Source organism: Pseudomonas caspiana, from assembly GCF_002158995.1.
Lineage (GTDB): Bacteria > Pseudomonadota > Gammaproteobacteria > Pseudomonadales > Pseudomonadaceae > Aquipseudomonas > Aquipseudomonas caspiana.
On the sequence record NZ_LOHF01000023.1, the window covers coordinates 11,811 to 68,460 of the forward strand.

Genomic DNA, 56,650 nt, shown 5'->3' on the forward strand with positions numbered 1-56,650 from the left:
GGGGTTGCGCTTTGCAGACTACTATCTGGAGATTTCCCCCCATGCGCCTTATCCAGTTTGAAACCCAATCGGGTCAACGCCAGGTCGGCATCGTCGATGGCAACTCGATCAACGTAGTACGTGCAACCCAAAGCACCCGCGAACTGGCCCTCGCCGCCATTCGCACCGGTAAAAGCCTGGCCGATGAAGTGGCCAGCCGTGGCACTGAGGCCGGTCCGGATTACGCATCACTGTTAAAAAACCAAAAGATTCTGCCGCCACTCGATCACGAAGACCCGGCGCACTGCCTGATCAGCGGCACTGGCCTGACTCACTTGGGCAGCGCTTCGGCACGGGACAAGATGCACCAGCATGACGGCCAGGTCGAAGCGGGCATGACCGACACCATGAAGATCTTCAAGTGGGGCATCGAGGGCGGCAAACCGGCGGCTGGTCAGATCGGTGCCCAGCCGGAATGGTTCTACAAAGGCGATGGCAGCATCGTCGTGCGGCCCGGGGCTGATTTTCCGGTGCCGTCATTTGCTGAAGATGCGGGCGAAGAACCTGAGCTGACGGGCCTGTATGTGATAGGCGACGACGGTCAGCCGTATCGTTTGGGGTATGCCTTGGGCAACGAGTTTTCCGATCACGTCATGGAGCGCCGCAACTACCTGTATCTGGCGCATTCCAAGCTGCGCTATTGCGCGTACGGTCCAGAATTGCGGGTGGGCGAATTACCACGGCATCTGTCCGGTATGAGTCGCGTTCTGCGTGACGGGCAGGTGTTGTGGGAGAAGGAGTTCCTGAGTGGCGAAGACAACATGTGCCACAGCCTGGCGAACCTTGAATATCACCACTTCAAGTACGCGCAGTTCCTGCGTCCGGGAGATGTGCACATTCACTACTTCGGTACTGCGACTTTGTCGTTTGCGGACGGGGTGAAGACCCAGCCGGGTGATCGTTTCCAGATCAGCCTTGATGCGTTTGGTGCGCCGTTGGAGAACGGGATTGGTGAAGGGCCAAGTGCGGTGGGGATTGGGCAGATAAAAGCTTTGTAATCAGGTGTAGGTGCATGTAGGAGCTGCCGAAGGCTGCGAAAGCGATTTGCCTGATACTCCGCTTTCGCAGCCTTCGGCAGCTCCTACAGGGAAAAGCATCAGCGTCTGACGAGTAAAACCCCGGATTCCATATGGTGGGTATACGGGAACTGGTCGAACAGCGCGCAACGCTCGACACGGTGAGTGTCGTGGAGTTGGGCGATGTTGGCGGCCAGGGTTTCCGGGTTGCAGGAAATGTACAGAATGCGCTCGAAGCGGCGCGTCAGTTCGCAAGTGTCCGGGTCCATACCGGCGCGGGGCGGGTCGACGAAGACGCTGCCGAAGTCGTAGCTCTTCAGATCCACGCCATTCAGGCGACGGAACGGACGCACTTCATTGAGCGCCTGAGTCAGCTCTTCCGCAGACAGACGCACCAGCGTGACGTTATCCACAGCGTTATCGGCCAGGTTGCTCAGTGCGGCATTAACCGAAGTCTTGCTGATTTCGGTGGCCAGCACTTTGCGTACTCGGGTCGCCAACGGCAGGGTGAAGTTGCCGTTGCCGCAATACAACTCCAGCAAATCATCTTCACGGTCGCCCAATGCCGCGTAGGCCCAGTCGAGCATTTTCTGGTTCACGGTACCGTTTGGCTGAGTGAACGCGCCTTCAGGCTGACGGTAAGTGAAGGTGCGACCGGCGACTTCAAGTTCTTCAGTCACGTAATCACGACCTATTACCAGACGCTGGCCTTTGGAGCGACCGATCAGGCTCACGTCGAGGTCCGCGGCCAGCTTTTCAGCTTCGGCCAGCCACTCGTCATCGAGCGGGCGGTGATAACACATGGTGATCATCGCGTCGCCCGCCAGTGTGGTCAGGAAGTCCACCTGGAACAGCTTGTGGTTAAGCACCTTGCTGGCTTCCCAGCGGTCACGCAGTACTGGCATCAATGCGTTGATGCGCAGGCTGGCAATCGGCAAACCATCGAGCAGAATCGGGTTCTTGTTATCACCAGGGGTGAACATCGCGTAGTGACGCTTCTGGTCTTCGCGCCACAGGCGGAACTCGGCGCGCAGCCGGTAGTTTGCCTTGGGCGAGTCAAACACCTGAGGTTCAGGCGCGTCAAACGGCGCCAGCAGTTCACGCAGGCGATCGGCTTTGGCCTGGAGCTGAGTGTCATAGCTCGCAGGATCGAACGGAATACTTGCACTCATGCCGGAAACCAACCCAATTTGATAACGAACAGAATCGACAGGATCACCAGCGCGGGATTCAGCTCACGCCACTGGCCCGACAACAGTTTGATACCTGTCCAGGCGATGAAACCAAAAGCAATGCCGTTGGCGATGGAGTAGGTGAACGGCATCGCCAGCGCAGTAATAACGACGGGCGCAGCGACCGACAGATCATCCCAATCGATTTCCGCCAGCCCGGAGGTCATCAGAACCGCCACGAACAGCAGCGCCGGGGCAGTGGCGAACGCTGGAACGCTGCTCGCCAACGGGGCGAAGAACAACGCCAGCAGGAACAGGACCGCAACGACAATGGCGGTCAAGCCGGTACGCCCGCCAGCACTGACGCCTGCCGCCGATTCGATATAGCTGGTGGTGGTCGAAGTACCCAGCAGCGAACCGGCCATGGCGGCGGTGCTGTCGGCGATCAGCGCACGGCCCATTTTCGGCATGTGACCGTTCTTGTCCATCAGCCCGGCGCGCTTGGCGACGCCGATCAGCGTGCCGGAGTTGTCGAACAGGTCCACGAACAGGAAGGCGAAGATCACGCTGATCAGGCCGACATCAAAGGCGCCTTTGATGTCCAGTTGCAGGAAGGTCGGGGCCAGGGATGGTGGCATCGACACCACGCCACCGAATGGCGTGAAGCCCAGCAGAATCGAGACGATGGTTACGGCCAGAATGCCGATCAGCACAGCGCCGCGAACCTTGAGTTTTTCCAGGGCAACAATCAGGAAGAAGCCCAGCGTGGCGAGTACCGGTGCTGGTTGCTTCAGATCGCCCATGCCGACCATGGTGGCCGGGTTGCTGACCACGATGCCAGCGTTGTGCAGGGCAATCAGCGCCAGGAACAGGCCGATACCGGCGGCAATCGCCGAGCGCAGTGGCAGCGGAATGCTGTTGATGATCCATTCACGGATACGAAAGATCGACAGGACAAAGAACATCACCGCCGAAATGAATACCGCGCCCAGTGCCACCTGCCAGGTATGACCCATGTGCAGCACAACGGTGTAAGTAAAGAACGCGTTCAGGCCCATGCCCGGTGCCAGGGCAATCGGGTAGTTGGCGATGATGCCCATGGTCGCCGAGCCAATCGCGGCGGCCAGACAGGTGGCGACGAACAGCGCGCCTTTGTCCATGCCGGTCGCGCCGAGGATGCTCGGGTTGACGAACAGGATGTAGGCCATGGCCAGAAAGGTCGTGACGCCCGCGAGAATCTCGGTGCGCACGTTGGTGTTGTGTGCCTTGAGTTGAAACAGCCGTTCCAGCATGTCTGGCTCCCCGGTGACGCGCCTGCGTCGTGAATGAATCGACTAGAACAGCAAAGCACAGACTGCCGAAGCGGCCCGCGGATTTTGTACCGGTCGGAAAAAGCCGCGCATGATACCAGCCGAACGGGTTTGTGACTGCCTGCCGATGAATGGTGTGCTGTTGCATTCATTCTTAAGATTTTCTGACACAGCGCTGGACAGCGGTTCGCTGTAGATCAAAACGGCTGCATCGCGAGCAAGCACCGCGCCCACAGGTCCAGCGTCTGACTCAAATGCTTGTGTGAATCCAGCCCAACAGGTTGGCGTGGATCCTGGGGAGCCGGGCTTGCCCGCGATACATGAGACGCAGCCAGAAGACTCACTGCATTGTCGTTTATCGCCCGGATGCCACCTAAGTCATGCACAACCCACTGGATCAACACTCATCAACAAACCCTGAACGATTCCAAAACTTCACGAGTCGTACCCCTTAAGACGCAGAAAAACTGCGCTGTTCGAGTACCTACCGTGAGGTTTCCATGAGTTCACCAACCCCCCAGGATTTCGCTGGCCATGCGATTAGCCTGACCCTCAACGGTCAGCCGCGACAGCTCAACGTCCAGCCTTGGACAACATTGCTCGACTTGCTTCGAGACCAGCTTGATCTGGTCGGCAGCAAGAAAGGCTGCGATCACGGCCAATGCGGCGCGTGTACCGTTCTGCGCGACGGCAAGCGCATCAATTCCTGTCTGACCCTGGCGATCATGTGTGACGGCGCAGAGCTGACCACGATTGAAGGGCTGGCAGATGGCGAGCAACTGCACCCGATGCAGCAGGCGTTCATCAAGCATGACGCCTTTCAGTGCGGCTATTGCACGCCAGGGCAGATTTGCTCGGCGGTCGGGCTGGCCAATGAAGGGCGCGCCAACAGCCGTGCCGAGATTCAGGAGCTGATGAGCGGCAACCTGTGCCGCTGCGGTGCCTACAGCAACATTCTGGCTGCGGTGGAAGAAGTCCTGCCCGAGCTGCGCAACACCCATTCAGAGATGGGTAGCTTCGAGAAAGCGGAGGGCAGCCGATGAATCCCTTTACTTATAGCCGACCAACCAGCGTCAGCGAAGCGGTCAATCTTAGCGGTGCTGCGACCCGGTTTATCGCGGGCGGCACTAACCTGCTCGATCTGATGAAAGAAAACGTCGCACGGCCCGAGCATCTGATCGACATCACTCGGCTGCCACTGAACGACATCAGTGAAACCGCCGACGGTGGGTTGCTCATCGGCGCGCTGGTGAGCAACGCTGATCTGGCCTGGCATCCGTTGATTGAACAACGTTACCCGCTGCTGTCCCAAGCCGTACTGGCCGGAGCATCGCCACAGCTTCGCAACATGGCGAGCACTGGCGGTAACCTGCTGCAGCGCACACGTTGCTACTACTTCTATGACTCCACTGTGCCGTGCAATAAACGCGAGCCCGGCAGCGGTTGCCCGGCGCGCGACGGCCTGAACCGTATCCACGCGATTCTGGGGGCCAGCGACGAATGCGTCGCGACTCATCCTTCGGACATGTGCGTTGCTCTCGCCGCGCTTGAAGCCATCGTCCATGTTCAGGGGCGTGCAGGTCAGCGCACCATCGAGTTTGCCGACTTCCATCGTCTGCCTGGTGATGCGCCTCAGCGTGATAACCAATTGGCCGATGACGAGCTGATTACCGCAATCGAGCTCCCGGCACCCGGCTTCGCGGGGCAGGGCAAGTACCTGAAAATCCGTGATCGGGCTTCCTACGCCTTCGCGCTGATCTCGGTTGCAGCGTCGTTGGAGCTGGACGGTGATGTCATTCGCGACGTGCGTCTGGCGCTGGGTGGTGTTGCTCACAAGCCATGGCGCGACAAGGTCGTGGAGCAAATGCTGGTCGGTAAACCGGTCTCTCGCGAGAACTTCGCGGCCGCCGCCGACGCCTTGCTGGCCGATGCCGAGCCGCTCGAACACAACGCTTTTAAAGTCAAACTGGCACGTCGGGCGATCATTCGAACCCTCAGCGATGCCGCGGTCGATGCTGCTGCCACAGGAGGAAGCGCCCAATGAATACGCCTGTTTCGCCACTGGGCCAAGCGCTTGACCGGGTAGACGGCAAGCTCAAAGTTACCGGTCAGGCCCGTTATGCCGGTGAATACCCGGAAACCGGTTTGCTGCATGGCAGCGTGGTCTCCAGCACTATCGCTCGCGGGCGTGTGACGCACATCGACATCTCCGAAGCCCTGCGCGTGCCGGGCGTCGTGATGGTGTTGGATCACAAGAACCGTCCCAAGCTCGCCAGTTACGACGAGAACTATGAAGACGCCGATTCGGCAGACGGCTCGCCATTCCGTCCTCTATATAACGATCGCGTGCTGTACAGCGGCCAACCGCTGGCGCTAGTGGTTGCCGAAACCCTTGAGCTGGCGCGTTATGCCGGTTCGCTGGTGCGTATCGAATATCTGGTCGAGGCCCATGAAACCGATTTGCTGGCGGTGCAGGGGGACAGCTATGACGCACCGGCAGAATTGCCTGCGCCGCGCGGTGACTTTCAGGCGGGATTCGCCAATTCCGCACTGACTGTCGATGCCCACTACAGCACGCCGGTCGAACATCACAACCCGATGGAGCCGCATGCTTCGACGGTGTTTTACAAGGACGATGGCAGCCTGCAGGTTCATGACAAGACCCAGGGTCCGCAAAACTGTCAGGACTATCTGCACAACGTATTCGGTATCCCGAAAGACAAGATTCAGGTGCTGGCTGCCTTTGTCGGTGGTGCGTTCGGCTCGGGGCTGCGTCCGCAATATCAATTGCCGCTGGCGGTCATGGCGGCGCTGGAACTCAAGCGTTCAGTGCGCGTCACTCTGACTCGACAGCAGATGTTCACCTTCGGCTATCGTCCGCGCACATTGCAGCATCTGCGTCTGGGCGCGGCGGCGGATGGCCGTTTGCTGGCGGTTGGGCATGGTGCAATCGGTCAGACGTCCCGATTTGAGGACTTCAGCGAGCACGTGGTGGAATGGAGCGGCATGCTCTACAAGTGCGACAACGTCGAACTCACTTACAAGCTAGCGCCACTGGACGTCTACACCCCATTGGACATGCGTGCGCCAGGCGCTGCCTTGGGTCTGATCGGCCTGGAGTGCGCCATGGATGAGCTGGCTGTTGCCTTGGCGATGGACCCGGTGCAGCTGCGTCAGGTCAATTTCGCTGATCGCAACGGCAACGAAGACAAGCCGTATTCCAGCAAGCAATTGCGCGCTTGTTATACCCAGGGCGCAGATCGCTTCGGCTGGAGCCATCGCAACCCTGAGCCACGGAGCATGCGCGAAGGTCGTCAACTGATCGGCTGGGGCATGGCGGGCGGTGTCTGGGAAGCGATGCAGATGAAGGCCAGTGCCAAGGCGCATATCGACGCCCAGGGCAAATTGACGGTCAGCAGTGCGACGACCGACATCGGCACCGGCACTTACACGGTCATGACACAGATTGCAGCCGAAGCGGCGGGCGTTGCTGTCGAAGACACTACGTTCGTGCTGGGGGATTCGTCGCTGCCAACGGCGCCCTTGCAGGGTGGCTCGTTCACGGTGTCGTCGGTGGGCACTGCCGTGCAGCAAGCCAGCAAGGCGTTGCGCGAGAAGTTGTTCACCGCAGCGGGTCAGATTGACGCGAAGTTTTTCGCCGCGAAGGTCGAGCAAATGACCGTTGCGGACGGATACGTGTCGCTGGGCGATCATCGATTGGCACTGAGCGAAGTGCTGAGCAGTTGGCCTGAAGGCTTGCAGGTGCAGGTCGATGCCGAGCCTGATGCGAAGCGCGAAGGTTATTCGACCGCTACACACTCGGCAGTATTCGTTGAAGTGCAGGTCGATGAAGACCTAGGCACGATTCGCGTCAGCCGGGTCGTCAGTGCAGTGGCCGCGGGCCGAGTGGTCAATCCGAAAATGGCACGCAGCCAGATTCTTGGCGGCGTGGTCTGGGGGCTGAGCATGGCCTTGCAGGAAGAAACCCAGAGCGATCACAAACTGGGCCGCTTCATGAACCACAGCCTCGCCGAGTACCACATCCCGGTTAACGCCGATATCAACGACATAGACGTGATTTTTGTCGAAGAGAACGATGAAATCGTTAACGCGCTGGGTTCGAAAGGGGTGGGCGAGATCGGCATCGTCGGCGTTGCGGCGGCAGTCGCCAATGCGATTTACCATGCAACCGGCAAGCGGGTTCGGGACTTCCCGATAACCCTGGATAAGGTGCTCTGACGAGCTATCCCTCCAGGAAAATGCAAAGTCGCGATGGCGTTCTGTCTGACACGCCGCCATCGCGACCGTCGTAAACTCCGATGGCTCATACAGGATCGCTGCGAGCCTGATCTGAAAAGCAATCTCCCCCGCATTTCATTCCGTCCTCTCCAATGTCGCCAGAGTGCAAACACAGGTCGCGCTGGTGCGTTTCGTCCCGTGTGCTGCTGGGTAACGTGCTCAGGCGTGCCGCATTCGCATGGCCGCAGTTGTTCAAATAATCAAAACCAAAAAACAACCTGCCGACCGAGGGAGCACGCATGAACCGATTTATCCGTCATATCAGCTGTGGGTTATTGATGATAAGCAGCACAGCGTTGATGGCCGCAGAGCCCGCCAAATGCCAGAACGTGCGCATGGGGGTGGTGAACTGGACCGACGTGGTGGCAACCAGTGCCGTGGCTGAAGTGCTGCTCAAGGGCATGGGTTATGAAGTGAAGCAGACCAGCGCCGCCCAACAAATCATTTTCGGCGGCCTGCGCGATGACAAACTGGACATCTTCCTCGGTTATTGGAAGCCGGCGATGGACAAAAACATCGCGCCGTTTTTAGCAGCCAATCAGGTCAAAGTGCTGAATGAACCGAGCATGAGTGATGCCCAGGCGACCCTGGCTGTGCCCGATTATGTTGCTGCGGGTGGGCTGAAGACGTTCGGTGATATCGCGAAATTCAAGGACAAACTTGGCGGCAAGATTTACGGGATCGAGCCGGGTACCGGTGCCAATGCCAACATCAAGGGCATGATCGATAAGAATCAATTTGGCCTGGGCGGGTTCCAGTTGGTGGAGTCCGGCGAGGCCGGCATGCTTGCGGCGGTGGCTCGGGCGGTCAAGCGAGGCGAGTGGGTGGTGTTTGTAGGCTGGACCCCGCATCCGATGAACATCAACATGAAGCTGGCGTATCTGACCGGCAGCGAAGATGTATTCGGACCGGGCGAGGGCGCTGCCACGGTATCCACAGTCACCGCACCGGACTACGCGCAACGCTGTCCGAATGTCAGCAAACTTCTGAGTAATCTGACCTTCACCGCCGCTCAGGAAAGCCAGATGATGGTGCCGATCATGGACCGCAAGGCTCCGGACGAAGTCGCCAGACAGTGGCTCAAGGATCACCCGGAAGATCTGAGCCGATGGCTGGCAGGGGTGACGACGTTTGACGGTAAAGACGCAGCGCCAGTGGTCATGGCGGCCATCAAGAAGTAAGGCCGGTTCAACGAGGCTAAAGGTGCTAAAGAGGCTTGGGGAGGCAACTGCATGAGCGACGGCTTTCCCTTGTCTCCCGAACTCTGGGCGTTTGTCACCCAGACCCTGAGTTTTTCCTCAAAGGCGTCTGACTTCCGCAGTCAGCGCCAGGCTTACTCGCATATGTGCCGCGCCTTTACTCCGGCGCGGCCAGCGGACCTTGAGGTGGCGGACTTTCAACTGGCCGATGTGCCTGTTCGCTGCTATCGACCACAACACGTGCATCTCGAGGCGGCGCCCTGTGTGATTTATCTGCATGGTGGCGGTTGGGTGGTGGGCGATCTCGACTCTCATGATTTCATCGCCGCACCGCTGGCCGTCGATGTTGGCTGTGTGCTGATCGCGGTGGATTATCGGTTGGCCCCTGAGCATCCGTTCCCGGCAGCGTTCGAGGATTGTCTGGCCGTCTGGCACGCGGTGCAGGCGCAGGCAGAACGGCTGGGGATTGATCCGTCGCGGGTCGCTCTTGCAGGGGATAGTGCCGGCGGTAACCTTGCTGCCGCTTTGTGTCTGGCACTGAGGGATGCGGGTTTTGCGCAGCCCAGAGGTCAGGCATTGGTTTATCCGGCGCTGGGCGGCGCAGATGACCTGCCGTCACGTAGCGAATGCGCCGAAGCGCCCCTGCTGAGTCGCACTGATCTGGAGTGTTATCTGGCGTTATACCTGAGCCGCGCCGCAGATTTTCAATCGCCTTACGCGATGCCGTTGCGTGCGAGGGATTTCACCGGGCTGGCGCCTGCGTTCATTGCCGTTGCGCAGTTTGACCCGTTGCGTGATGACGGCGTGGCTTACGAACGTTGTCTGCGTGAAGCTGGAGTGACGACTGTTTTTGATCCGGGCGTCGGCCTGGTGCATGGCTGTTTGCGGGCCAAAGGGCTGGCAACTGAGGTTGACCGGCTGTATGAGCGATTGCTGGTTGCGCTACGCGGTTTTTTACAGCCCGTCTTGTAGGACTCACCGAGGTTGCAATCCCGTAAGGCCGGCTTTAGCCGGGAGGGGGATCGCTGTAACCCCTACACCTTCTGCTCTTGCGCCTCGGCCACCACATCCCGCATGCGGTCGCGATTGGCCAGGGTCGGGAACAGTTTGATCCAGATGCCGGTTACCGCAAGGGTGCCGACGCCGCCCATGACCACGGCCGGCACCACGCCGAACCAGTGCGCGGTGAGGCCCGATTCAAATTCGCCGAGTTGATTGGAAGCACCAATGAACAGCCCGTTGACCGCGCTGACCCGGCCACGCATTTCATCCGGTGTTTCCAGTTGCACGAAGGACGCACGGATCACCATGCTGATCATGTCCGCTGCGCCAAGCACCACCAGCACCGCCATGGAAAACCAGAACGAGGTCGACAGCCCGAACGCAATGGTTGCCACGCCGAACACGCCGACCGCGGTAAACATCACGCGGCCTACGTGCCGTTCGACATTGAAATGCGCAAGCCACAGCGACATTGCCAGCGCGCCGACTGCTGGCGCCGAACGCAACATGCCCAGCCCCCACGGACCGGTCAGCAGAATGTCTTTGGCAAACACCGGCAGCAGCGCCGTTGCACCACCCAGCAGCACTGCGAACAGGTCCAGCGAGATGGCACCGAGTACATCCGGACGACTGCGAATGAAGCGAATCCCGGCCAATAGCGAATCCATCGTCGCCTTGTTCTTGTTCAGTGGCGTCTGTCGGGCGGGCAGGCTGAGCATCAGCGAGCAAGCGACGACATACAGCAGCACGGTCGGCCCATAGACCCAACTGCTGCCGAATGCATAAAGAAAACCGCCCAGTGCGGGTGCGACGATGGTTGCCGATTGCTGGGCCGACTGTGCGGCAGCCACTGCCCGAGGGAACAGCGCGGGCGGCACGATGCTCGGCAACAAAGCCTGAGTGGTAGGCATTTCAAAAGATCGGGACGCGCCTAGCGCAAAGGCCAGGATGAAGATCATTTCCCGGGTGACGCTGTCGGTGCTACTGCCGATGAATAGCGCCAAGGCGATACAGGCTTGCATCGTCTGGCAAATGGCGGCCACTTTGCGGCGGTCGTATCGGTCTGCCACATGGCCGGTGTGCAGCATGAACAGCACGCGAGGGGCGAACTCCACCAGACCGACTAACCCAAGGTCCAGGACGTTGCCGGTCAGCTGGTAGAGGTTCCAGCCGATAGCCACCGTCAGCATTTGAAAACCGCTGGCGGTAAAGATGCGGGCAAACCAGAAAGCGACGAACGGGCGATGGTGGCGCAGTAACACTGGGGCTTGAGTCGGCATGAGCAACAACAGCCAGGCAGGGAAGAACCGCAAGATTATCAGTTTGTAACAGTTAGTTGCATGAAAAGCCGGTCAGATTGGATCCCAAAGTATGGTTTTTTTTGCTGCTTCGATGATCGTCGACGCAGGTCCAAAATGCTCTCATGTGCCCGCGACGCAGGATTCCAGAGCGGTGAGACAACTCGTCACGCGGCAAAAGACCACACGTCCTACACGCTCAAATACGACTACTCTTTGACAGTCAGTTGATCTGCGTCAATGCCCTCAAGGCAAAAGAAACGGCAGGCGACTTGACGGACTTCAAGGTTGCGATATGGGCTGATGAGACGGGCATAGCCACTTTTTCGTCCAGAACCCAGAACGTTTTCAACCTGCCGCGCTCCTTACCAGTGGGGGGCAGTGGCTGCTGACCTCGGGGTCATCGGCCGTATCACCTGATAGAGGAAAACCCAATGTTCGGTTTGGATGCAATTGAGCTCGCCCGAATTCAGTTCGCGTTTACCATCTCGTTCCACATCCTGTTCCCTGCCATCACCATCGGTCTGGCAAGTTACCTGGCGGTGCTGGAAGGCCTGTGGCTCAAGACCCACAACAACGTCTACCGAGACCTTTACCATTTCTGGTCGAAGATCTTCGCCGTCAATTTCGGCATGGGCGTGGTATCCGGTCTGGTCATGGCGTATCAGTTTGGTACCAACTGGAGCCGTTTCTCCGACTTTGCCGGAGCCGTCACCGGGCCGTTGCTGACGTATGAAGTGCTCACAGCCTTCTTCCTCGAAGCCGGCTTCCTGGGCGTCATGCTCTTTGGCTGGAACCGCGTCGGGCGCAATCTGCACTTTTTCTCTACGGTCATGGTCGCCATCGGCACCCTGATCTCGACTTTCTGGATTCTGTCCTCCAACAGCTGGATGCAGACACCACAGGGTTACGAAATCATCGACGGTCGTGTGATCCCGACTGACTGGTTCGCGGTGGTGTTCAACCCGTCGTTCCCTTATCGCCTGGCGCACATGTCGATTGCGGCATTCGTGGCAACGGCATTCTTCGTAGGTTCGTCGGCGGCCTGGCACCTTTTGCGTGGTCGCGATACACCGCAGATCCGCAAGATGCTGTCGATGGCCATGTGGATGGCTTTGCTGGTCGCACCTTTGCAGGCAGTGGTTGGCGACTTCCATGGTCTGAATACTCTCAAGCATCAACCGGCGAAAATTGCCGCCATCGAAGGTCACTGGGAAAACGTGGGCGACGAGCCGACGCCGTTGATCCTGTTCGGCTGGCCGGACATGAAGGAAGAACGCACCAAGTACGCGGTTGAAATCCCGTATCTGGGCAGCCTGATCCTCACGCACAGCCTCGATAAGCAGGTTCCTGCACTCAAGGAATTCAAGCCTGAAGACCGCCCCAATTCGACTGTAGTGTTCTGGTCGTTCCGGGTCATGGTTGGCCTTGGCTTCCTGATGATCTTTACCGGTCTGTGGAGCCTCTGGCTGCGCAAGCGTGGCACGCTCTATAAATCCCGAGCGTTCCTGTACCTCGCGTTGTGGATGGGGCCGTCTGGTCTGATCGCTATCCTGGCGGGCTGGTTCACCACTGAAATCGGCCGTCAGCCGTGGGTCGTCTACGGTCTGATGCGCACCTCCGATGCCTCGTCCGGGCACAGCGTTGCGCAGATGAGCATTACGCTGGTGTTGTTCGTCGTGGTCTATTTCGTGCTGTTTGGCGCAGGCCTTGGCTACATGATGCGTCTGGTACGCAAAGGGCCGAAGGTTCATGAAGACCATCAGCCAACCGGTGGCCCAGGTCAGCAACGTACTCCGGCTCGTCCGCTCTCCGCTGCTGAAGAAGGCAACGAAGACTCGCTCAATCACGACAGCCTGAATAAGGGGAACTGAGTCATGGGTATTGATCTTCCACTTATCTGGGCAATCATCATTATCTTCGGCGTAATGATGTATGTGGTGATGGACGGTTTCGACCTCGGGATCGGGATTCTCTTCCCGTTCATGAAGGACAAGACCGACCGTGACGTCATGATGAACACCGTTGCACCGGTCTGGGACGGCAACGAAACCTGGCTGGTTCTGGGGGGCGCTGGTTTGTTCGGCGCTTTCCCGCTGGCATATTCGGTCGTGTTGTCAGCACTTTATCTGCCATTGATCCTGATGCTGATCGGCCTGATTTTCCGTGGCGTGGCATTCGAATTCCGCTTCAAGGCCACTGATGAGAAGCGCCACCTGTGGGACAAGGCCTTTATCGGCGGCTCACTGGCAGCGACATTCTTTCAGGGCGTTGCACTGGGCGCGTTTATCGATGGCATTCCGGTGGTTGATCGCCAGTTCGCCGGTGGCGGTCTGGATTGGCTCACCCCGTTCTCCATGTTCTGCGGCCTTGCATTGATCGTGGCTTACGCGCTACTGGGCTGCACCTGGTTGATCATGAAGACCGAGGGTGCACTGCAAAAAGCCATGCATGATCTGGCTCGTCCATTGGCAATTGCGGTGTTGGTCGTGATGGGTATTGTCAGCCTGTGGACACCATTGGCTCACCCTGACATCGCTAATCGCTGGTTCACGTTGCCGAATCTGTTCTGGTTCCTGCCAGTGCCAATTCTGGTGCTGGTGACCATGTACGGTTTGTTCAAGGCCGTGGCGCGCAATGCCAACTACACACCGTTTCTGTTGACCCTGTTGCTGATCTTCCTCGGCTACAGCGGCCTGGGTATCAGCCTTTGGCCGAACATCATCCCGCCATCGATTTCGATCTGGGATGCTTCGTCGCCACCGCAAAGCCAGGGCTTCATGCTGGTGGGCACTTTGTTCATCATCCCGTTCATCCTGGGTTACACCTTCTGGAGCTACTACGTGTTCCGCGGCAAGGTTACCCATGAAGACGGCTACCACTAGCAGATAACCGCCCCCGATGCCTGGCGTTGGGGCTATCGATAGAGGAGAGACTGGCGATGTCTGGCAAAGAATCTTTTCATGATGAGCAAGACCCGGCGTTGAAGAAGCCGTTATGGCAGCGTCTGGCATGGCTGGCCGGTATCTGGGCAGCAAGCGTATTTGCACTGTTCATCGTCGCTAGCGTACTGCGACTGTTCATGAACGCTGCGGGTCTGACGACCCACTGATTACAAATCCCATCCCGCGTCCCATCGACGCGGTTTTATAACCCTCCTCTGGAGGGTTTTTTTTGCCATCCCGATATTGATCCTGTAGGAGCTGCCGAAGGCTGCGAACTGCGGTTTATCAGACAAAACGCGTTCGCAGCCTACGGCAGCTCCTACAGGGTATGGTTTAGGCTTGGAGTTATTACTTGCGCGCTTTAAGAATCACAAACTTCGGCGTGGCCGCTACTTGCTCTACGCCGCGAAACAGGCGCGCCAGTTTGGTGTGATAACCCAAATGACGGTTGCCCACCACGTACAGCGCGCCGCCCGGCACGAGCGCAGCGCGGGCCTGCTGAAACATGCGCCAGGCTAAAAAATCACCGACGACTTGCTGCTGGTGGAACGGCGGATTGCACAGCACTACGTCGAGGGAGTCAGGTTCCTGCCCCGCCAGACCGTCATCGGCACGCAGCACCACTTCTCGTTCGCCCAATGCCGTGCGCCAGTTCTGCTCCGCTGACTGCACCGCCATATACGACTCATCAACCAGCGTGTACTGCGCCTGAGGATTTGCCAAAGCGCTGGCAATTGCCAATACGCCGTTGCCACAACCGAGGTCGGCAACTCGTGCGGTGCCCAGGTTTTTCGGCAGATGCGGCAAGAACGCGCGAGTCCCGATGTCCAGGCCCTCACGGCAGAATACGTTGGCGTGATTCACCAGTTCGATGGCCGGTTCGTCCAGCGTATAACGGGTCGGGTAGGGCGAACGGACCACTTCTTTGGGGTGTGGTGTCGCGAACAGCAGCCTGGCTTTTTTCACGGCAAGTGAGGCGCTGACAGGGCCAACATACTCCTCCAGTAAATCACCGGCTGAGCGAGGCAGATGTTTAACCATCGCGGCTGCGACTACCTGAGCCTCAGGTGCGAGTTGACCCTGAAGCCGGATCAACTGCTCCTCCAGCAGCGCGAGGGTTTTCGGAACGCGAATCAGCACCCAGTCGAACGGGCCGACAATGGCTTCACTGGCTGGAACCAAAGTGACTGCGTTGTAAGCCATGCCGTTGCGGACCAGGTTTTTCTGCAAGCCGTGGGCGGCCAGGTAAGAGTCGGTACTGCTGGTGACCGTCGCATGCTGGGCAAGGCTGGCCGCCAGCGCACCGAAGCTGTCGTTGAGCACCAGCACTTTGCTTTGCAGTGTCAGGCCACGCTCCGCGACGTAATTGAGCAGATACTCATCAGCAGCGTCGAAAGCCTGCAGCGGTTCGTCTTGCTGTTCCGGTTGGCGAATGAGGTCAAGCTGGGCGAGCGGAGTAACAAGCAACGGCATGGGCGGCAAAACTCTGGGCAATCGACGATTGGTCACTTGAGCCCTTGAAGCGGTGGGCTAGCGAAAGCGTGTGATTTTACGTGCTTTTTGCCTCTTGGCACCTGTCCTTGCGTCGTTAGTTAAAACATTCCGCTAAGTGCAGCCTGGACCACTGCCGAGGTCTTGTTACACGCCCCCATCTTCTGCACTGCATTGGCTACATGAAAATGCACGGTGCGCTCCTTCATGCTCAGAATAATGGCGATGTCCCCTGCTGTTTTTCCTTCAGCAGTCCATTTCAGTATTTCGATTTCCCTGGCAGTCAGCTTCTTCATGCCGAAACTGTGCAGGACCTCTATAGATTGGGTCCCCATTTTTCACCTCCATGTCGTTCAGTTCGTGTCCGTTGTTCTTGTTCCTAAGTGTAGGGAACATTGCGTCGCGAAAACTCAAAGCGGCGGCATCGCAGACAGATGGAGTGCTGGCGTTTTGTCCTCAAGGTCAGTTGGCGAGTGAACGAATCCTTGCAGGGGCGGACGTAGACGGGTCTGGTGATTTCAATCGCCGGAGTGGCTATACGCTCAAGAGGCAAATGATCTAACAGGCGTGTCGTAGACATTACGGATGTCACTACAAACCGGCGGTGTTTATCCACAGCGCTTTGCGGGACACTGGGCATCTCGGATTTACGTGCAGGAGTCAGGATTGACCATGACCGCCAGTGAAGAAAAGTACACCCGTCAGACGCTGCTCAACGTCACGCCGTTGACCCCGAGCCTGTTCACGCTGCGCACCAGCCGTGATTTAGGCTTTCGCTTTACCGCCGGGCAGTTCGCGCGTCTGGGTGTCACCAAGCCTGACGGCACCATCGTTTGGCGTGCCTATTCAATGGTTTCCTCGCCTCATGACGAGTTTCTCGAGTTCTTCTCTATTGTGGTGCCGGGTGGCGAGTTCACCAGCGAGCTGAGCCGCTTGCGTGAGGGGGACACGCTGCTGATCGAAAAGCTGGCGACGGGGTATCTGACTGTGGACAGATTTACCGACGGACGTGATCTCTGGTTGTTATCCACTGGGACAGGCGTCGCGCCGTTCTTGTCGATCCTGCAGGATTTCGAGGTGTGGGAGAAATTTGAACGTATTGTCCTGGTGTACAGCGCCCGTGAGGCGAAGGAGTTGGCGTATCAACCGCTGATTGCCGGGCTGACTGAGCGTGAGTATCTGGCTGAATATGCTGACAAGCTGATCTACGTCCCGGTGGTGACTCGCGAACAAGTCCCTGGCGCGTTAAATGGCCGTATTACCCAGTTGATTGAAAACGGTGAACTGGAGCGTGTTACAGGCTTGCCGCTGAACCCTGAGCACTCGCGAGTGATGATTTGCGGCAATCCACAAATGATCGAAGACACCCGAGCGATGCTCAAGGCCCGCGACATGAATTTGAACCTGACACGGCGGCCGGGGCAGGTGGTTGTCGAGAATTATTGGTAACAGGGTTAGGGCTGGGCGCTGTTTCCTCTGGGAGTGGCGCTTGCCCGCGATAAGTCACGGTGATTTAACTGTAAAATCGCGGCGTTCTTATCGCGGGCAAGCACCGCTCCCACAAAGCGAGTCAGCTATTCCTGTCAGACCGGATGCTTCGGATCCACGGTAATCGGTGCCGACGGCTGGTGCTGTTCTTTCAACAGGTCACGAATCTCACCCAGCAGCAGTTCCTGCTTGGTTGGCGTCGGTGGCAGGGTGGGTGCCTTGGCTTCTTCGCGCTTGAGGCGATTGATCGCTTTCACGCCCATGAAGATGGCGAAGGCGACAATAATGAAGTCGATAACTGTCTGGATGAATTTGCCGTAAGCCAGCACTACCGCAGGGGCCGCGCCTTCTGCTGGTCTGAGGATGACGGCAAGATCACTGAAGTCCACACCGCCGATCAGCAGCCCGAGAGGCGGCATGATGACATCGCCGACGAACGACGAAACGATCTTGCCGAATGCCGCACCAATGATGATACCGACGGCCATATCGACCACGTTACCTTTGACGGCAAAGGCTTTGAACTCGCTTAGTACGCTCATGGGTCATTCCTTGTAACTGATGAGATTTGTCCAGTGCAGTGTATGTCAGCTGCACGCGTTGCGCTGGGCACCCTGCAATCGACCGGGCTTTTCTGACGAAGTTTTATGAAATTCCTCAAAAAGACAGCGCCACATGCTTACCGACGCGCTGGCGGCAGCTGCGTTATGATTGCCAACTTTTACCGACGGGGTTGTCATGGCCAAGGCCAAACGTTTGTATGGCTGCACTGAGTGCGGCGCAACCTTTCCCAAGTGGGCCGGGCAGTGCAGCGAATGCGGTGCCTGGAACACACTGGTTGAAACCGTGCTGGAAAGCGGCAGCGCTGCGCCTCCGAGCGGGCGCTCCGGCTGGACCGGGCAGCAGACCCAGATCCGTACACTGGCTGAGGTCAGCGTCGAGGAAATCCCAAGGTTCTCCACTAACTCGGCCGAGTTGGACCGGGTATTGGGCGGCGGCCTGGTGGATGGCTCGGTGGTGCTGATCGGCGGTGATCCGGGGATCGGCAAATCGACCATCCTTTTGCAGACACTGTGCAACATTGCCGAGCGTATGCCCGCTCTGTACGTCACCGGCGAAGAATCCCAGCAGCAAGTCGCGATGCGCGCCCGTCGTCTGGGGCTGCCTCAGGACAAGCTGCAGGTCATGACTGAAACCTGTATCGAAAACATTATTGCCACCGCCAAGGTCGAAAAGCCCAAGGTTATGGTGATCGACTCGATCCAGACGATTTTCACCGAACAACTGCAATCTGCTCCGGGCGGCGTTTCGCAAGTCCGGGAAAGTGCGGCCTTGCTGGTGCGTTATGCCAAGCAAAGCGGTACGGCGATCTTTCTGGTAGGCCATGTCACTAAAGAGGGCGCATTGGCGGGACCGCGAGTGCTTGAGCACATGGTCGATACGGTTCTGTACTTCGAGGGCGAATCCGACGGTCGTCTGCGATTGCTGCGCGCGGTGAAGAACCGCTTCGGTGCGGTCAACGAGCTGGGTGTATTCGGCATGACGGACAAGGGGCTGAAAGAAGTCTCCAATCCGTCGGCGATCTTTCTGACTCGCGCTCAGGAAGAAGTCCCGGGAAGCGTGGTCATGGCGACCTGGGAAGGCACGCGGCCGATGCTGGTGGAAGTTCAGGCGTTGGTGGACGACAGCCACATGTCCAATCCGCGTCGCGTGACGTTGGGGCTGGATCAGAATCGTCTGGCGATGCTGCTGGCGGTCCTGCACCGTCACGGCGGCATTCCTACTCACGATCAGGATGTTTTCCTCAACGTGGTGGGTGGCGTCAAAGTCCTGGAAACTGCTTCGGATCTGGCATTGATGGCAGCGGTCATGTCCAGTTTGCGCAACCGTCCTCTGCCTCATGATTTGTTAGTGTTTGGCGAGGTCGGGCTGTCCGGCGAAGTCCGCCCGGTGCCGAGCGGCCAGGAGCGGCTCAAGGAAGCGGCCAAACACGGCTTCAAACGGGCGATCGTGCCCAAAGGCAACGCCCCGAAAGAAGCGCCACCGGGATTACAGATTATTGCGGTAACACGGCTGGAGCAGGCGCTGGATGCGTTGTTTGAGTGACGTTCGAGAGGCCTTGTAGGAGCGCGCTTGCCCGCGATCAGGCCAGTGCATCAGATACAACCCCTGCGTCTGAAATACCGTCATCGCGGGCAAGCGCGCTCCTACAGTTAAAAACCATGCGTATCCTTACACCTCAATCAACGCTGCCAGCTCCCGCTCCAGCTCATCATGATCAGCCAGGTTCAGTTCAACCAGCCTGCGCAGATGGCTGATGGAGTCCAGGGTGATCTGCTCACAGACAAACCCCAACTGGCCGTTGTCATCGTGGGTCAGGCGTACGTCCATTTGCACATGCACTTCATTGCTTAACTTGATGTCGGCGTGGAAGGCCTGTCCGGTATCGGCCTGCCAAGGCTCCGGGCGCTCAATGAGCATGCCTTTGAGGGATAAATCGACAAGCTGGACCTGCCAGTTGCGGTCGCCCTGGCTGAGCGTGGTTTTCGCATCAAAGGCGATGCGTTTGAAGCGGCGGCGGTCATCGTTGGAGTCGGTCATCGAATCACTTCTCTTGGAATCGTCTGACTTACAGTCAGCGGTTCAACGCCATTCAAGGCGTCGCCTGTAACGACGATAGTCCCGATCGCGATTTCCGGATAGTTTTCATAACCGGATTTACATTTCCTCTGCACTGAAGAGTACTTGCTGCCCGGTCTTTCCAATGAGCAGGTGATGGGCAAAAACTGCCTTGTCGGATCTTTTAGGGTCTAGACCATAGTGGGGGTGGCCTTTCGCTGTGGCAGAGCTAAACTCGCGTAGCTGGCCTTTCAGTCATCTGCTGGAATACAAAAAATGAAAAATAATAATAGCCTCATGCGCCATGTGCCTTGGCTGATCGTTGCAATTATCGGGGCATGTGCCCTTGGGGTCGTGGCCTTGCGCCGCGGGGAAGCAATCAACGCCTTGTGGATCGTGGTCGCTGCGGTCGCCATCTACCTGGTCGCCTATCGTTATTACAGTTTGTTCATTGCCCGTCACGTGATGCAACTCGATCCGCTGCGGGCAACTCCAGCAGTGGTCAACAATGATGGTCTGGACTACGTGCCGACCAACAAACACATTCTTTTCGGTCACCACTTTGCCGCTATCGCTGGCGCCGGACCTCTGGTCGGGCCAGTACTGGCTGCGCAAATGGGCTATCTGCCCGGCACGCTCTGGCTAATTGCCGGTGTGGTTCTCGCCGGCGCGGTACAGGATTTCATGATCCTGTTCCTGTCCACACGCCGTAACGGTCGCTCGCTGGGCGACATGGTGCGTGAGGAAATGGGCCGTATCCCCGGCACTATCGCGCTGTTCGGCTGCTTCCTGATCATGATCATCATCCTCGCGGTGCTGGCCCTGATTGTGGTTAAAGCGCTGGCTGAAAGCCCTTGGGGGATGTTCACGGTCATGGCGACGATCCCTACCGCTATGTTCATGGGCATTTACATGCGCTACATCCGGCCGGGTCGCATCGGGGAAATCTCCGTCATCGGCGTGGTGCTGTTGCTGCTCTCGATCTGGGCCGGTGGGCACATCGCTGCCAGCCCTGAGTGGGCGCCGCTGTTCACCTTTACCGGCGTGCAGATCACCTGGATGCTGGTCGGTTACGGTTTTGTCGCTGCCATGCTGCCGGTCTGGCTGCTACTGGCACCGCGTGACTATCTGTCGACCTTCCTGAAAATCGGCACCATCGTCGCTTTGGCCATCGGTATTCTGGTCCTCGCGCCTGAGCTGAAAATGCCTGCGTTGACTCAGTTCACTGACGGCACCGGTCCAGTCTGGAAAGGCACACTGTTCCCGTTCCTGTTCATCACCATCGCTTGTGGTGCAGTGTCCGGTTTCCATGCGCTGATTTCTTCCGGTACTACGCCGAAGCTGCTGGATAACGAAACCAACGCCCGTTACATCGGTTACGGCGGCATGCTCATGGAGTCCTTCGTGGCAATCATGGCCATGGTTGCAGCGTCGGTCATCGAGCCTGGCATCTACTTCGCCATGAACAGCCCTGCTGCAGTAGTGGGCAGTGATGTTGTGACAGTAGCGGCCACGATCACCAACTGGGGCTTCGCCATCACGCCTGAGCAACTGACAGCGGTTGCCAAGGACATCGGTGAAAACACCGTTCTGGCCCGTGCCGGCGGTGCGCCGACTCTGGCGGTGGGTATCGCACAGATCCTGCACCAGGCCTTGCCGGGTGCTAGCACCATGGCGTTCTGGTACCACTTCGCAATTCTGTTTGAAGCGCTGTTTATTCTGACGGCGGTTGACGCCGGTACTCGTGCCGGTCGCTTCATGCTGCAAGACCTGCTCGGCAGCTTTGTGCCAGCCCTGAAACGCACTGAGTCCTGGACGGCCAACGCCATCGGCACCGGTGGTTGCGTGGCGCTGTGGGGGTACTTGCTGTATCAAGGCGTGATTGACCCACTGGGCGGCATCAACACCTTGTGGCCGCTGTTCGGTATCTCTAACCAGATGCTGGCAGGTATCGCTCTGATGCTGGCAACTGTTGTGCTGATCAAAATGAAACGCCAACGCTACATCTGGGTGACCATGCTGCCTGCGACCTGGCTCTTGATCTGCACCGTGACAGCGGGCTTCATCAAGCTGTTCGATAGCAACCCGGCTGTTGGTTTCCTGGCCTTGGCCAAGAAATACAGCACAGCGGCTGACGCAGGTCAGATTCTGGCTCCGGCCAAGACCATGGACCAGATGCAGCACGTCATCTTCAACGCGTACACCAACGCGACGCTGACGATTCTGTTCCTGTTCGTGGTGTTCAGCATCCTGTTCTATGCGCTGAAAGTCGGCGTCGCGGCATGGGGCAACAAAGAGCGTACGGATAAAGAAGCGCCTTTCCAGGCGTTGACGACTCCGACCAACGTTTGAAAGACGCGAGGATCTGCATATGTTCAACGACCTGAGTCGCCTCGGGAAATACCTCGGTCAGGCAGCGCGTCTGATGGTGGGCATGCCTGACTATGACAATTACGTCGCGCATATGCAGGTCAAACACCCTGACAAGCCGATGATGGATTACGAAACGTTCTTCCGGGAACGCCAGGAAGCCCGTTATGGCGGCAAGGGTGGGCCTAAATGCTGTTAATAGATTGATTAACAGAAGGCGTTAACCTGTGGGAGCGGTGCTTGCCCGCGATAAGCCCAAACCGGTATTTGAGACTGGGTTGGGCTTATCGCGGGCAAGCACCGCTCCCACACTGTTTTGTGTAGTTTGAAATGACAGGAGCATCCATGACCACCCCGCAACCCATCCCCGTCACGGTCCTCAGCGGCTTCCTCGGCGCGGGCAAGACCACGTTGCTGCGTCATCTGCTCAAGACTGAGCACGGCCTGAAAATCGCCGTGATCGAAAACGAATTCAGTGATGCCGGTATCGATACCCAATTGCTGGGCGCCGAACCTGTGCAAGTCATGACCCTCTCCAATGGCTGCGTCTGCTGCACCATCCACACCGACCTGACCAAAGCCCTGTTTCTGCTGCTGGAGCGGCTGGACAGCGGCGAGATTGCGTTTGATCGTCTGGTGATCGAGTGCACTGGCCTGGCCGATCCGGCACCTGTCGCGCAGACCTTTTTCATCGATGAAGAGTTGCGCGAGCGCTACATCCTCGACGGCATCATCACCTTGGTCGACGCTGCGAATGCCGACACGCATTTGGCCCAGACCATCGCCCAGGCGCAGATTGGTTTTGCCGACCGTCTGTTGGTGAGCAAGCGTGATCTGGTGGACGACGCCACATTCGACGCCCTCAGCGCTCGACTGACCCGTATCAACCGCCGCGCACCGATTCGTGTGGTCGAGCATGGCCAGATTGATCTGGCTGAATTGCTGGATGTGCGAGGCTTTAACCTGAATGCCGACTTGGGCGGCGGCATGACTTTGCGTCCGCTGGCCCCGGCCGGTAACGCCATTGACCGTATCTCCAGCCTCGTCCTGCGTACCGACGAACCGCTGGATATCGAGAAACTCAGCGAGTTCATGAACGAACTGCTTGAAGAACATGGGCAACAGCTGTTGCGCTACAAAGGCGTGTTGAATATTGCGGGAGAGCCTAAGCGTATGGTGTTTCAGGGCGTGCTGAAGCTGTATGGCTTTGACTGGGATACGGAATGGGCGGAAGGCGAAAAGCGCGAAAGTGTGATTGTTTTTATCGCTGATGAACTGCCGGAAGAGAAGATCCGGGCGGGGTTTGCCAAAGTCGCAGGCTGAACAGTATCCCTGTAGGAGTGAGCTTGCTCGCGATAGCGTTCTATCAGTCACAAAATAATCGGCTGACAGGCCGCTATCGCGAGCAAGCTCACTCCTACAGGTCCGATGTTGATTGCAATGCAGCGTTTCAGATCAAATACGGCGCCCACAAAAAGCCCGGCTTAAAAGCCGGGCTTTTTGTTACTGCTGCAAACGGGGCTGATTAAGCGCCGTATACCGGCAGCTTCGCGCAGATGGCTTTTACTTTTTCACGTACTGCATCGATCACGGCTTCGTTGTTCAGGTCCGCCAAGATGTCGCAGATCCAGGTTGCCAGTTCTTTGCACTCTGCCTCTTTGAAGCCGCGAGTAGTGACTGCCGGTGTGCCGAAGCGCAGGCCGGAAGTGACGAACGGGGAGCGTGGGTCGTTAGGTACGGAGTTCTTGTTCACGGTGATGAAGGCGCGACCCAGGGCAGCGTCTGCGTCTTTACCGGAGATGTCCTGCTTGATCAGCGAGAGCAGGAACAGGTGGTTTTCAGTACCGCCGGAAACCACGTCGAAACCGCGCTCGATGAATACACCGGCCATGGCCTTGGCGTTTTTCACGACTTGTTGCTGGTAAGCCTTGAACTCAGGCTGCAGTGCTTCCTTGAAGCACACGGCCTTGGCGGCGATGACGTGCTCAAGCGGGCCGCCCTGGGCGCCTGGGAACACAGCAGAGTTCAGTTTCTTCTCGATGTCGGCGTTGGCGCGAGCCAGGATCAGGCCGCCACGTGGACCGCGCAGGGTTTTGTGCGTGGTGGTGGTCACGACGTCAGCGAAAGGCACCGGGTTCGGGTAAACGCCAGCAGCAACCAGACCGGCTACGTGAGCCATGTCGACGAACAGGTATGCGCCAACCTTGTCAGCGATAGCGCGGAAGCGCGGGAAGTCGAGGATCTGCGAGTAGGCAGAGAAACCAGCCACGATCATTTTTGGTTTGTGTTCAACGGCCAGACGCTCGACTTCGTCGTAGTCGATCATGCCATTGGCGTCGATGCCGTACTGAACAGCGTTGTACAGCTTGCCCGACGAGCTGACACTGGCGCCGTGGGTCAGGTGACCGCCGTGGGCGAGGCTCATGCCCAGAATGGTGTCGCCACCTTGCAGCAGAGCCAGATAAACCGCGCTGTTGGCTTGCGAGCCAGCGTGCGGCTGAACGTTGGCGTAGTCAGCGCCGAACAGTTCTTTGGCACGGTCGATGGCCAGTTGCTCAACCACGTCGACGTATTCGCAGCCACCGTAGTAACGCTTGCCTGGATAGCCTTCAGCGTATTTGTTGGTCAGGACCGAACCCTGAGCTTCCATCACCGCTGGGCTGGTGTAGTTTTCCGAAGCGATCAGCTCGATGTGCTCTTCCTGGCGCAGGGCTTCTTGCTCCATCGCGGCGAAGAGATCGGAGTCGTACTTGGCGAGAGTCAAATCACGGCTGAACATGGCGGTCCTCAAGGATCGGGGCAGAAAAGGGGGGCATTCTAACTCATTGGCTTTTATCTGGCATATGAAAGGCAGTCATGTGCTGGACAAGTGGTGTTCATCTGAAGCGCCGCACCCATCGAATAGAATTGCGGTTTCCATGTGGCAGGCTTGTGCGCGTTAAGGCTGGATCCGATTCACTTTAGATCGCGGCTAGCCTTATCGCGGGCAAGCCTCGCTCCCACAGAAGCATTCCAGGTCAGTCAAACATGAACAGCGCGTTATCACTGTACTGCGCTTCGAACCGGCTGGGCGGCATCGGGCGGCCGAACAGGTAGCCTTGCACTTCGTCACAGCCATGCTCGCGGAGGAACTCTAGCTGCTCGTGCGTTTCGACGCCCTCGGCAATTACCGCCAGATTCAAGCTGTGTGCCATGGCGATAATGGCGCGCGCGATCTGTGCGTCCTGTTCACCGGAGGGCAGGCCGTCAACGAAGGTGCGGTCAATTTTGAGGATGTCGATAGGGAACTGCTTGAGGTAGTTCAGCGACGAATAACCGGTGCCGAAGTCGTCTACCGCGATGCTCAGGCCCAGACGCTTGAGGCCGTCGAGGATATGCATCGCCACGCCCACTTCGCGCATCAGAATACTTTCGGTCAGTTCCAGCTCAAGGCAGGCCGGTGACAGACCGGTTTCCTGAAGAATATTGGCAATCCGGTTACCTAGCTGACCGTCGGCGAATTGCCGTGCAGAGATGTTGACCGAGACCTTGGGGACACGGACCTTGGCCTTATGCCATGCCTTGAGCTGGCGGCAAGCTTCGGTCAGCACCCAGTCGCCGACTTCCACCACCAGCCCCAGTTCTTCAAGGACCGGAATGAACTCGTTGGGCGAGACCAGCCCGCGGCGCGGATGGCGCCAGCGCAAAAGAGCTTCGGCTCCGGTCAGGCGTTTGCCGTCGCCGCTGAACTGCGGTTGGTAGAACAGGGTGAATTCCTGCTGTTCCAGGGCGTGACGCAAATCGCTCTCCAGCTCCAGGCGCTCCAACGCTGAGGCGTTCATGTCGGCCTGATAGAACTGGAAGTTGTTTTTGCCGTTTTCCTTGGCGTGATACATCGCGGTGTCGGCGTTTTTCATCAACTGGCTCAGCTCGTTGCCGTCCTGAGGGCTGAGAGCGATGCCGATACTGGCGGTCACGAAGAATTCTCGACCTTCAAGGACGAACGGCGTCACCAGACTATTAAGGATCTGCTCGGCAACATGAATGGCACGGTTCAGGGCCAGTTCGCGGGTCGAACTCGGTTGTAGCAGCAAGGTGAACTCGTCGCCACCCATCCGCGCGACCGTATCGTCATCGGCCACGCAAGCCAGCAGGCGTGTGGCCATTTCCTTGAGCATGCGATCACCGGCCGCGTGCCCGAGGGAGTCGTTGATCGGCTTGAAACGATCCAGATCGAGGAACATCAACACAACCCATGCATTTTGCCGCTCTGCCTGTTGCAGCGCCGAGTGCAGGCGGTCCTGGAAGAGCGAGCGGTTGGGCAGGTGAGTAAGGGCGTCGTAATAAGCCAGACGATGGATGCGCTGCTCACTCGCCTTGCGTTCGCTGATGTCGGTAAAGAAGCACACGTAGCTGGCCAGATCACCTTCGTCATCCAGTACTGCGGTAATGCCAACCCACGCGGGGTAATGTTCTTCATTGCGACGCTTGAGCCAGACTTCGCCTTCCCAACTGCTGTGCTGATTCAGCTGTTTGACGATGTAGCGCAGGTGCGCTTCCTGTTGGTTGTCGACGGTCAGCATGGTCGGCAACTGGTCAAGCACTTGAGCTGCTTCGTAACCGCTCACCCGGCTGAACGCTTCGTTGGTTTGTACGATATAGCCCGCAGGATCGGTAATCAGGATTGCAGATGTCGAGTGCTCGAATACGGTCGCGGCCATGCGCAGGTCTTTTTCAGCCCGACGTTGCTGGCTGATGTCGCGGCCGACGCCGAGAATGCCTTCGAAGGTGCCTTGATCGTCCCAGACCAGCACCAGTCGCAATTCAATGGGGATTTTTCGTCCATCGGCGCGCAGGCAGTCGAACAGGAATAACTGGGTCGGAATTTCATAGCGCAGGGCTGCCAGTGCTTCCGGCTTTTTCAGCACCTTGCGGATACGCTCCATCAGCCCGTATACGCCGGCCAGTTGCTGCGGATTGGCAACGGTGGATTTCCAGCCATGCTTGAGAATCCACTCGGCGCTGTAGCCCAGTACGCTCTGCACTGAAGGGCTGACATAGTTGGGCGTGAGTTTGCTGTCGGTGGAGAAGATTACGTCGCTGATACTTTCGGCCAGCATGCGGTAGCGCTGTTCGCTGTCACGCAGGGATTCACTGGCTTCCAGTTGCTCGGTGATGTCTTTGGCGACGCCAATAATGCGTGTGACCTGATCATCAAGATCCCTGGAAAGCGCTTGCTCACGGATATCGAAACGTCGCCATTTATCATCGCGGGCACGAAAGCGCAGTTGGCATTGCAGGAGTTCGCTATGGCCCCGGTGGCGTTGGCGCAAACGCATGTCCTGATAGCTTTTGGCGTCATCGGGGTGCAGCAGCATTTCCCAGAAAAACTCGCCCATGCGCAGCAGTTCGGTTCTGCTGTAGCCAAGTGTCTGGCCCAGGTTGTGGTTGCTATAGATCATCCGCTGGCTCAGAACGTCCTGAACATACAGATGATCGGGTACGGTGCGGACCACATTCGACCAGAACCCTTCACGCTCCTGCTGCGACAGCTCGATCCGCTTGCGACTGGTGATGTCGCCAATACTCAGAATAACGGCATTGAGGTCTTCGCGGTCTTCAGGCAGTCGCAATACCAGCCACAGGTGCTGATCTTCACCGCGATCCTGAGTCAGGCGGATTTCGATCTCCAGTTGATCCTTTTTGGAAAGCAGGCCATGAATCAACGCTTGGCCAATACCTTGCCGACCGCGCTGACAGCCTTCGATCAAGTACTGCCAGGCCTGCTCACTGGATTGAACATTGAGCAGGCTCAGTGCGACCTGATTGACTTCAGTGATGCGTATTTTGTGCAGGAGTGCATTCAACTGCCCGGGCTGCGCCTTGAGCAGTGCGTCCAGGTCTTCACCGGTCTCGATTTGCAAAGTTTCGAGGTAACCAGGCAGGGCGGACATATCCAGCACACAGATCGCTACGCCAGCACCTTCGAATATGTCCTGGTAGCGGCGTCTGCTTTCATGCAATTGGCGTTGACGGCGACGCAGACTAAGCAGGGCCAGCAGCGGCAGGATCGAAAGGAACAGACCCACCACACATTTTCCTATCAGCGGCCCGAGCAGTTGTTCTCGAGCCGTGCTGACATCGAACAGGCCGCGTAACTGCCAGTTGCTGTTGATCAGGGGTTGAAGCAACACGCTCTCGACTTCGCCAATACTGCTGACCACCGGCTCATTCCGGATGGTGGTATCGCGGAACAGCAGGCGATCGGTGGAACGGTTTTCCAGGCGCCAAAGAGGGTTGAAACCTTGACGGGCCTGTCGCGTCAGGGGCTTCAGTACGTCCGGCGCCAGACGCAAGGCCCAGTATTTCTGATCGTTTTCAGCGGGGTAACGGATCAGCAGATAGACCTGTGAACCGTCATCATTGTTGTCGTAGTAGTAAGGCCGACCCATAGCCTGCTGCAGTGTCTGTTTGAGAAACAGCGCGTCGGTCGACGTATCCATGCTATCGGTTGTCACTTTTCCGGTAGCGTCCAGCCACGCAACACTGCGCAGCGAGGGCAGGGATTGGCGCAAATTGGTCAGCAGACGTGTTTCCTGCTCGGGGCTTTGTGGCTCTTGCTGGCTGGTGTTGCTCAGGAGGTTGAGCGCAATCTGCGCGCTGAGCTCCATATTAAGGCTCAGCCGGTCGGCCAGTTGCACGCTGTAATCAAGGCTGCGCTGGCGTTGGCGATCCTGAGTCTGTTGAAACTGATCGATCAGTTGCCACAGGATCAATGCAAGCATTAACAACACCAATGCTGCCAGCACACCTTTTAATGACCCGCGCAACGGCATAGCGGGTACGCCCCTGTTGGCGCTCGATGGAGACGAGTGTGCTGATGTTGGCAACATTGATCCTGACTACTGAACTGAACAGGCTATTTGATAGATTACGGTTATCGCTGCGTCGGTGAGCGCCGGGCGCACTATAAGCTGCACGCCCAAAGGGCGGCTAGCATGCCCTGAGTTGTGGCTAAGTGCCAGCCCTGTTGGTTCAGACGGTTTGCCCTCAAGCCTGCATTCGGGTAGCTTTGCCCAACGCGCAGCCTCTGCCGACTTCTGCATGAGTGACTCCACTGCTTGCAAACTTTGATCCAGTTCCACGGCGCTCACATCCTGCGATGTAGATAATTCAAGGCGTGGAACCGTCCAGCGGCAAGTGCCGGCGACAAATAAAAGCTTTTTTACGTCGGAGCGCCAAGCTCGCGTCTTTATTCAACAGTCATAAACCCAGGTTTTCATCCCATGGCCCAATACGTCTTCACCATGCATCGGCTGAGCAAAGTTGTGCCGCCGAAGCGGGAAATTCTCAAAAATATTTCCCTGTCGTTTTTCCCGGGAGCCAAGATCGGCGTGCTCGGTCTGAACGGTTCGGGTAAATCCACTCTTCTGAAAATCATGGCGGGTGTCGATACCGAATTCGACGGCGAAGCGCGCCCGATGCCTGAGCTGAACATTGGCTATCTGCCGCAAGAGCCACAGCTGGATCCGACCAAGACCGTGCGTGAAGTGGTTGAGGAAGCGGTCAGCGTGATCAAGAACGCTCAGGCGCGTCTTGATGAAGTGTATGCAGAATATGCAGACCCGGACGCCGACTTCGACAAGCTGGCTGCCGAGCAAGCAAAGCTGGAAGCCATCCTGCAAGCCGCTGACGGCCATAACCTGGACCGCCAGCTGGAAGTCGCCGCCGACGCGCTGCGTTTGCCAGCATGGGATGCGAAGGTTGAAGTGCTGTCCGGTGGTGAGAAACGTCGTGTGGCCTTGTGCCGCTTGCTGTTGTCTGCCCCGGACATGCTGCTGCTCGACGAACCGACTAACCACCTGGATGCCGATTCGGTCGCCTGGCTTGAACATTTCCTGCACGACTTCCCGGGCACCGTGGTTGCGATTACGCACGACCGGTACTTCCTGGATAACGTCGCTGGCTGGATTCTGGAACTCGACCGCGGCGCTGGTATTCCTTACGAGGGCAACTATTCGGGCTGGCTTGAAGCCAAGTCCGATCGTCTGGCCCAGGAATCCAAGCAACAGTCGGCCCATGAAAAGGCAATGAAAGAAGAGCTGGAATGGGTTCGTAAAGGCGCCAAGGCGCGTCAATCCAAATCCAAGGCTCGTCTGCAACGCTTCGAGGAAATGCAATCGCAGGAATTCCAGAAGCGCAGCGAAACCAACGAGATCTACATCCCGGCAGGTCCTCGCCTGGGTGACAAGGTCATCGAGTTCAAGAATGTCAGCAAGGGTTACGGCGATCGCGTGTTGATCGACAACCTGTCGTTCGCCATGCCAAAAGGCGCGATTGTGGGCGTGATCGGTGGTAACGGTGCCGGTAAATCGACGCTGTTCCGCATGCTGATGGGCAAGGAACAACCGGATTCTGGCAGCATCGAGATCGGTGAAACCGTGCAACTGGCCTGCGTTGACCAGAGTCGTGACGACCTGGACGGCAGCAAGACGGTGTTCCAGCAGATTTCCGACGGTTCCGACCAGATCCGTATCGGCAACTATGAAATCCCGTCGCGCACCTATGTCGGCCGCTTCAACTTCAAGGGCGGCGATCAGCAGAAGTTCGTCAAGGATCTCTCTGGCGGTGAGCGTGGTCGCTTGCACCTGGCGCTGACCCTGAAGGAAGGCGGCAACGTCTTGCTGCTCGACGAACCGTCCAACGACCTCGACGTGGAAACCCTGCGTTCGCTGGAAGAAGCACTGCTGGACTTCCCTGGCGCCGCCATTGTGATTTCTCACGATCGGTGGTTCCTGGACCGGGTTGCGACCCACATCCTCGCTTATGAAGATGACTCGCAAGCGGTGTTCTTCGAAGGTAACTACACCGAGTACGAAGCTGATCGCAAGAAACGCCTTGGCGATGCTGCGGCCCAGCCACACCGGGTACGCCACAAGAAACTGGCCTGATATTCAGGTGGTACAAAAAACGGAGCCTTTGGGCTCCGTTTTTTTTGCACCACTATTCAGGTAGGAGCGAACGTGTTCGCGAGACAAACGACCGGGTGTGTCAGGTGCATCGCCTTGCGAACACGTTCGCTCCTAGCGGTGGGCATATCTACACATCCGGTTCAATCAGAACAATCTCGATATCCTGATCCCCAGCCGGACGCTTCCACAGCACTTCATCGCCCAGCTGCGCGCCAATCAAGGCACGGCCCAGCGGCGAAGCCCAGTTGATCAAGCCCGCTGTTGCGTCTGCTTGATCTTCGCCCACCAGATGCACGCGATGTTTTGTGTTTTCTTCATCCACGTACGTCACCCAACTGCCGATCTGAACCTTCTCCTTTGAAATGGCCGGGGCGACTACCTGCGCACTTTGCAGACGCTGGTTGAAGTAGCGAAGGTCGCGTTCAAGGTCAGCCAGCAGTTGTTTGTCGTTGTCCTCATCCCGCGCAGCGATTTCACTGTGCCTGGCTTGAAGTTCTGCAACGCGGTGCTGCAAATGCTCCAGACCGCTGGCAGTGACGTAATTGGGTTGCTCACTGATCAGGCGCTCGACCGGCTGGTCGGCATCTGCAGCGGCATTGTCTTCGTTGACGAAGGCGCGGCTCATGGCTTTTCTCCTCTAATGAAGGTTGGGCCGTGGCAGCGGGGGATAAGTTTCGTTGAATATCGCGAGGACCCTGTCACCTGTAGGAGCCGCCGAAGGCTGCGATGGGGGCGTGTCAGGATGAACGCTTTCGCAGCCTTCGGCAGCTCCTACAGATATTCGCGCAGCTTGTGAATCAATAGTGATACCACTTCACCTCAAGCATCACTTCGTTCTGCGGGGAGCTCATTTGGCTGAATTCCCGCTGGGCGCTCAGGCGCAGGCCGAGGTTGCGTGACAACTCCCACTGCTGGTTGAGGCTGATGCTGCGGCGGACTTCGCCATTGGTGAAGTAATCGCCCTTGGTCTCCAGGCTCAGATTTCCGACTGGATTACGCCACAAAATACCGGTGTTGAAACCGGCAGCCGGTGAGATGAACTCGGCAAAATCATTGTTGTGTTCTACGCGAACCGTACCCAGTGCAAAGCCCAGCACATCGTCGCCCAACTGCCATGTACCACCGGCGCCGCCGTTCACGTGGGAAACCAGCGTCTCGTCGCCGTGTTTGCCGAGCACTCGTTCCAGACCACCCGTCACTTGCCACGACCAGGGTTGCAGCAGCGCATTGCGCGGGGTCAGCGAACGAATCGTCGCCAGATCCAGTTGCTGTAACTGCCAGTGATTGCCTTCGTACTGGCGCAGCTTGAGTTGCAGGATTTCGATCTGCGCCCCCAGTGGGAAGCCATAGGCATTGTCATTGAGGTCGTGATACGCCATGCGCAGCCCGTACTCGGCGAAGGCCTTGTCATCTCGGGTGCCGACGCCAGCCTGCCATGTCCGGGACTCATGACCGTCCTCCGGTAAACCGGGGCGTTCGATATCCAGCGCTGGCGGCGGATTCTGATTGATTGCCCGCAGCAGCTCAAAACTACGCTGAGCGCGTCCGGCATCACGTTCCTGACCGTTGGCGCGGTAGCGCTCCAGGCGATACGCGGCATCCTGAATCAACGCACGGCGTTCTTTGGGTTGCGCAAGGTATTCAGGGTTTCGCAGTTGCTTCTGATCGGCGCTGACGTCCAGTACCCATTGCTGCTCGGTGCTGTTCAGCGGTTTGGCACGCTCCAGCAGCTCGCGCTCGCGGGAAGGGCGGTAGTCGATCTTGTCGACAAGGCCTGCGGCTTTAACGGCTTTGACGGTATCGGTTGGGATGGCGGTCAGCGGGAATTGCTCGGTCAGTTTCAAGCCGGGGCGCGCAACCTGCAGCAGTTCCAGCAGACGATAAGAGCAGTTTTCGTCGAAGAAGAAGTAGCCGAAACGGATCTGCTTGAGTTCCCACACGTGCTCCACCATGCGCCCGGTTTCTTCCGGGGTCAGGTTGAGGTGGTATTCCCAAAGGTCGCGGTTTTCCAGGCTGCGATATTCCGACAGTTTTTCCTGATAGGGCACCAGTGCGAACAGACCGGGGTAGCCGCCCGCCAAACCTTTCCACGCGTACAGAATGCTGTTGTCCATACCTTCGATGTAAGCGCCGAAGTTGATCGCATAGCTGAGCAGGGCGGTGTTGTTGGTCTTGACGTCAGCCTGGTCGATGCGCAACAGCGTATGGCCAAACATGGACGACGGGCTATTCAGGTAAGCGGCGGGGAAGATCATCACTGCACTGTCGGGCGCAACGTCCTTGAACCACTGAGTGAACTCCTTGCACTCAACGGCTGGCAGGTCTTTGAGCTGCAATTGATCCTTCAGCCAGCGAGTCCGTGCCGGGTAAACACACTGGGCGTGTTTCTCACCCGCGCTTGCCGGGGCATAGAGGGCATCAAGGGTCGCGCTCAGCTCAGCCTTCGGGTCGTGTTCACCGTTGGCCGAGAGAAAGAATTTTGGGTCGTCAACATAGCTGCGCCAGCCACCGAGCTTCGCAGTTTCGTAATGCCCCAGTGAAATCCAGAACGGCTCATTGGCCAGTTGCTGCAAACGTTCATCGCTCGCGTGTTGCGCGGCGGACAGCGGGGTGCAGACGCAGAGCGCCAGATACACAAGGCGTTTGAGCATATAAAGCAACTATTCAGGTCAGGGGGCAATCAGGCAGCAGACGCGTCAACGCAACAAAAAGCCCGCCCTCCGAGTGGAAGGGCGGGCGCAACGAGCTTATGCCTGGGTAGCGTACTTGGCCAGGGTTGGATCGTTTTTCAGTACGTCGAGGGTATTGGTGTGAACGTCTTCAGCGGTGGCGTCTGCCTTGCTGAAAATCTGGTTGAAGTGCTCGTGGGTGACAGCGGCGAAATGCGCACGGTCTTCCGGTGCAACGCCCAGCACGACCGCGTAAGTGGTCAGTGCTTCGCCTTGACCCATTGCCATGTCCTTGGAGAGCTCGTCCATCATGCCGTTCATGGCAATCCAGGATTTACCGCCGTAGGTCAGGGCGCTGTTGGTGGAGCAGCCATTGGTGCCCGAGGTCATGCCGAAAGTGGCGTTACCCGAAGTACCGTTAGTGGTTGATGCGAGGAAATGAGCGGGAGTACCGCGTTGACCTTCGAACAACATGTTGCCCCAGCCGCAATCCGGGCCACCAGGAGCCTGGGCCATAGCGTTGATGGAAACAGCTGCGAAGAGACTACCAAGAAGAATCCGTTTCATAGCTTTATTCTCTTTATATTCAACCAAGGGTCAGGGTTCATGGCTTCAGTTGCGCCAAGGCGTCCAGCGTTAAATGTCTGGTGCGCCAAGGTTGGAGCTTAGGCGTTATCCAAGGGTTCCGCCTTTTATTACAAAATGTTCATCAAAAAAACGCATTGATATAACGCTCTGGCCAGCGTACTGCGGGAGTTGTGACGACTTGAGTTCTTTACTGTCTTGCAAGTCGAGTCCAGCGAGCGCCAGAATGCCGCCATCTGCCCCGCCTGATGTAAGGATGCCCGATGCCCGATACTGTTGCTGCCAGCCTGCGTCTTGCGCCTGAAGCGCTGACGCGTCCTTTTTCCGCTGAACAGTTCAGCTTTTCGACGACCAATGATCTGGAGCCTTTCCGCGGTGTGCTCGGCCAGGAACGAGCAGTAGAAGCCCTGCAATTTGGTGTGGCCATGCCGCGCCCGGGTTACAACGTGTTTGTCATGGGCGAGCCCGGTACCGGGCGTTTTTCGTTTGTGAAACGTTACCTCAAGGCCGAAGGCAAGCGCCTGCAAACCCCGAGCGACTGGGTTTATGTCAACCATTTCGACGAACCCCGCGAGCCTCGTGCGCTGGAATTGCCACCGGGCAGCGCGCATCAGTTCATCACGGATATTGGCGGCTTGATCGATAACCTGCTGGCGACTTTCCCGGCCGTTTTCGAGCATCCGTCCTACCAGCAAAAGAAAAGCGCTATCGACCGCGCTTTCAATCAGCGTTACGACAAGGCACTGGACGTGATCGAACGTCTGGCGCTGGAAAAAGACATCGCGTTATACCGGGACAGCACCAACATTGCCTTTACCCCGATGCTGGAGGGCAAGGCGCTGGACGAAGCCGAGTTTTCGCAACTCCCGGAAGCTGATCGCGAGCGGTTCCATGAAGACATTTCGGGGCTTGAAGAGCGCCTGAACGAGGAACTAGCCAGCCTGCCGCAGTGGAAGCGTGAGTCCAGTAATCAACTGCGTCAGTTGAACGAAGAGACCATTACCCTGGCGCTGCAACCGCTGCTGGCGCCACTGTCTGAGCAGTACGCGGAAAACGCTGCGGTCTGTGCCTATTTGCAGGCGATGCAGGTTTACCTGCTGAAAACTGTGGTCGAGCAACTGGTCGACGACAGCAAGACTGATGCTCAGGCGCGCAAGCTGCTTGAAGAGCAATACAGCCCGAGTCTGGTGGTAGGTCACTCGGCTAGCGGTGGTGCGCCTGTCGTGTTCGAGCCACATCCGACTTACGACAACCTGTTTGGCCGCATCGAATACAGCACCGATCAAGGCGCGCTTTACACCACTTATCGTCAGTTGCGACCCGGTGCGTTGCATCGCGCCAACGGCGGTTTCCTGATTCTCGAAGCGGAGAAAATGCTCAGCGAGCCGTTTGTCTGGGACGCTCTGAAGCGCGCCCTGCAATCGCGCAAGCTGAAAATGGAGTCGCCGCTGGGTGAAATGGGGCGTCTGGCCACGGTCAGCCTGACCCCGCAAGTCATTCCGTTGCAGGTCAAAGTGATCATCATCGGTGCGCGGTCGCTGTATTACACCCTGCAAGACCTGGATCCGGACTTCCAGGAGATGTTCCGGGTGCTGGTGGATTTCGACGAAGACATCCCGATGTACGACGAAACCCTGGAGCAGTTCGCTCAGTTGCTGAAAACCCGTACTTCGGAAGAAGGCATGGCGCCGCTGACGGCCGATGCTGTTGCGCGCCTTGCGACCTACAGCGCTCGCCTGGCGGAGCATCAGGGACGTCTGTCGGCGCGAATCGGTGATTTGTTCCAATTGGTCAGCGAGGCGGATTTCATTCGCCAACTGGCTAACGATGAGCAGACCGACGCGGGCCATATCGAACGGGCGCTCAAGGCCAAGGCCACGCGTACCGGGCGTGTGTCAGCGCGAATCCTCGACGACATGATGGCTGGCATCATTCTGATCGACACCGACGGGGCTGCGGTCGGCAAGTGCAACGGCCTGACCGTGCTGGAAGTCGGTGATTCGGCTTTTGGTGTGCCAGCGCGTATTTCCGCCACGGTCTATCCGGGCGGCAGCGGCATTGTCGACATCGAACGTGAGGTCAACCTCGGTCAGCCGATTCACTCCAAAGGCGTGATGATTCTCACCGGCTATCTGGGTAGCCGGTATGCGCAGGAATTTCCGTTGGCGATTTCAGCGAGTATCGCGCTGGAGCAATCCTACGGTTACGTGGATGGCGACAGTGCGTCGCTGGGCGAGGCGTGCACGCTGATTTCGGCCTTGTCGAAAACGCCGCTCAAGCAGTGCTTCGCTATCACCGGTTCGATTAACCAGTTCGGTGAAGTGCAGGCGGTGGGTGGGGTCAACGAGAAGATCGAAGGCTTCTTCCGACTCTGTGAGGCGCGAGGTCTGACGGGGGAGCAGGGGGCAATTATCCCGCAAGCCAACGTGGCGACACTGATGCTTGATGAACGTGTACTGCAGGCGGTGCGCGCCGGTCAGTTCCACGTCTATGCGGTGCGTCAGGCAGATGAAGCCTTGAGCTTGCTGGTGGGCGAACCCGCTGGCGAACCGGATGAGAAGGGCGAATTCCCTGAGGGCAGCGTCAACGCCCGGGTCGTCGAGCGTCTGCGGGACATCGCCGAAATGCTCAGCGATGATGACCTGAGGGAAGAGCTGGAGAAGGAGCCAGCGCAACTGGCGCCAGAACTCAAAGCTTAAACGCAAGCACGGACCTGTAGGAGCTCACCGAGGTTACGAGGCCAGCGATCGCGGTTTGCCTGATACACCGCCATCGCGACCGTCGTAAACTCCGATGGCTCCTACAGGGTCTCTGTCAGGCCTGTTCTGTAGGAGTTGCCGGAGGTAACGACGGCAGCGATCGCGGTTTGTCAGACGGAACGCTATTGCTGGCCTCGTAACCTCAATGAGCTCGTACAGGGTCTGATAGCGGGCTCACGGACTCTCCGTTCATCCCCTCAACTTTCCCAATTCAGCTTTTCTTCTATTCTGTCTCGGTACCACGGTTGTCAAAGGGACTGACGCGCCTTACAGCACTTTTAGTGCGGCGAATACCGTAGCCAACGAGGAGCTCGCCATGTCGCGCAGCCTCTGCCTTACCCGCCAATGCCTGGGTCTCATGACCCGAATCGAGTGTGTGATACGCCCCCTTTCTGGCGACAATGGCATGTGGACGTTGCTGTTCGCTGCTGGAATGACCGGGGAACAACCGTCGGCAATCAAGACGCAAGGACCGTTTCCCGGAGCCCCTGCTGCCGAATCGGTGATGCTGGCCATCGCCGAGAGTCTGACTTCAAGCGGTTATGAAGCCGTCGATGATATGCCCATCTGGAGTCTGCACCTGCAGAGCGAGTTGCGCCGTATCAACGGCGATGTCTCCAAGGCTCAGCGTTCTTCCCCGTTCTAGCCCGCTGTAATCTGCGTTACGACGTTACCTTGCGATTCACATGGTCGATGTGGAGGGCAGCAGTGGTTTCGTCGACTTCTGCGTTAAATCTCTCATGCGTGGCTTTAGGTCACATTCTGCGAATCGTTGGGCGACTGGTATACTCGCCGGCATTTCCACGCATCTGTGAGTTCAAATGGAACGTTTTGTCGAAAATGCCATGTACGCCTCGCGCTGGCTGCTGGCCCCTCTGTATTTCGGTCTGTCCCTGGGTTTGCTGGCACTGGTGCTGAAGTTCTTCCAGGAGATCTTTCACGTTCTGCCTAACGTGTTTGCGTTGGCCGAGGCTGACCTGATTCTGGTTCTGCTGTCCCTTATCGACATGGCGCTGGTGGGTGGCCTGCTGGTAATGGTGATGATCTCTGGCTACGAAAACTTCGTGTCGCAGCTGGATATCGATGAAGGCAAAGAGAAGCTCAACTGGCTGGGGACCATGGATTCTTCGTCGCTGAAGATGAAAGTGGCAGCCTCCATCGTGGCGATCTCTTCGATTCACCTGTTGCGGGTGTTCATGGACGCCAAGAACATCGAGCCGCAATACCTGATGTGGTACGTGATCATCCACATGACCTTTGTTGTTTCGGCATTTGCCATGGGGTATCTGGACAAGGTCACCAAGCACTGATCAGCGCTGCTTACAAAGCTTCAAACCGCCGCCGCCCGGCCATTGAAAAATGGACGGGCGGCGTCGTTTCAGGTGGCTGAAATCCGTTACCTTGTTTAGCGATCGCGTTCTTGCATAAACACAGTTGAGCGAGGGATTCAGATGACCGAAGAAGAATTGGCAGTACATCTCAATGCCGGCAGTATCGACGAATTGAACCTGATCTCCATCGAAGGCGGGATTTATCTGCTCGAGGCGCGCATTCAAGGCGATATACAGCTTCTAAGGGGCGAGCGGGGCGAGACGGTCCGGTTACGCTCCGTGGAGCATGCTCGCGAGTTGCTCAAAGACTTTAACCCTGTGCCGTTTCATCTGGTTCACGCGGTGGTTCACGACGAAATGTGCGGTATGCCGGTGGATAAGCGCGATGCGCTGCGGGTGCCGATCAGTTTTCATTCGAAGTGGTAGTTTGTGATTTTTCCAGGAGCTGCCGCGGGCTGCGAACAGCGGCGTGTCAGGAATATTGCTTTCGCAGCCTTTGGCAGCTCCTACAGTGGCCTATGCCGGTACTTCATGTGCTAGGCTGCTCGCCCTTTTGATTCGGAGCGTCTGGTTCAGGCGCTCCTTTAGCGGAGCAGTGATATGTCCGAAGTCAACCTGTCCACCGACGAAACTCGCGTCAGCTACGGCATTGGCCGTCAGTTGGGCGGCCAACTGCGCGACAACCCTCCGCCGGGCGTTAACCTGGAAGCGATCCTGGCTGGCCTGACCGATGCGTTCGGTGGCAAACCAAGCCGTGTTGGCGAAGAAGAAATGACCGCCAGCTTCAAAGTCATCCGCGAAATCATGCAAGCCGAAGCAGCTGCCAAAGCTGAAGAAGCTGCTGGTGCTGGCCTGGCTTACCTGGCTGAGAACGGCAAGCGCGAAGGCGTCACCACTCTGCCTTCCGGCCTGCAATTTGAAGTGCTGACCACCGGTACTGGCGCCAAGCCGACCCGTGAAGATCAGGTTCGGACTCACTACCACGGCATGCTGACTGATGGCACCGTGTTCGACAGCTCCTACGAGCGTGGCGAGCCTGCTGAGTTCCCGGTCGGTGGCGTTATTGCTGGCTGGACCGAGGCGCTGCAACTGATGAACGCCGGTAGCAAATGGCGTCTGCACGTACCGAGCGAGCTGGCTTACGGCGCTCAGGGCGTTGGCAGCATCCCGCCGCACAGCGTGCTGGTATTCGACGTCGAGCTGCTCGACGTTCTCTGATCGCTTTCAAGTCGATTCAGTGAGGTGCAGAGCGAGCCTGACGGTTTGCTCTGCACCTGTTCAAAGACTGGCTTCATGGTCAGTGCAGTTCCGTGATCGGGCGCAAGGCTCGGGCATAGCAGAACAGAAAAAGATTGCGCACCAGCTCCTTGAGCACGATCGGCTCGCTTGAGCTCAGCTCATTGACGTCCAGGTCCCCCTGATCCCGCAGCTCATCCAGCGCTTCCTCCTCTAGCACGGCACACACTTCCCCGGTCTCGCGATGCAGAATTCGCAGATAAGGGTGAGGGCGGTCCAGCCATGCATCGATCAAATAAGTCATGTCGCTTCTCCTTGAAGGTTTTCAATGAGAATAATTCTTATTGGCGGAATAGCAAGTCTCTATTGAGAATTGTTCGCATTTTACGCTGAGTGGTTGATTTGGGTCAGGTGGCCGGGGCTCTATTTTCGCGCTCGGCTGCTGACGACGTGGGACCGGCTTTAGCCGGGAAGAGGCAGGTACAGTCGCTGCATTTATGTAGTCTTACAGTCAGCTTTCCCGGCTAAAGCCGGTCCCACGTCATCAGCGGTTCCCAAAGGATTTCTGACCCTCAGCAAAATCGCATCACCAATAAAAAGCCCGTCACAAGGACGGGCTTTTTTAACAGCGCATGGCGATCAATGCGTACGCGCTACTGCAAACTCGCTCAGTTCGACCAGCGCATCGCGGTATTCGCTTGGCGGCAGGGCATCCAGGCATTTGATCGCCCGAGCGACGTAATCGCGGGCCAACTGTGCGGTGTAGTCCAGAGCGCCTGAGCTCTCGACGGCATTGCGGATGCTTTCCAGATCTTCCAGGCCGCCTTTCTGAATGGCCTGACGCACCAAAGCAGCCTGTTCGGCAGTGCCTTCGCGCATGGTGTAGATCAGCGGCAGGGTCGGCTTGCCTTCGGCCAGATCGTCACCGACGTTCTTGCCCAGGGTTTCTGCGTCGCCGCGGTAATCGAGCAGGTCGTCTACCAGCTGGAAAGCCACGCCCAGGTGGTCGCCAAACGTGCGCAGCGCTTCGCTTTGCTCGTCGGTGGCGTTGCACAGGGCGGCGGCGCTGTGAGTCGAGGCTTCGAACAGCATGGCTGTCTTGCCGCGAATCACTTCCATGTAGATTTCTTCAGTGGTGCTGGCGTCGCGAACTTTCGACAGCTGCAGCACTTCGCCTTCGGCAATGACCCGGGTCGCTTTCGACAGGATCTTCATGACAGGCATCGAGCCCAGCTCGACCATCATTTCGAAGGAGCGCGAATAAAGGAAGTCACCGACCAGAACGCTTGGCGCGTTGCCCCATAGAGCATTGGCGGTAGAGCGGCCACGGCGCATGCCGGACATGTCGACGACGTCGTCATGGAGCAGGGTCGCGGTGTGCAGGAACTCGATGGTGGCGGCCAGCAGACGGACGTCATCGCCTTCGCGACCCAGAGCCTTGCCACACAAAAGAACCAGCAGCGGACGCAGGCGTTTGCCACCTGCCGAGGTAATGTAGTCGCCGATTTTCGAGACCAACGGTACCCGCGACGTCAGTTGCTTCTTGATAATGACGTCGACGGCACTAAAATCGTCCGCCACAGCGCGGTAGAAGGCTTGAGGTTGCATCAGCGAGAGGTGCTCCAGAAGGGTTGCGCCGCATGCTAGGTTGCGGGTTAGAGCGTGTCAAGGTATGACGTCCCGCCTCTTGCAACCGCTTGATGCCTTGCGTACAATCGCGCACCCTAACTTTCCTGGGCAGCACCTGCCTTACGCAATTGCGACCGGGCCTTTCCAGCCCCGAGCAGCCATGCCAGCCGATACTCTACTTATAAAGAGCTGGGTGAGCAGGATTTACGGAGAAATACCATGTCTTATGCAGTAATCGTTACCGGTGGCAAGCAGTACAAAGTTGCTCCAGGTGAATACCTGAAGATCGAAAAACTGGAAATCGCTACCGGCGAATCCGTTACTTTTGATCGTGTTCTGTTGGTTGCCAACGGCGACGACGTTAACATCGGCGCACCAGTTGTTGCCGGCGCTACCGTTGTAGCTGAAGTGATCTCCCAAGGTCGTCACGACAAAGTTCGCATCATCAAGTTCCGTCGTCGTAAGCACCACATGAAGCGTATGGGCCACCGCCAGTGGTACACCGAGATCAAAATCACCGGTATTCAGGCTTAATTTCAGCCTAATCCCTCACTAGGAGAATTGACTCATGGCACACAAAAAAGCTGGTGGTAGTACCCGTAACGGTCGCGACTCAGAAGCCAAACGCCTTGGCGTGAAGATGTATGGCGGCCAGGCTATCATTCCGGGCAACATCATCGTGCGTCAGCGCGGTACCCAATTCCACGCTGGCTACGGCGTTGGTATGGGCAAAGATCACACCCTGTTCGCGAAAGTGGAAGGCGTGATCAAGTTCCAGGTTAAAGGCGCCTTCGGTCGTCGCTACGTGAGCATCGTTCCGAAGACTGAAGTCTCCGCAGCGTAATCATGCAGCAGCTGGAAAAGCCCTGTCTCGCGACGGGGCTTTTTCGTTTTTGAAGATTGTTGGCTGCAGGCTTTAAAAGGCTTTGGTGAGTCTCTTGCAAAACTGTTTGTGCGGGCTGTTGTGATGTTGACCTGTGGGGTCACTGGTTTTTGATCGGTATCGCAACGCTCATTTTTGCAAGAGTCTTATGTATTTATGTTGTTCTGCTCGTCCCTGTGGCGGGAGGCGTGCGTTATGAAATTTGTAGATGAAGTATCGATTCGAGTAAAAGCCGGTGACGGCGGCAACGGTTGCATGAGCTTCCGTCGCGAAAAATTCATTGAAAACGGCGGCCCTAACGGCGGTGATGGTGGTGATGGCGGCTCGATCTTCATGGTCGCCGACGAAAACCTCAACACCCTGGTTGACTACCGTTACACCCGTCACTTTGATGCTGAGCGCGGTTCCAACGGTGGCAGCGCCGACTGCACCGGCAAGAAGGGCGAAGAGTTAGTGTTGCGCGTGCCAGTGGGTACGACGGTCATCGACGCCAGCACTCAGGAAGTCATTGGCGACCTGACAAAGGCTGGTCAGCGTCTGTTGGTGGCGATGGGTGGTTGGCACGGTCTGGGCAACACCCGATTCAAATCCAGTACCAACCGTGCGCCACGTCAGACTACGCCGGGCAAGCCGGGCGACCAGCGTGACCTCAAGCTTGAGCTGAAAGTGCTGGCCGACGTTGGTTTGCTGGGCTTGCCTAACGCAGGCAAAAGTACCTTCATTCGCTCTGTTTCTGCGGCCAAGCCGAAAGTGGCTGACTATCCGTTCACGACCCTGGTGCCAAACCTGGGTGTGGTCAGTGTCGATCGCTGGAAGAGCTTTGTGGTTGCGGACATTCCGGGTCTGATCGAAGGTGCTTCCGGTGGCGCAGGCTTGGGGATTCGCTTCCTCAAGCACTTGGCGCGTACTCGCTTGTTGCTGCACCTCGTTGACATGGCTCCGCTGGACGAGAGCAGTGCTCCGGATGCTGCGGAAGTCATCGTTAACGAGCTGGTCAAATTCAGCCCTTCCCTGGCTGAGCGTGATCGTTGGCTGGTACTGAACAAGTGCGACCAGATTCTTGAGGAGGAGCATGAGGCTCGCGTCAAGGAGATCGTTGATCGTCTGGAATGGACGGGCCCTGTCTACGTAATCTCGGCGATTGCCAAAGAAGGCACCGAGCAGCTTAGCCGTGACATCATGCGCTATCTCGAAGAGCGCGCTCAGCGCATTGCTGAAGAGCCTGGCTATGCTGAAGAGCTGGCTGAGCTGGATCAGCGCATCGAAGATGAAGCCCGCGCCCAGTTGCAGGCGCTGGATGACAAGCGTGCGTTGCGCCGTAGCGGCGTGAAGAGCGTGCATGACATCGGCGAAGACGATTGGGATGAGGAAGACGAGGATGATGAAGACGGTCCGGAAATCATTTACGTCCGCGACTGATCCTCTGCAGTAAACTAGACGCCGCTTAGAGATAAGCGGCGTTTTTGTATCTGATATCTTGAATTTGTATCTACCAAAATTCTCTGGCTAAGGTTGGAAGATGATGCGCAGCAAAGTGACGGGTGCCCAACGCTGGGTCGTGAAGATTGGCAGTGCCTTGCTGACCGCGGATGGCAAGGGGCTGGATCGTTCGGCGATGGGTGTTTGGGTCGAGCAGATGGTGGCGCTGCATGAGGCGGGCGTTGAGTTGGTCCTGGTTTCTTCCGGGGCTGTGGCTGCCGGTATGAGCCGTTTGGGCTGGACTTCGCGACCCAGTGCCATGCATGAGCTGCAAGCTGCCGCTGCAATTGGTCAGATGGGGCTGGTTCAGGCGTGGGAGTCCAGCTTTGCCGAGCACGGCCGCCACACGGCGCAGATTCTGCTTACCCATGACGACCTTTCCGACCGCAAGCGTTACCTGAATGCTCGCAGTACGCTGCGCACTCTGGTTGATCTGGGTGTTGTTCCGGTCATCAATGAAAACGACACCGTTGTGACTGACGAGATTCGTTTTGGTGATAACGATACCCTGGCGGCGTTGGTCGCCAATCTGGTCGAGGCGGACTTGCTGGTGATCCTCACTGATCGCGACGGCATGTTTGATGCTGACCCGCGCAACAACCCTGAGGCTCAATTGATCTACGAAGCGCGTGCCGATGATCCGGCGCTGGACGCCGTAGCAGGTGGTACGGGTGGTGCGCTCGGGCGTGGTGGTATGCAGACCAAGTTGCGTGCGGCGCGGCTGGCAGCCCGTTCGGGGGCGCATACGGTGATCGTGGGTGGGCGTATCGAGCGCGTGCTGGCGCGTCTTAAAGGCGGTGAGCGACTGGGTACATTGTTATCGCCTGAGCGTGAAATGCTTGCTGCTCGCAAGCAGTGGTTGGCCGGGCACTTGCAAACTCGCGGCACGTTGGTGCTGGACGAGGGGGCCGTGGCTGCGCTGAGCAAGGATCATAAAAGTCTGCTGCCTGTCGGGGTCAAGCTGGTTCAGGGCAGTTTCCGTCGTGGCGAGATGGTTGTGTGCGTTGCACCTGATGGCCGCGAAGTTGCTCGTGGTCTGAGTAATTACAGCGCTCTTGAGGCGCAGAAGATTATTGGTCAGTCATCGGATGCGATCGTGCGGGTGCTTGGTTATATGGCTGAGCCTGAGCTGGTTCATCGGGATAACCTGATTCTGGTTTGAATTCACTTGATTCCCATCGTTGCTTTGGCGAAGCGGGATTCCGGTAGGAGCGAACTTGTTCGCGAGCAGTTGTATGCGTTGTGGCGAAAGCCGTCTCGCGAACAAGTTCGCTCCTACCGGGTATCGCATTTCAGCGGTGGGTAGCGCTGGCCGGATATCTACAAGATAAGGAACACGTAATGCGCGTAATTAAGGGGTTGCTCGGGGCTTTGCTGGTACTGCCGATGCTGGCTTCTGCCGAAGAAATCGGTCAGGTGTCGACGGTGTTCAAACTCGTCGGGCCGAACGATCGAATTGTGGTTGAGGCTTTCGATGATCCAAAAGTCGATGGCGTAACCTGCTATCTGTCGCGTGCCAAGACGGGAGGGGTGAAGGGTGGTCTTGGTCTGGCTGAAGATCGTGCCGAGGCGTCCATCGCTTGTCGTCAGGTTGGTCCGATTCACTTCAAGGGCGAGCTGAAGGACGGTGATGAGGTTTTCAAAGAGCGCACCTCGCTGGTGTTCAAAACCATGCAGGTTGTGCGTTTCTTCGATAAAAAGCGTAATGCTCTGGTTTACCTGGTCTACAGCGACCGGATTATCGAAGGTAGTCCGCAGAATGCTGTGACGGCGATTCCGATCCTGCCGTGGTCGCCCGCTCCCGCGCCCTAAGATTTACCGGTAGGAGCGAACTTGTTCGCGAGACGTCGTACCTGATGCGCCGCCCTCGCGAACAAGTTCGCTCCTGCCGGGTTACTGTAATTCATCAAATCGCAGACAACAAAAAACCGACCCTTGGGTCGGTTTTTTTACGGCTTAAGCTTATCGCTTAGGCTGCAGCAGCAACGCTCAGGTCTTTGATGTGACCGTTCAGGCGGCTTTTATGACGAGCAGCTTTGTTCTTGTGGATGATGCCTTTATCGGCCATACGGTCGATAACTGGCACGGCCAGAACATAAGCAGCTTGTGCTTTTTCAGCGTCTTTTGCGTCGATGGCTTTAACTACATTCTTGATGTAGGTACGAACCATGGAACGCAGGCTGGCGTTGTGGCTGCGACGCTTCTCAGCCTGTTTTGCACGTTTTTTGGCGGAAGGTGTGTTGGCCACCGTCGAGCTCCTCGAAAGACTTTTTAGGGAATAGCTTACAAAATAGGCCGCGAATCATGCCGATGACTGAATTGATTGTCAAGGGTTGGTGATCGGTTCCGCCGAGTGGTTGCTATGTTCAACCGGGATATTTATTTCCGGTGTGCGACCTGTAAACTCGCCGGCTTTGCCTCTGTGCTTTTGCGGCGCGGAGTATCGCATAAATGGACAGGTTAATCGCCTTGTCCTTTAGCCAAGGCGCTAAATTCTTTAATGAACCTACTCAAATCATTGGCTGCCGTTAGCTCTATCACCATGCTTTCCCGGGTGTTGGGCTTTGTTCGCGATACCATCATCGCGCGTACATTTGGCGCGGGAATGGCGACGGATGCGTTCTTCATTGCCTTCAAATTGCCCAATTTACTGCGCCGTATTTTTGCGGAGGGGGCTTTTTCCCAGGCATTCGTGCCTATCCTGGCGGAATACAAAAGCCAACAAGGCGAGGAGGCGACGCGCACCTTTGTGGCGTATGTCACCGGGCTGCTGACGCTGGTTCTGGCACTGGTCACTCTGCTCGGGATAATCGCTGCGCCTTGGGTGATCTGGGCGACTGCCCCGGGTTTTGCCGATACGCCGGAGAAGTTCGCGCTGACGTCTGATCTGTTGCGAGTGACCTTTCCTTATATATTGCTGATTTCGCTGTCTTCGCTGGCTGGCGCAATTCTGAATACCTGGAACCGCTTTTCGGTTCCCGCTTTCGTGCCGACCCTGCTTAACGTCAGCATGATTTTCTTTGCGTTGTTCCTGACGCCTTATTTCGACCCGCCAGTGATGGCGTTGGGCTGGGCGGTACTGGTCGGCGGATTGCTGCAATTGCTCTATCAGCTGCCGCATCTGAAAAAGATCGGTATGTTGGTACTGCCGCGCCTGAATCTGCGTGATACCGGCGTTTGGCGGGTTATGAAGCAGATGCTGCCTGCCATCCTTGGCGTGTCGGTCAGTCAGATTTCTCTGATCATCAATACGATATTTGCCTCGTTTCTTGTCGCCGGTTCGGTGTCCTGGATGTACTACGCCGACCGTTTGATGGAATTGCCGTCAGGTGTGCTGGGGGTGGCCTTGGGCACGATCCTGTTGCCGATCCTCTCGAAAACCTATGCCAGCAAGGATCGTCAGGAGTATTCAAGAATTCTCGACTGGGGCTTGCGCCTGTGTTTTGTGCTGGTTCTGCCTTGCACTCTGGCACTGGGGATTCTGGCCGAGCCGTTGACCGTTTCCCTGTTCCAGTACGGTAAATTCGATGCAGTGGATGCGGCCATGACCCAGCGGGCATTGATCGCTTATTCAGTGGGGTTGCTGGGCATCATTCTCATCAAGGTGCTGGCACCGGGCTTTTATGCACAACAAAATATTCGCACCCCGGTGAAAATCGCAATCTTCACCCTTATTGTTACTCAACTGCTCAACCTGATCTTTATCGTACCGCTGCAACATGCCGGGCTGGCCCTGGCGATCAGCGTTGGCGCCTGCATCAACGCACTGCTGCTGTTCTGGCAGTTGCGAAAGCAGGATCTGTTTCAGCCGCAGCCGGGGTGGACGAAGTTTCTGTTCAAGCTGTGTCTGGCGGTCGGGGTGATGTCTGGCGTGTTGTTTGGCCTGATGCACGTGATGCCCGCCTGGAGTGACGGGCAAATGCTGGAGCGCTTCATTCGTCTTGGCGCACTGGTGGCAGCAGGGGTTGTGGCGTATTTCGCGACTTTGTTGCTATTGGGCTTCCGACTTAAGGATTTCGCCCGCAGCGCAGTGCTGTAAGCAAGAGTTGTAACGGGTAGTCGTCGGTTTTTCCCATTGTGGAGCGGCGACTGTTGTTTTGCCTCGGCGTGTTCCTGTCGTCCGGGGCTGTGTGTGGTTATAATCGGCCACTTTATGAGCAAGAAGTGCTTTATGCAGCTGGTTCGAGGCCTCCATAATCTGCGCCCCCAGCATCGGGGCTGCGTCGCCACTATTGGCAACTTTGACGGTGTTCACCGGGGCCACCAGGCTATCCTGGGGCGCTTGCGTGATCGTGCTGTTGAGTTGGGCGTGCCCAGTTGCGTGGTTATTTTCGAGCCGCAGCCGCGTGAGTTTTTTGCTCCGGCTACTGCTCCCGCCCGTCTGGCTCGCTTGCGTGACAAGCTGGAGCTGCTGGCCGCTGAAGGCGTTGATCGGGTGCTGTGTCTGGCGTTCAACCAGCGTTTGAGTAAGCTCAGCGCGGCGGAGTTCGTCGACACCGTGTTGATCGACGGGCTTGGCATACAACATTTAGAGGTGGGCGATGATTTCCGCTTCGGTTGCGACCGGATCGGCGACTTCGACTTCCTGCAAAAGGCGGGCGATGCCCGCAGCTTTACGGTTGAGGCGGCGCAGACCGTTGAGATCGATGGCGTTCGCGTCAGCAGTACCAAGGTGCGTAACGCTCTGGCAGTGGCGGATTTCGCCCTCGCCGAGCGTATGCTCGGACGTCCGTTCCGGATTACCGGGCGGATTCTGCACGGCCAGAAACTCGCGCGGCAGTTGGGTACGCCCACGGCCAACGTGCAGCTCAAACGGCGTCGTGTGCCGCTGACCGGGGTTTATCTGGTCAGTGCGAGCATTGATGGCAAGACCTGGCCGGGTGTCGCCAATATTGGCGTTCGTCCGACCGTGGCAGGTGATGGCAGTGCCCACCTTGAAGTGCATCTTCTGGACTTTGCCGGTGATCTTTACGACCGGCGTTTGACGGTGGCTTTCCACCATAAGCTGCGCGATGAGCAGCGGTTCGCCTCACTGGAGGCGCTCAAGACGGCGATCAATGCGGATGTCGCCGCCGCCCGTGCCCATTGGCATGGCCAACCCGCTAATTAAGAGCCTGAAATGACCGATTATAAAGCCACGCTAAACCTTCCGGACACCGCCTTCCCAATGAAGGCCGGCCTGCCCCAGCGCGAGCCGCAAACTCTGCAGCGCTGGGACAGCATTGGCCTGTACCAGAAGCTGCGCGAAATTGGCAAGGATCGTCCGAAGTTCGTTCTGCACGACGGTCCTCCTTATGCCAACGGCAATATTCACATCGGTCACGCCGTTAACAAGATTCTCAAGGACATGATCCTGCGCTCGAAAACGCTTGCGGGTTTCGACGCGCCTTATGTTCCGGGTTGGGATTGCCACGGTCTGCCGATCGAGCACAAGGTTGAAGTGACTCACGGCAAGAACCTGTCCGCGGACAAGACTCGCGAGCTGTGCCGCGCTTATGCCGCCGAACAGATTGAAGGGCAGAAGTCCGAGTTCATTCGTCTGGGTGTCCTGGGCGACTGGAGCAATCCTTACCTGACCATGAACTTCACCAACGAAGCCGGGGAAATCCGTGCGTTGGCGGAAATGGTCAAGGGCGGGTTCGTGTTCAAGGGGCTCAAGCCCGTGAACTGGTGTTTCGACTGTGGCTCGGCTCTGGCTGAAGCAGAAGTCGAGTATCAAGACAAAAAGTCTTCCACCATCGACGTGGCGTTCCCGGTTGCCGATGAAGCGAAGCTGGCGGCCGCGTTTGGCGTGGAATCGTTGAGCAAACCTGCCGCCATCGTGATCTGGACCACCACCCCGTGGACCATCCCTGCCAACCAGGCGCTGAACGTTCATCCCGAGTTCGAATACGCGCTGGTTGATGTTGGCGACAGGCTGCTGGTGCTGGCCGCCGAGCTGGTTGAAAGCTGCCTGACCCGCTACAAGCTGGAAGGTACCGTTATCGCCACCGCGACCGGTGCTGCGCTGGAGCTGATCAATTTCCGCCACCCGTTCTATGACCGTTTGTCGCCGCTGTATCTGGCCGACTACGTTGAGCTGGGCGCTGGCACCGGCGTTGTACACAGCGCCCCGGCCTATGGCGTGGACGACTTTGTCAGCTGCAAAAAATACGGCATGACCAACGACGACATCCTCAGCCCGGTGCAGAGCAACGGTGTGTATGTCGATTCGCTGGAGTTCTTCGGTGGTCAGTTCATCTTCAAGGCGAACCAGGCGATCATCGACAAGCTTGCCGAAGTGGGCAGTTTGATGGACACCGAAACCATCACTCACAGCTACATGCACTGCTGGCGCCACAAGTCTCCGCTGATCTATCGCGCAACCGCGCAGTGGTTCGTCGGCATGGACAAGCAGCCTGAAGCTGGCGACACCCTGCGTGAGCGGGCGGTCAAGGCTATCGAAGACACCACATTTGTTCCGGCATGGGGGCAGGCGCGCCTGCACTCGATGATCGCCAACCGTCCTGACTGGTGCATTTCACGTCAGCGCAACTGGGGCGTGCCGATCCCGTTCTTCCTGCACAAGGAAAGCGGCGAACTGCATCCGCGCACCGTTGAGTTGATGGAAGAAGTCGCCAAACGCGTCGAGAAAGAAGGCATCGAAGCCTGGTTCAAGCTGGACGCTGCCGAGCTATTGGGTGACGAAGCGCCGAAGTACGACAAGATTTCCGACACGCTGGACGTCTGGTTCGACTCGGGTACTACGCATTGGCACGTGCTGCGCGGTTCGCACCCGATGGGGCATGAAACTGGCCCGCGTGCCGACTTGTACCTGGAAGGCTCCGATCAACACCGTGGCTGGTTCCACTCGTCGCTGCTGACCGGATGTGCCATCGACAACCACGCGCCCTACCGCGAATTGCTGACCCATGGTTTCGTCGTCGACGAAAACGGTCGCAAGATGTCCAAATCGCTGAACAACGTCGTGGCGCCGCAGAAAGTCAACGATTCGCTGGGCGCAGACATCATGCGTCTGTGGGTTTCGGCGACTGACTACTCCGGCGAAATGGCTGTTTCCGATCAGATCCTGCAGCGCAGTGCTGATGCCTACCGCCGGATCCGCAACACTGCCCGTTTCCTGCTCTCGAACCTGAGCGGTTTCAATCCAGCTACCGATATTCTGCCGCCGGAAGACATGTTGGCGCTGGATCGTTGGGCGGTAGACCGTGCCTTGCTGTTGCAACGCGAGCTGGAAGAGCATTACGGCGAATACCGTTTCTGGAACGTGTACTCCAAGATCCACAACTTCTGCGTGCAGGAGTTGGGTGGTTTCTATCTGGACATCATCAAGGATCGCCAATACACCACGGCAGCGGACAGCACGGCACGTCGCTCTTGCCAGACCGCGTTGTTCCACATCTCCGAAGCGCTGGTTCGCTGGATCGCACCGATCCTGGCGTTCACCGCCGATGAGCTGTGGCAGTACCTGCCGGGCGAGCGTAATGAGTCGGTCATGCTCAACACCTGGTATCAGGGGCTGAGCGAAATGCCGGCTGACTTCGAGCTGGACCGCGCCTACTGGGAGCGGATCATGGCGGTGAAGGTCGCGGTCAACAAGGAAATGGAAAATCTGCGTGCAGCCAAGGCGATTGGCGGCAACCTCCAGGCCGAAGTGACTCTGTATGCTGAAGACGCACTGGTCACCGATCTGTCGAAGCTGAGCAACGAGCTGCGCTTTGTATTGATTACTTCCACGGCCAGTGTCGCGCCATTGCTCGATGCTCCGGCCGATGCAGTAGTGACCGAAGTGGCAGGGCTGAAGCTCAAGGTAGTCAAATCCAGCCACGCCAAGTGCGCCCGTTGCTGGCATCACCGTGCTGACGTGGGTGTGAATCCGGAGCATCCGGAAATCTGCGGTCGTTGCGTAGACAACATCAGCGGTGCAGGCGAGGTTCGTCACTATGCCTAAGGCAGCTTTTGGCCGCTTGGCCTGGCTCTGGTTGAGTCTGTTGGTCCTGGTCGTTGACCAGGCCACCAAGTACTACTTCGAGAACCGCCTGGAGTTGTACGAGCAAATCGTGATCATTCCGGACTACTTCAGCTGGATGCTCGCTTACAACACCGGCGCGGCTTTCAGCTTCCTGGCGGACAGTTCGGGCTGGCAGCGCTGGCTGTTTGCGTTGATTGCTGTTGTGGTCAGTGTGGTGCTCGTGGTCTGGCTCAAGCGTCTTGGGCGTGATGACACCTGGCTGGCCATTGCTCTGGCATTGGTATTGGGCGGCGCGCTCGGCAATCTGTACGACCGTGTTGCTATCGGTCACGTCATCGACTTCATTTTTGTTCATTGGAAAGAGCACGGCTTCCCGGCGTTCAATGTCGCTGACAGCGCGATTACTGTCGGCGCAATCATGCTGGCGCTGGACATGTTCAAGAGCAAGAAAACCGGAGAACCTGCTAATGACTGAACAGTTATTGACCGAGCAACGCATCGGTCAGAACACGGAAGTCACTCTGCATTTCGCGTTGCGCCTGGAGAACGGCGAGACAGTCGACAGCACCTTTGAAAAAGCTCCGGCGACGTTCAAGGTGGGGGACGGCAATCTGCTGCCTGGCTTTGAAGCTGCGCTGTTCGGCTTCAAGGCTGGAGACAAGCGCACCGTGCAGATTCAGCCGGAAAATGCCTTCGGTCAGCCGAACCCGCAAAATGTGCAGATCATCCCGCGTTCGCAGTTTCAGGACATGGAACTGTCGGAAGGTTTGCTGGTGATCTTCAATGATGCGGCCAATACTGAGCTGCCGGGCGTAGTGAAGGCATTCGATGACGCGCAAGTGACCATCGATTTCAATCACCCGCTGGCGGGCAAGACCTTGAACTTCGAAGTGGAAATCTTCGAGGTCAAGGCGCTCTAAGCAAGCTTGAACCTGAGCCCGACTTTTGTTGGGCTGTTTTGCACGTAGATACGAGGCACCCCATGCAAATCAAACTCGCCAACCCCCGCGGCTTCTGCGCTGGAGTGGATCGTGCGATCGAAATCGTCAATCGCGCCCTGGAAGTGTTTGGCCCGCCGATCTATGTGCGCCATGAAGTGGTTCATAACAAATTCGTTGTCGAAGACCTGCGTGCTCGTGGCGCAATCTTCGTTGAAGAACTGGATCAGGTACCCGACGACGTCATCGTGATCTTCAGTGCTCACGGCGTATCGCAAGCGGTGCGCACCGAAGCGTCGGGCCGCGGCCTGAAAGTGTTCGATGCCACTTGCCCGCTGGTGACCAAGGTACATATCGAAGTAGCGCGCTACAGCCGCGACGGTCGTGAATGCATCCTGATCGGCCACCAGGGTCACCCGGAAGTCGAAGGCACCATGGGGCAGTACGATGCCAGCAATGGTGGTGCGATCTATCTGGTCGAGGATGAAGAGGACGTCGCCAGCCTTCAGGTGCGCAATCCTGAAGCGCTGGCGTTCGTGACCCAGACTACGTTGTCCATGGACGACACCAGTCGTGTTATCGATGCCTTGCGCACGCGCTTCCCTGCGATTGGCGGGCCGCGCAAGGATGATATCTGCTACGCCACGCAAAACCGCCAGGATGCGGTCAAGCAGTTGGCCGATGAGTGCGACGTGGTATTGGTCGTTGGCAGCCCGAACAGCTCCAACTCCAACCGCTTGCGTGAATTGGCCGAGCGCATGGCTACCCCGGCTTACCTGATCGATGGCGCCGAAGACATGCAGCGCAGCTGGTTCGACGGCGTTGAGCGCATCGGTATCACCGCAGGTGCTTCCGCACCGGAAGTGCTCGTGCGTGGCGTGATCCAGCAACTGCACGCCTGGGGCGCGACCGGTGCCGACGAACTGGCTGGCCGCGAAGAGAACGTCACCTTCTCGATGCCCAAGGAATTGCGGGTCAAGTCGCTGTTGTAATGCGGCGAATGACGGACCTGTAGGAGCGCACGAGCACCGCGAGGCCGCGATAGCGGTGTATGAGAAAGACCGCCATCGCTGCCTCGCGGTGCTCGTGAGCTCCTACAGAAAATGCGTTGCAGGCAGGGGGCTGCAAGGCCAGCGTGAAGCGGCAACCTCCCGATTCAGATGACTTAACCACAAAGCTTTTCCGGCTTGGGTACACTTTCAATTCTGACCCTGCCGGTATTGGCCATCACTACTGTGTGATGGCTCAGCGCGTCATTCACGTCGCAGATGAAGAGTCTTCCAGCCACGAATCCGCTGTCTGATGGCGACCCCAAGGCGTTGAAGCGAATCTGTCGAGTGACATGTTGGTTGCCGAAGACTGGCACTTTCCCGCTTCGAGTCCGCTCCGTCAGCACGAGATCATCTTCGCTGTTTTTCGGATCAACCACGATCTGCCAGCCTTTGCTCCAGTTGTCTTCGATGGCCCGAATCACCACTGGCCGACTTCTAAGAATCGCCTCCGTTCGCGCCGTGCGTATGCCGCTGGCCAGTTGCTGGGCTACATCAAGCCTGCGCTGGCTCATGACTATTTCACTGAATGCCGGAACGGCAAGGGTAACGATCAGTCCGATGATTACCATCGTGACTGCTAGCTCGATAATCGTAAAAGCAGCTTGTTTCATATATTTCCCTCCCTGGAAATTGTCATTTGAATGCCAGCCGGGCGTTCGTCCCTGCCAAACAACCGTACATCCCTGTTTACAGTTTCAGCTCTGGATGCTGTCCTATAGTCGTAACGTCAAGGAGACACTCAATGACTCAGCGATCCAAGGGGTTCACCCTTATCGAATTGTTAATCACTGTGTCGTTGGTGGGGATACTCGCGGCTATTGCCATTCCCAGTTTCAATAGTTCGATACAGAGTTCAAAGGCTGATACCGAAGTCAGTGATTTGCAGCGCGCGCTCAACTATGCCCGGCTTGAGGCGATAAACAGAGGTGTGAACATTCAGGTTCGGCCCAATGTCGACGGTACGGCATGGAACACTGCGCTTAAGGTGGTGCTGGCGTCAGATACTTCCAGCGCGTCGGCTTTGAGGGTCACATCGCCCATGGGAACGGGGTCGGCGCTGGCTGTTCCGGGTGTCAATTTGATCGAGTTCAATAACCTTGGTGGGCTCTCGGCTCCGGCCAGTGCCGTCGCAATGACTTACACACTGGGCACGACGATCACCAAGACTGTGTATGTATGCTTGAACGGCCGAATAGTTTCGAGTGGAAATTGCGATGGTTGAGGGACGAAAGAGTAGTCAGGTTGGCATGACGCTGATCGAGGTGCTGGTGTCGGTGTTGATTTTAGGCATTGGTCTGTTGGGGGCTGCGGCTATTCAATTGAACGCGTTGCGGTACACCGATAGCTCGGCGATGACCAGTCAGGCCAGTTTCATTGCCTACGACATGATGGACCGCATCCGGGCGAACGTGGATGGTAACGCCGCGAACAATAGCGCCAATGTCCTGGCCAGCTATGCCCTGGCTTCATTGGCCAATGCGCCCGCAGCCAGTGCCAGCAATATGAGCAATGCCGTCACGCAAGACCTTGCTGACTTCAGCACCAATATCACCAACTTTGCCGGTGCCTCCGGTGCTGCCAGCAAAATCGTGATCGCCAAGCCTGTTGTGACCATCACCATTACCTGGGATGACACGCGGGCTGCCGCTGCAAGCGATACGTTTCTGGGGAGAACCCCGGGCGCGACAAATCCACAACAGTTTGTTCTGAGCTCACGCATCGGTGTCAACGACGTGGTAGCCCCATGAATAGATCTGTCCGAGGGTTTGGTCTGGTCGAGATCATGGTGGCGCTGGTGCTGGGGTTGATCGTGAGCATGGGGATCGTGCAGATTTTCATTGCCTCCAAAGGTACTTATCAATCTCAGAATGCTGCTGCAAGGATGCAGGAAGATGCGCGCTTCGCCCTGAGCAAGTTGATGCAGGAAATCCGCATGACCGGAATGTACGGCTGCGTTGATTTCGATACGACGATAGTCGCCCCAGCCATTGCCAAACCTGCGGATCTCAATAATCCGATTCTCTGGGATAACGCCAACAATACGCTCACCCTTGTCACCGCAGACGTGGGGACCTCCGGCAGTTCGCCGACCTGGAGTGTGGTGTCCGATTGCAGGACGACTTCCCGGATTTATAACGGCACGCGAGCGCCGGGTGGGGGAGAAACCAGCTTCCCTTTGCGCAAGATCACTTACAGTCTGGTCGGAACCGATCTGAGAGTGAAGGTCGGAAATGGTACCGAGCCTGCACAACCGTTGGTGAGCAACGTCCGGGCATTCACCGTCGATTTCGGGGTAACCGGATCACCGATGTCCTACATCAAGATTATCGACAGCACCGCGCTCGCCTCTAATATTCGCAGCGTGCGCCTGACATTGGTCGTATTTGACCCGACGGGTAAAGTACGTGACCAGACCTATAACGTTGTTGCCGCTTTGCGTAACCGGTTCTGAACGGATGCATGCCATGAAAACTAAGTCGCGCGCTACTTCAACGGGATATCCCTCCAGGCAAAAGGGCATGGTGCTGCTGGTCAGTCTGGTCTTTTTGCTTCTGTTGACGCTGGTGGGCGTCTCGTCGATGCAGAACGCGACCCTGCAGGAAAAAATGGCGGGCAGCGTGACAATACGTAATCAATCTTTCCAGATGGCAGAAGCGGTATTGCGTCTTGGTGAGTCGGCTATTCAGGTCGCGGGTTACTCATTGGCTGCCTGCACGACCACGGCCGGGTGTGCTCCTCCAACGGATTCAACGACGGTGACTGCCGCAGGCAACAGTTCGGCAGGGGTTCCATGGATAGCCGCGGGCGGGGGCTTCTATGTCATTCAGAACCTTGGCACCACCGCCTCGCCGGTCAATCGGCCGCCTAGCTGTTCGGCCAGCAGTTCCTTCACGCTTTATCGGGTGACGGCGAGCGTA

The 56,650-nt window shown here is 57.5% G+C and carries 51 protein-coding genes (1 of these 51 running past the window's edge); 35 read left to right on the forward strand and 16 right to left on the reverse strand.

The window, feature by feature from the left end; genetic code table 11:
• Positions 1–41 precede the first annotated feature (41 nt).
• Positions 42–1,037 carry an AraD1 family protein gene (araD1, locus tag AUC60_RS21795; protein WP_087272589.1) on the forward strand — a complete coding sequence of 332 codons (996 nt, stop codon included), beginning with the start codon at positions 42–44 and terminating at the stop codon, positions 1,035–1,037.
• Positions 1,038–1,135: 98 nt separating this feature from the next.
• Here the strand turns inward: araD1 and trmA are convergent, their stop codons facing one another.
• Positions 1,136–2,227, reverse strand: coding sequence for a tRNA (uridine(54)-C5)-methyltransferase TrmA (gene trmA, locus AUC60_RS21800; RefSeq protein ID WP_087272592.1), 1,092 nt, complete (start codon positions 2,225–2,227; stop codon positions 1,136–1,138).
• Positions 2,224–3,519, reverse strand: coding sequence for an NCS2 family permease (locus AUC60_RS21805; RefSeq protein ID WP_087272596.1), 1,296 nt, complete (start codon positions 3,517–3,519; stop codon positions 2,224–2,226). The genes trmA and AUC60_RS21805 overlap by 4 nt, the downstream gene beginning before the upstream one ends.
• A 518-nt stretch (positions 3,520–4,037) precedes the next feature.
• Between AUC60_RS21805 and AUC60_RS21815 the strand changes: the two genes are divergently transcribed.
• The 5 genes from AUC60_RS21815 (at position 4,038) to AUC60_RS21835 (ending at position 10,007) form a co-directional block, all read left to right on the forward strand.
• Entirely contained in the window at positions 4,038–4,580 is a 543-nt protein-coding gene (locus tag AUC60_RS21815; protein WP_087272602.1) for a (2Fe-2S)-binding protein, read from the forward strand.
• Positions 4,577–5,581, forward strand: coding sequence for an FAD binding domain-containing protein (locus AUC60_RS21820; RefSeq protein ID WP_087272605.1), 1,005 nt, complete (start codon positions 4,577–4,579; stop codon positions 5,579–5,581). The genes AUC60_RS21815 and AUC60_RS21820 overlap by 4 nt, the downstream gene beginning before the upstream one ends.
• Entirely contained in the window at positions 5,578–7,776 is a 2,199-nt protein-coding gene (locus AUC60_RS21825) for a xanthine dehydrogenase family protein molybdopterin-binding subunit (protein WP_087272608.1), read from the forward strand. Before AUC60_RS21820 ends, AUC60_RS21825 begins: the two co-directional genes overlap by 4 nt.
• 299 nt (positions 7,777–8,075) lie before the next feature.
• Positions 8,076–9,017 (forward strand): choline ABC transporter substrate-binding protein, encoded by a 942-nt coding sequence (locus AUC60_RS21830; protein ID WP_087272612.1) that lies wholly within the window; start codon positions 8,076–8,078, stop codon positions 9,015–9,017.
• Positions 9,018–9,068: 51 nt separating this feature from the next.
• Positions 9,069–10,007, forward strand: coding sequence for an alpha/beta hydrolase (locus AUC60_RS21835; protein WP_087272615.1), 939 nt, complete (start codon positions 9,069–9,071; stop codon positions 10,005–10,007).
• Between the two features lie 62 nt (positions 10,008–10,069).
• Here the strand turns inward: AUC60_RS21835 and AUC60_RS21840 are convergent, their stop codons facing one another.
• The gene (locus AUC60_RS21840) at positions 10,070–11,317 is read right to left on the reverse strand and encodes an MFS transporter (RefSeq protein ID WP_087272784.1); all 1,248 of its coding nucleotides are present in this window, start codon (positions 11,315–11,317) and stop codon (positions 10,070–10,072) included.
• 452 nt (positions 11,318–11,769) lie between these two features.
• On the opposite strand from AUC60_RS21840, the gene AUC60_RS21845 reads away from it, so the two are divergent.
• From AUC60_RS21845 to AUC60_RS21855, 3 genes are read left to right on the forward strand one after another with little or no spacing between them, the layout of a single operon-like run.
• The gene (locus AUC60_RS21845) at positions 11,770–13,209 is read left to right on the forward strand and encodes a cytochrome ubiquinol oxidase subunit I (protein WP_087272619.1); all 1,440 of its coding nucleotides are present in this window, start codon (positions 11,770–11,772) and stop codon (positions 13,207–13,209) included.
• A gap of 3 nt (positions 13,210–13,212) precedes the next feature.
• A complete protein-coding gene (gene cydB / locus AUC60_RS21850; protein ID WP_087272622.1) occupies positions 13,213–14,220 on the forward strand; it encodes a cytochrome d ubiquinol oxidase subunit II in 1,008 nt (335 codons plus the stop codon).
• A 56-nt stretch (positions 14,221–14,276) separates the two neighbouring features.
• Positions 14,277–14,447 carry a DUF2474 domain-containing protein gene (locus tag AUC60_RS21855; RefSeq protein WP_087272625.1) on the forward strand — a complete coding sequence of 57 codons (171 nt, stop codon included), beginning with the start codon at positions 14,277–14,279 and terminating at the stop codon, positions 14,445–14,447.
• A 181-nt stretch (positions 14,448–14,628) separates the two neighbouring features.
• Here AUC60_RS21855 and AUC60_RS21860 read toward each other — a convergent pair whose 3' ends face one another.
• Both AUC60_RS21860 and AUC60_RS21865 read right to left on the reverse strand, forming a co-directional pair.
• Positions 14,629–15,753 carry a methyltransferase gene (locus AUC60_RS21860; RefSeq protein WP_087272627.1) on the reverse strand — a complete coding sequence of 375 codons (1,125 nt, stop codon included), beginning with the start codon at positions 15,751–15,753 and terminating at the stop codon, positions 14,629–14,631.
• Between the two features lie 119 nt (positions 15,754–15,872).
• Positions 15,873–16,067: a LuxR C-terminal-related transcriptional regulator gene (locus AUC60_RS21865; RefSeq protein ID WP_238599619.1), complete on the reverse strand. Its 195-nt coding sequence runs from the start codon at positions 16,065–16,067 to the stop codon at positions 15,873–15,875.
• A 376-nt stretch (positions 16,068–16,443) separates the two neighbouring features.
• Between AUC60_RS21865 and AUC60_RS21870 the strand changes: the two genes are divergently transcribed.
• Positions 16,444–17,220, forward strand: coding sequence for a ferredoxin--NADP reductase (locus tag AUC60_RS21870; protein WP_087272635.1), 777 nt, complete (start codon positions 16,444–16,446; stop codon positions 17,218–17,220).
• A gap of 134 nt (positions 17,221–17,354) precedes the next feature.
• Here the strand turns inward: AUC60_RS21870 and mscL are convergent, their stop codons facing one another.
• A complete protein-coding gene (gene mscL / locus AUC60_RS21875; protein ID WP_087272638.1) occupies positions 17,355–17,801 on the reverse strand; it encodes a large-conductance mechanosensitive channel protein MscL in 447 nt (148 codons plus the stop codon).
• 196 nt (positions 17,802–17,997) lie between these two features.
• Here mscL and radA point away from each other — a divergent pair, with 196 nt between their 5' ends.
• Positions 17,998–19,365 (forward strand): DNA repair protein RadA, encoded by a 1,368-nt coding sequence (radA, locus tag AUC60_RS21880; protein ID WP_087272641.1) that lies wholly within the window; start codon positions 17,998–18,000, stop codon positions 19,363–19,365.
• 126 nt (positions 19,366–19,491) lie between these two features.
• Here the strand turns inward: radA and AUC60_RS21885 are convergent, their stop codons facing one another.
• Positions 19,492–19,860: a PilZ domain-containing protein gene (locus AUC60_RS21885; RefSeq protein WP_087272643.1), complete on the reverse strand. Its 369-nt coding sequence runs from the start codon at positions 19,858–19,860 to the stop codon at positions 19,492–19,494.
• 294 nt (positions 19,861–20,154) lie between these two features.
• On the opposite strand from AUC60_RS21885, the gene AUC60_RS21890 reads away from it, so the two are divergent.
• The 3 genes from AUC60_RS21890 (at position 20,155) to yjiA (ending at position 23,571) form a co-directional block, all read left to right on the forward strand.
• Entirely contained in the window at positions 20,155–22,230 is a 2,076-nt protein-coding gene (locus AUC60_RS21890) for a carbon starvation CstA family protein (RefSeq protein WP_087272646.1), read from the forward strand.
• A gap of 19 nt (positions 22,231–22,249) precedes the next feature.
• The gene (locus tag AUC60_RS21895; protein ID WP_027902281.1) at positions 22,250–22,447 is read left to right on the forward strand and encodes a YbdD/YjiX family protein; all 198 of its coding nucleotides are present in this window, start codon (positions 22,250–22,252) and stop codon (positions 22,445–22,447) included.
• Positions 22,448–22,593: 146 nt separating this feature from the next.
• A complete protein-coding gene (yjiA, locus tag AUC60_RS21900; protein WP_087272649.1) occupies positions 22,594–23,571 on the forward strand; it encodes a GTPase in 978 nt (325 codons plus the stop codon).
• A 202-nt stretch (positions 23,572–23,773) separates the two neighbouring features.
• Here yjiA and glyA read toward each other — a convergent pair whose 3' ends face one another.
• On the reverse strand, positions 23,774–25,027 hold the full coding sequence (glyA, locus tag AUC60_RS21910) for a serine hydroxymethyltransferase (RefSeq protein WP_027898111.1): 1,254 nt from the start codon (positions 25,025–25,027) through the stop codon (positions 23,774–23,776).
• A 238-nt stretch (positions 25,028–25,265) separates the two neighbouring features.
• A complete protein-coding gene (locus tag AUC60_RS21915; protein WP_455567067.1) occupies positions 25,266–29,120 on the reverse strand; it encodes a bifunctional diguanylate cyclase/phosphodiesterase in 3,855 nt (1,284 codons plus the stop codon).
• Between the two features lie 393 nt (positions 29,121–29,513).
• On the opposite strand from AUC60_RS21915, the gene ettA reads away from it, so the two are divergent.
• The gene (gene ettA, locus AUC60_RS21920) at positions 29,514–31,178 is read left to right on the forward strand and encodes an energy-dependent translational throttle protein EttA (protein ID WP_032627371.1); all 1,665 of its coding nucleotides are present in this window, start codon (positions 29,514–29,516) and stop codon (positions 31,176–31,178) included.
• Between the two features lie 148 nt (positions 31,179–31,326).
• Here the strand turns inward: ettA and AUC60_RS21925 are convergent, their stop codons facing one another.
• The 3 genes from AUC60_RS21925 to AUC60_RS21935 form a co-directional block, all read right to left on the reverse strand.
• On the reverse strand, positions 31,327–31,824 hold the full coding sequence (locus AUC60_RS21925) for a GreA/GreB family elongation factor (RefSeq protein WP_087272659.1): 498 nt from the start codon (positions 31,822–31,824) through the stop codon (positions 31,327–31,329).
• A gap of 172 nt (positions 31,825–31,996) precedes the next feature.
• The gene (locus AUC60_RS21930) at positions 31,997–33,850 is read right to left on the reverse strand and encodes an Lnb N-terminal periplasmic domain-containing protein (RefSeq protein ID WP_087272663.1); all 1,854 of its coding nucleotides are present in this window, start codon (positions 33,848–33,850) and stop codon (positions 31,997–31,999) included.
• 96 nt (positions 33,851–33,946) lie between these two features.
• Positions 33,947–34,435, reverse strand: coding sequence for a DUF3015 domain-containing protein (locus tag AUC60_RS21935; protein ID WP_027901843.1), 489 nt, complete (start codon positions 34,433–34,435; stop codon positions 33,947–33,949).
• 281 nt (positions 34,436–34,716) lie between these two features.
• On the opposite strand from AUC60_RS21935, the gene AUC60_RS21940 reads away from it, so the two are divergent.
• From AUC60_RS21940 to AUC60_RS21960, 5 genes are all read left to right on the forward strand, one after another.
• A complete protein-coding gene (locus AUC60_RS21940) occupies positions 34,717–37,152 on the forward strand; it encodes a Lon protease family protein (protein ID WP_087272666.1) in 2,436 nt (811 codons plus the stop codon).
• A gap of 376 nt (positions 37,153–37,528) precedes the next feature.
• A complete protein-coding gene (locus AUC60_RS21945) occupies positions 37,529–37,858 on the forward strand; it encodes a PA4575 family protein (protein ID WP_087272669.1) in 330 nt (109 codons plus the stop codon).
• Between the two features lie 175 nt (positions 37,859–38,033).
• Complete coding sequence (locus tag AUC60_RS21950; protein WP_027901846.1) at positions 38,034–38,522, forward strand: TIGR00645 family protein; 489 nt, start codon at positions 38,034–38,036, stop codon at positions 38,520–38,522.
• Positions 38,523–38,663: 141 nt separating this feature from the next.
• The gene (locus tag AUC60_RS21955) at positions 38,664–38,969 is read left to right on the forward strand and encodes a DUF6482 family protein (RefSeq protein ID WP_087272671.1); all 306 of its coding nucleotides are present in this window, start codon (positions 38,664–38,666) and stop codon (positions 38,967–38,969) included.
• 174 nt (positions 38,970–39,143) lie between these two features.
• A complete protein-coding gene (locus tag AUC60_RS21960) occupies positions 39,144–39,761 on the forward strand; it encodes a BamJ family beta-barrel-assembly machinery protein (RefSeq protein ID WP_087272674.1) in 618 nt (205 codons plus the stop codon).
• A 79-nt stretch (positions 39,762–39,840) separates the two neighbouring features.
• Here the strand turns inward: AUC60_RS21960 and AUC60_RS21965 are convergent, their stop codons facing one another.
• Both AUC60_RS21965 and AUC60_RS21970 read right to left on the reverse strand, forming a co-directional pair.
• Positions 39,841–40,083, reverse strand: coding sequence for a PA4570 family protein (locus AUC60_RS21965; protein WP_087272677.1), 243 nt, complete (start codon positions 40,081–40,083; stop codon positions 39,841–39,843).
• A gap of 335 nt (positions 40,084–40,418) precedes the next feature.
• Positions 40,419–41,387 carry a polyprenyl synthetase family protein gene (locus tag AUC60_RS21970; protein ID WP_087272680.1) on the reverse strand — a complete coding sequence of 323 codons (969 nt, stop codon included), beginning with the start codon at positions 41,385–41,387 and terminating at the stop codon, positions 40,419–40,421.
• Between the two features lie 240 nt (positions 41,388–41,627).
• Between AUC60_RS21970 and rplU the strand changes: the two genes are divergently transcribed.
• The 5 genes from rplU to AUC60_RS21995 all read left to right on the forward strand — a co-directional run bounded on the left by rplU (position 41,628) and on the right by AUC60_RS21995 (position 45,582).
• Positions 41,628–41,942: a 50S ribosomal protein L21 gene (rplU, locus tag AUC60_RS21975; protein ID WP_003176051.1), complete on the forward strand. Its 315-nt coding sequence runs from the start codon at positions 41,628–41,630 to the stop codon at positions 41,940–41,942.
• 34 nt (positions 41,943–41,976) lie between these two features.
• Positions 41,977–42,252, forward strand: a complete 276-nt coding sequence (rpmA, locus tag AUC60_RS21980; protein ID WP_002551972.1) for a 50S ribosomal protein L27 — start codon at positions 41,977–41,979, stop codon at positions 42,250–42,252.
• A 234-nt stretch (positions 42,253–42,486) separates the two neighbouring features.
• A complete protein-coding gene (cgtA, locus tag AUC60_RS21985) occupies positions 42,487–43,710 on the forward strand; it encodes an Obg family GTPase CgtA (RefSeq protein WP_027899708.1) in 1,224 nt (407 codons plus the stop codon).
• A gap of 103 nt (positions 43,711–43,813) precedes the next feature.
• The gene (gene proB / locus AUC60_RS21990) at positions 43,814–44,932 is read left to right on the forward strand and encodes a glutamate 5-kinase (protein WP_087272787.1); all 1,119 of its coding nucleotides are present in this window, start codon (positions 43,814–43,816) and stop codon (positions 44,930–44,932) included.
• Between the two features lie 179 nt (positions 44,933–45,111).
• The gene (locus tag AUC60_RS21995; protein WP_087272683.1) at positions 45,112–45,582 is read left to right on the forward strand and encodes a CreA family protein; all 471 of its coding nucleotides are present in this window, start codon (positions 45,112–45,114) and stop codon (positions 45,580–45,582) included.
• Positions 45,583–45,739: 157 nt separating this feature from the next.
• Here AUC60_RS21995 and rpsT read toward each other — a convergent pair whose 3' ends face one another.
• Positions 45,740–46,018, reverse strand: coding sequence for a 30S ribosomal protein S20 (rpsT, locus tag AUC60_RS22000; RefSeq protein WP_027899711.1), 279 nt, complete (start codon positions 46,016–46,018; stop codon positions 45,740–45,742).
• Between the two features lie 252 nt (positions 46,019–46,270).
• Between rpsT and murJ the strand changes: the two genes are divergently transcribed.
• From murJ to ispH, 6 genes are all read left to right on the forward strand, one after another.
• Entirely contained in the window at positions 46,271–47,809 is a 1,539-nt protein-coding gene (gene murJ, locus AUC60_RS22010) for a murein biosynthesis integral membrane protein MurJ (RefSeq protein WP_087272686.1), read from the forward strand.
• A 132-nt stretch (positions 47,810–47,941) separates the two neighbouring features.
• On the forward strand, positions 47,942–48,880 hold the full coding sequence (ribF, locus tag AUC60_RS22015) for a bifunctional riboflavin kinase/FAD synthetase (protein ID WP_087272688.1): 939 nt from the start codon (positions 47,942–47,944) through the stop codon (positions 48,878–48,880).
• A 9-nt stretch (positions 48,881–48,889) separates the two neighbouring features.
• Positions 48,890–51,721 carry an isoleucine--tRNA ligase gene (gene ileS, locus AUC60_RS22020; RefSeq protein ID WP_087272691.1) on the forward strand — a complete coding sequence of 944 codons (2,832 nt, stop codon included), beginning with the start codon at positions 48,890–48,892 and terminating at the stop codon, positions 51,719–51,721.
• A complete protein-coding gene (lspA, locus tag AUC60_RS22025; protein ID WP_087272694.1) occupies positions 51,714–52,217 on the forward strand; it encodes a signal peptidase II in 504 nt (167 codons plus the stop codon). Before ileS ends, lspA begins: the two co-directional genes overlap by 8 nt.
• The gene (gene fkpB, locus AUC60_RS22030) at positions 52,210–52,662 is read left to right on the forward strand and encodes an FKBP-type peptidyl-prolyl cis-trans isomerase (protein ID WP_087272697.1); all 453 of its coding nucleotides are present in this window, start codon (positions 52,210–52,212) and stop codon (positions 52,660–52,662) included. Before lspA ends, fkpB begins: the two co-directional genes overlap by 8 nt.
• 62 nt (positions 52,663–52,724) lie before the next feature.
• Positions 52,725–53,672, forward strand: a complete 948-nt coding sequence (gene ispH, locus AUC60_RS22035) for a 4-hydroxy-3-methylbut-2-enyl diphosphate reductase (protein ID WP_087272699.1) — start codon at positions 52,725–52,727, stop codon at positions 53,670–53,672.
• Positions 53,673–53,845: 173 nt separating this feature from the next.
• Here the strand turns inward: ispH and AUC60_RS22040 are convergent, their stop codons facing one another.
• Positions 53,846–54,343, reverse strand: a complete 498-nt coding sequence (locus AUC60_RS22040; protein ID WP_087272703.1) for a GspH/FimT family pseudopilin — start codon at positions 54,341–54,343, stop codon at positions 53,846–53,848.
• Positions 54,344–54,474: 131 nt separating this feature from the next.
• Here AUC60_RS22040 and AUC60_RS22045 point away from each other — a divergent pair, with 131 nt between their 5' ends.
• The 4 genes in view from AUC60_RS22045 to AUC60_RS22060 are tightly spaced (at most 13 nt apart) and all read left to right on the forward strand, a layout consistent with a single transcriptional unit that may run on beyond the window.
• Positions 54,475–54,954: a GspH/FimT family pseudopilin gene (locus AUC60_RS22045; protein ID WP_087272705.1), complete on the forward strand. Its 480-nt coding sequence runs from the start codon at positions 54,475–54,477 to the stop codon at positions 54,952–54,954.
• Positions 54,947–55,480 carry a type IV pilus modification protein PilV gene (pilV, locus tag AUC60_RS22050; protein WP_238599620.1) on the forward strand — a complete coding sequence of 178 codons (534 nt, stop codon included), beginning with the start codon at positions 54,947–54,949 and terminating at the stop codon, positions 55,478–55,480. Before AUC60_RS22045 ends, pilV begins: the two co-directional genes overlap by 8 nt.
• Positions 55,477–56,184, forward strand: coding sequence for a prepilin-type N-terminal cleavage/methylation domain-containing protein (locus AUC60_RS22055; protein WP_087272710.1), 708 nt, complete (start codon positions 55,477–55,479; stop codon positions 56,182–56,184). The genes pilV and AUC60_RS22055 overlap by 4 nt, the downstream gene beginning before the upstream one ends.
• Positions 56,185–56,197: 13 nt before the next feature.
• Positions 56,198–56,650, forward strand: the 5' portion of a protein-coding gene (locus AUC60_RS22060) for a pilus assembly PilX family protein (protein WP_238599621.1). 51 nt of this gene lie beyond the right edge of the window; only the first 453 of its 504 coding nucleotides appear in the window; the start codon lies at positions 56,198–56,200; its stop codon lies beyond the right edge, outside the window.

Excerpts from the sequence above, each read along its gene's own strand:
- AUC60_RS21845 (WP_087272619.1), top strand. The coding sequence starts at position 11,770 with ATGTTCGGTTTGGATGCAATTGAGCTCGCCCGAATTCAGTTCGCGTTT.
- AUC60_RS21885 (WP_087272643.1), bottom strand. The coding sequence starts at position 19,860 with ATGACCGACTCCAACGATGACCGCCGCCGCTTCAAACGCATCGCCTTT.
- AUC60_RS21925 (WP_087272659.1), bottom strand. The coding sequence starts at position 31,824 with ATGAGCCGCGCCTTCGTCAACGAAGACAATGCCGCTGCAGATGCCGAC.
- pilV (WP_238599620.1), top strand. The coding sequence starts at position 54,947 with ATGGTTGAGGGACGAAAGAGTAGTCAGGTTGGCATGACGCTGATCGAG.
- AUC60_RS21870 (WP_087272635.1), top strand. The coding sequence starts at position 16,444 with ATGACCGCCAGTGAAGAAAAGTACACCCGTCAGACGCTGCTCAACGTC.
- AUC60_RS21840 (WP_087272784.1), bottom strand. The coding sequence starts at position 11,317 with ATGCCGACTCAAGCCCCAGTGTTACTGCGCCACCATCGCCCGTTCGTC.
- AUC60_RS22045 (WP_087272705.1), top strand. The coding sequence starts at position 54,475 with ATGACTCAGCGATCCAAGGGGTTCACCCTTATCGAATTGTTAATCACT.
- proB (WP_087272787.1), top strand. The coding sequence starts at position 43,814 with ATGCGCAGCAAAGTGACGGGTGCCCAACGCTGGGTCGTGAAGATTGGC.
- araD1 (WP_087272589.1), top strand. The coding sequence starts at position 42 with ATGCGCCTTATCCAGTTTGAAACCCAATCGGGTCAACGCCAGGTCGGC.
- cydB (WP_087272622.1), top strand. The coding sequence starts at position 13,213 with ATGGGTATTGATCTTCCACTTATCTGGGCAATCATCATTATCTTCGGC.
- AUC60_RS21945 (WP_087272669.1), top strand. The coding sequence starts at position 37,529 with ATGTCGCGCAGCCTCTGCCTTACCCGCCAATGCCTGGGTCTCATGACC.
- yjiA (WP_087272649.1), top strand. The coding sequence starts at position 22,594 with ATGACCACCCCGCAACCCATCCCCGTCACGGTCCTCAGCGGCTTCCTC.
- AUC60_RS22040 (WP_087272703.1), bottom strand. The coding sequence starts at position 54,343 with ATGAAACAAGCTGCTTTTACGATTATCGAGCTAGCAGTCACGATGGTA.
- ileS (WP_087272691.1), top strand. The coding sequence starts at position 48,890 with ATGACCGATTATAAAGCCACGCTAAACCTTCCGGACACCGCCTTCCCA.
- murJ (WP_087272686.1), top strand. The coding sequence starts at position 46,271 with ATGAACCTACTCAAATCATTGGCTGCCGTTAGCTCTATCACCATGCTT.
- AUC60_RS21935 (WP_027901843.1), bottom strand. The coding sequence starts at position 34,435 with ATGAAACGGATTCTTCTTGGTAGTCTCTTCGCAGCTGTTTCCATCAAC.
- AUC60_RS21815 (WP_087272602.1), top strand. The coding sequence starts at position 4,038 with ATGAGTTCACCAACCCCCCAGGATTTCGCTGGCCATGCGATTAGCCTG.
- ettA (WP_032627371.1), top strand. The coding sequence starts at position 29,514 with ATGGCCCAATACGTCTTCACCATGCATCGGCTGAGCAAAGTTGTGCCG.
- AUC60_RS21835 (WP_087272615.1), top strand. The coding sequence starts at position 9,069 with ATGAGCGACGGCTTTCCCTTGTCTCCCGAACTCTGGGCGTTTGTCACC.
- AUC60_RS22055 (WP_087272710.1), top strand. The coding sequence starts at position 55,477 with ATGAATAGATCTGTCCGAGGGTTTGGTCTGGTCGAGATCATGGTGGCG.
- radA (WP_087272641.1), top strand. The coding sequence starts at position 17,998 with ATGGCCAAGGCCAAACGTTTGTATGGCTGCACTGAGTGCGGCGCAACC.
- AUC60_RS21960 (WP_087272674.1), top strand. The coding sequence starts at position 39,144 with ATGTCCGAAGTCAACCTGTCCACCGACGAAACTCGCGTCAGCTACGGC.
- AUC60_RS21930 (WP_087272663.1), bottom strand. The coding sequence starts at position 33,850 with ATGCTCAAACGCCTTGTGTATCTGGCGCTCTGCGTCTGCACCCCGCTG.
- AUC60_RS21865 (WP_238599619.1), bottom strand. The coding sequence starts at position 16,067 with ATGAAGAAGCTGACTGCCAGGGAAATCGAAATACTGAAATGGACTGCT.
- AUC60_RS21955 (WP_087272671.1), top strand. The coding sequence starts at position 38,664 with ATGACCGAAGAAGAATTGGCAGTACATCTCAATGCCGGCAGTATCGAC.
- lspA (WP_087272694.1), top strand. The coding sequence starts at position 51,714 with ATGCCTAAGGCAGCTTTTGGCCGCTTGGCCTGGCTCTGGTTGAGTCTG.
- AUC60_RS21950 (WP_027901846.1), top strand. The coding sequence starts at position 38,034 with ATGGAACGTTTTGTCGAAAATGCCATGTACGCCTCGCGCTGGCTGCTG.
- AUC60_RS21895 (WP_027902281.1), top strand. The coding sequence starts at position 22,250 with ATGTTCAACGACCTGAGTCGCCTCGGGAAATACCTCGGTCAGGCAGCG.
- AUC60_RS21995 (WP_087272683.1), top strand. The coding sequence starts at position 45,112 with ATGCGCGTAATTAAGGGGTTGCTCGGGGCTTTGCTGGTACTGCCGATG.
- ribF (WP_087272688.1), top strand. The coding sequence starts at position 47,942 with ATGCAGCTGGTTCGAGGCCTCCATAATCTGCGCCCCCAGCATCGGGGC.
- AUC60_RS21825 (WP_087272608.1), top strand. The coding sequence starts at position 5,578 with ATGAATACGCCTGTTTCGCCACTGGGCCAAGCGCTTGACCGGGTAGAC.
- AUC60_RS21965 (WP_087272677.1), bottom strand. The coding sequence starts at position 40,083 with ATGACTTATTTGATCGATGCATGGCTGGACCGCCCTCACCCTTATCTG.
- AUC60_RS21820 (WP_087272605.1), top strand. The coding sequence starts at position 4,577 with ATGAATCCCTTTACTTATAGCCGACCAACCAGCGTCAGCGAAGCGGTC.
- trmA (WP_087272592.1), bottom strand. The coding sequence starts at position 2,227 with ATGAGTGCAAGTATTCCGTTCGATCCTGCGAGCTATGACACTCAGCTC.
- AUC60_RS21860 (WP_087272627.1), bottom strand. The coding sequence starts at position 15,753 with ATGCCGTTGCTTGTTACTCCGCTCGCCCAGCTTGACCTCATTCGCCAA.
- rplU (WP_003176051.1), top strand. The coding sequence starts at position 41,628 with ATGTCTTATGCAGTAATCGTTACCGGTGGCAAGCAGTACAAAGTTGCT.
- fkpB (WP_087272697.1), top strand. The coding sequence starts at position 52,210 with ATGACTGAACAGTTATTGACCGAGCAACGCATCGGTCAGAACACGGAA.
- mscL (WP_087272638.1), bottom strand. The coding sequence starts at position 17,801 with ATGAGCGTACTAAGCGAGTTCAAAGCCTTTGCCGTCAAAGGTAACGTG.
- ispH (WP_087272699.1), top strand. The coding sequence starts at position 52,725 with ATGCAAATCAAACTCGCCAACCCCCGCGGCTTCTGCGCTGGAGTGGAT.
- AUC60_RS21970 (WP_087272680.1), bottom strand. The coding sequence starts at position 41,387 with ATGCAACCTCAAGCCTTCTACCGCGCTGTGGCGGACGATTTTAGTGCC.
- AUC60_RS21855 (WP_087272625.1), top strand. The coding sequence starts at position 14,277 with ATGTCTGGCAAAGAATCTTTTCATGATGAGCAAGACCCGGCGTTGAAG.
- AUC60_RS21940 (WP_087272666.1), top strand. The coding sequence starts at position 34,717 with ATGCCCGATACTGTTGCTGCCAGCCTGCGTCTTGCGCCTGAAGCGCTG.
- rpmA (WP_002551972.1), top strand. The coding sequence starts at position 41,977 with ATGGCACACAAAAAAGCTGGTGGTAGTACCCGTAACGGTCGCGACTCA.
- AUC60_RS21830 (WP_087272612.1), top strand. The coding sequence starts at position 8,076 with ATGAACCGATTTATCCGTCATATCAGCTGTGGGTTATTGATGATAAGC.
- AUC60_RS21890 (WP_087272646.1), top strand. The coding sequence starts at position 20,155 with ATGAAAAATAATAATAGCCTCATGCGCCATGTGCCTTGGCTGATCGTT.
- AUC60_RS21805 (WP_087272596.1), bottom strand. The coding sequence starts at position 3,519 with ATGCTGGAACGGCTGTTTCAACTCAAGGCACACAACACCAACGTGCGC.
- cgtA (WP_027899708.1), top strand. The coding sequence starts at position 42,487 with ATGAAATTTGTAGATGAAGTATCGATTCGAGTAAAAGCCGGTGACGGC.
- glyA (WP_027898111.1), bottom strand. The coding sequence starts at position 25,027 with ATGTTCAGCCGTGATTTGACTCTCGCCAAGTACGACTCCGATCTCTTC.
- AUC60_RS21915 (WP_455567067.1), bottom strand. The coding sequence starts at position 29,120 with ATGTTGCCAACATCAGCACACTCGTCTCCATCGAGCGCCAACAGGGGC.